The 54,745-nt window shown below is 62.6% G+C and carries 54 protein-coding genes and 1 rRNA gene; 24 read left to right on the top strand and 31 right to left on the bottom strand.

From position 1 onward, the window contains the following. The 5 genes from ACRCYW_RS00005 to pepQ form a co-directional block, all read right to left on the bottom strand. Nucleotides 1-125: ribosomal RNA gene (locus ACRCYW_RS00005) — 16S ribosomal RNA — on the bottom strand; the annotation flags it as partial. A gap of 459 nt (nt 126-584) precedes the next feature. Continuing rightward, nucleotides 585-1,109 (bottom strand): menaquinone-dependent protoporphyrinogen IX dehydrogenase, encoded by a 525-nt coding sequence (gene hemG / locus ACRCYW_RS00010; protein ID WP_438548161.1) that lies wholly within the window; start codon nt 1,107-1,109, stop codon nt 585-587. Nucleotides 1,110-1,116: 7 nt separating this feature from the next. Continuing rightward, nucleotides 1,117-2,574: a TrkH family potassium uptake protein gene (locus ACRCYW_RS00015; RefSeq protein WP_438548162.1), complete on the bottom strand. Its 1,458-nt coding sequence runs from the start codon at nt 2,572-2,574 to the stop codon at nt 1,117-1,119. A 36-nt stretch (nt 2,575-2,610) separates the two neighbouring features. Beyond that, entirely contained in the window at nt 2,611-3,228 is a 618-nt protein-coding gene (locus ACRCYW_RS00020) for a YigZ family protein (RefSeq protein WP_438548163.1), read from the bottom strand. Further along, a complete protein-coding gene (pepQ, locus tag ACRCYW_RS00025; RefSeq protein WP_438548164.1) occupies nt 3,228-4,550 on the bottom strand; it encodes a Xaa-Pro dipeptidase in 1,323 nt (440 codons plus the stop codon). Before pepQ ends, ACRCYW_RS00020 begins: the two co-directional genes overlap by 1 nt. 195 nt (nt 4,551-4,745) lie before the next feature. Between pepQ and ACRCYW_RS00030 the strand changes: the two genes are divergently transcribed. The 6 genes from ACRCYW_RS00030 to ACRCYW_RS00055 all read left to right on the top strand — a co-directional run bounded on the left by ACRCYW_RS00030 (nt 4,746) and on the right by ACRCYW_RS00055 (nt 14,149). Continuing rightward, the gene (locus ACRCYW_RS00030) at nt 4,746-6,683 is read left to right on the top strand and encodes an acetoacetate--CoA ligase (RefSeq protein WP_438548165.1); all 1,938 of its coding nucleotides are present in this window, start codon (nt 4,746-4,748) and stop codon (nt 6,681-6,683) included. 203 nt (nt 6,684-6,886) lie between these two features. Then, nucleotides 6,887-9,034, top strand: a complete 2,148-nt coding sequence (fadB, locus tag ACRCYW_RS00035; RefSeq protein WP_438548166.1) for a fatty acid oxidation complex subunit alpha FadB — start codon at nt 6,887-6,889, stop codon at nt 9,032-9,034. Nucleotides 9,035-9,055: 21 nt separating this feature from the next. After that, nucleotides 9,056-10,219, top strand: coding sequence for an acetyl-CoA C-acyltransferase FadA (fadA, locus tag ACRCYW_RS00040; protein ID WP_438548167.1), 1,164 nt, complete (start codon nt 9,056-9,058; stop codon nt 10,217-10,219). 364 nt (nt 10,220-10,583) lie between these two features. Further along, nucleotides 10,584-11,306, top strand: a complete 723-nt coding sequence (locus ACRCYW_RS00045; protein WP_438548168.1) for a response regulator — start codon at nt 10,584-10,586, stop codon at nt 11,304-11,306. 129 nt (nt 11,307-11,435) lie between these two features. Continuing rightward, complete coding sequence (locus ACRCYW_RS00050) at nt 11,436-12,881, top strand: ATP-binding protein (RefSeq protein WP_438548169.1); 1,446 nt, start codon at nt 11,436-11,438, stop codon at nt 12,879-12,881. A 5-nt stretch (nt 12,882-12,886) separates the two neighbouring features. Then, nucleotides 12,887-14,149 (top strand): ABC transporter substrate-binding protein, encoded by a 1,263-nt coding sequence (locus tag ACRCYW_RS00055; RefSeq protein WP_438548170.1) that lies wholly within the window; start codon nt 12,887-12,889, stop codon nt 14,147-14,149. Between the two features lie 45 nt (nt 14,150-14,194). On the opposite strand, the gene ACRCYW_RS00060 is transcribed toward ACRCYW_RS00055, so the two are convergent. Next, entirely contained in the window at nt 14,195-14,386 is a 192-nt protein-coding gene (locus ACRCYW_RS00060; protein WP_033132548.1) for a hypothetical protein, read from the bottom strand. A 171-nt stretch (nt 14,387-14,557) separates the two neighbouring features. On the opposite strand from ACRCYW_RS00060, the gene tusA reads away from it, so the two are divergent. Together tusA and ACRCYW_RS00070 are read left to right on the top strand one after the other, a co-directional pair. Next, nucleotides 14,558-14,803, top strand: coding sequence for a sulfurtransferase TusA (tusA, locus tag ACRCYW_RS00065; RefSeq protein ID WP_042642635.1), 246 nt, complete (start codon nt 14,558-14,560; stop codon nt 14,801-14,803). 20 nt (nt 14,804-14,823) lie between these two features. Beyond that, nucleotides 14,824-15,171 (top strand): RidA family protein, encoded by a 348-nt coding sequence (locus ACRCYW_RS00070; RefSeq protein ID WP_438548171.1) that lies wholly within the window; start codon nt 14,824-14,826, stop codon nt 15,169-15,171. 136 nt (nt 15,172-15,307) lie between these two features. Here ACRCYW_RS00070 and ACRCYW_RS00075 read toward each other — a convergent pair whose 3' ends face one another. From ACRCYW_RS00075 to ACRCYW_RS00095, 5 genes are all read right to left on the bottom strand, one after another. Next, nucleotides 15,308-15,964 (bottom strand): OmpA family lipoprotein, encoded by a 657-nt coding sequence (locus tag ACRCYW_RS00075; RefSeq protein ID WP_438548172.1) that lies wholly within the window; start codon nt 15,962-15,964, stop codon nt 15,308-15,310. Between the two features lie 151 nt (nt 15,965-16,115). Beyond that, the gene (locus ACRCYW_RS00080; protein WP_438548173.1) at nt 16,116-16,358 is read right to left on the bottom strand and encodes a hypothetical protein; all 243 of its coding nucleotides are present in this window, start codon (nt 16,356-16,358) and stop codon (nt 16,116-16,118) included. 119 nt (nt 16,359-16,477) lie between these two features. Next, nucleotides 16,478-16,732, bottom strand: coding sequence for a hypothetical protein (locus tag ACRCYW_RS00085; protein WP_438548174.1), 255 nt, complete (start codon nt 16,730-16,732; stop codon nt 16,478-16,480). 82 nt (nt 16,733-16,814) lie between these two features. Next, nucleotides 16,815-17,087 (bottom strand): hypothetical protein, encoded by a 273-nt coding sequence (locus tag ACRCYW_RS00090; protein WP_438548175.1) that lies wholly within the window; start codon nt 17,085-17,087, stop codon nt 16,815-16,817. Between the two features lie 44 nt (nt 17,088-17,131). Then, nucleotides 17,132-17,386 carry a hypothetical protein gene (locus ACRCYW_RS00095; protein WP_438548176.1) on the bottom strand — a complete coding sequence of 85 codons (255 nt, stop codon included), beginning with the start codon at nt 17,384-17,386 and terminating at the stop codon, nt 17,132-17,134. 290 nt (nt 17,387-17,676) lie between these two features. On the opposite strand from ACRCYW_RS00095, the gene ACRCYW_RS00100 reads away from it, so the two are divergent. After that, a complete protein-coding gene (locus ACRCYW_RS00100) occupies nt 17,677-18,237 on the top strand; it encodes a cysteine hydrolase family protein (protein ID WP_438548177.1) in 561 nt (186 codons plus the stop codon). Between the two features lie 59 nt (nt 18,238-18,296). Here ACRCYW_RS00100 and ACRCYW_RS00105 read toward each other — a convergent pair whose 3' ends face one another. Continuing rightward, nucleotides 18,297-18,878 carry a DNA-3-methyladenine glycosylase I gene (locus tag ACRCYW_RS00105; protein ID WP_438548178.1) on the bottom strand — a complete coding sequence of 194 codons (582 nt, stop codon included), beginning with the start codon at nt 18,876-18,878 and terminating at the stop codon, nt 18,297-18,299. Nucleotides 18,879-19,088: 210 nt separating this feature from the next. Here ACRCYW_RS00105 and glyQ point away from each other — a divergent pair, with 210 nt between their 5' ends. Both glyQ and glyS read left to right on the top strand, forming a co-directional pair. Beyond that, on the top strand, nt 19,089-20,012 hold the full coding sequence (gene glyQ, locus ACRCYW_RS00110; protein WP_100860856.1) for a glycine--tRNA ligase subunit alpha: 924 nt from the start codon (nt 19,089-19,091) through the stop codon (nt 20,010-20,012). A gap of 9 nt (nt 20,013-20,021) precedes the next feature. Next, nucleotides 20,022-22,091, top strand: a complete 2,070-nt coding sequence (gene glyS, locus ACRCYW_RS00115; RefSeq protein ID WP_438548179.1) for a glycine--tRNA ligase subunit beta — start codon at nt 20,022-20,024, stop codon at nt 22,089-22,091. Nucleotides 22,092-22,217: 126 nt separating this feature from the next. Here glyS and ACRCYW_RS00120 read toward each other — a convergent pair whose 3' ends face one another. After that, on the bottom strand, nt 22,218-22,691 hold the full coding sequence (locus ACRCYW_RS00120) for a DUF2846 domain-containing protein (protein ID WP_438548180.1): 474 nt from the start codon (nt 22,689-22,691) through the stop codon (nt 22,218-22,220). Between the two features lie 389 nt (nt 22,692-23,080). Here ACRCYW_RS00120 and ACRCYW_RS00125 point away from each other — a divergent pair, with 389 nt between their 5' ends. Further along, entirely contained in the window at nt 23,081-23,971 is an 891-nt protein-coding gene (locus ACRCYW_RS00125) for a DMT family transporter (protein ID WP_438548181.1), read from the top strand. A 91-nt stretch (nt 23,972-24,062) separates the two neighbouring features. Beyond that, nucleotides 24,063-24,545, top strand: a complete 483-nt coding sequence (locus ACRCYW_RS00130; RefSeq protein ID WP_438548182.1) for a DM13 domain-containing protein — start codon at nt 24,063-24,065, stop codon at nt 24,543-24,545. A gap of 89 nt (nt 24,546-24,634) precedes the next feature. On the opposite strand, the gene ACRCYW_RS00135 is transcribed toward ACRCYW_RS00130, so the two are convergent. From ACRCYW_RS00135 to ACRCYW_RS00155, 5 genes are all read right to left on the bottom strand, one after another. Further along, nucleotides 24,635-24,934 (bottom strand): hypothetical protein, encoded by a 300-nt coding sequence (locus ACRCYW_RS00135; RefSeq protein ID WP_438548183.1) that lies wholly within the window; start codon nt 24,932-24,934, stop codon nt 24,635-24,637. A gap of 67 nt (nt 24,935-25,001) precedes the next feature. After that, nucleotides 25,002-25,682, bottom strand: a complete 681-nt coding sequence (locus ACRCYW_RS00140) for an ArsR/SmtB family transcription factor (protein ID WP_438548184.1) — start codon at nt 25,680-25,682, stop codon at nt 25,002-25,004. Between the two features lie 28 nt (nt 25,683-25,710). After that, complete coding sequence (locus ACRCYW_RS00145) at nt 25,711-26,091, bottom strand: hypothetical protein (protein ID WP_438548185.1); 381 nt, start codon at nt 26,089-26,091, stop codon at nt 25,711-25,713. A 223-nt stretch (nt 26,092-26,314) separates the two neighbouring features. Further along, the gene (locus ACRCYW_RS00150) at nt 26,315-26,881 is read right to left on the bottom strand and encodes a hypothetical protein (RefSeq protein ID WP_438548186.1); all 567 of its coding nucleotides are present in this window, start codon (nt 26,879-26,881) and stop codon (nt 26,315-26,317) included. A 230-nt stretch (nt 26,882-27,111) separates the two neighbouring features. Next, nucleotides 27,112-28,329: an aromatic amino acid transporter gene (locus ACRCYW_RS00155; RefSeq protein WP_438548187.1), complete on the bottom strand. Its 1,218-nt coding sequence runs from the start codon at nt 28,327-28,329 to the stop codon at nt 27,112-27,114. 404 nt (nt 28,330-28,733) lie between these two features. On the opposite strand from ACRCYW_RS00155, the gene ACRCYW_RS00160 reads away from it, so the two are divergent. Next, nucleotides 28,734-29,114 (top strand): TonB-dependent receptor, encoded by a 381-nt coding sequence (locus tag ACRCYW_RS00160; protein WP_438548188.1) that lies wholly within the window; start codon nt 28,734-28,736, stop codon nt 29,112-29,114. Nucleotides 29,115-29,315: 201 nt separating this feature from the next. On the opposite strand, the gene tnaA is transcribed toward ACRCYW_RS00160, so the two are convergent. The 6 genes from tnaA to norV all read right to left on the bottom strand — a co-directional run bounded on the left by tnaA (nt 29,316) and on the right by norV (nt 35,660). Next, nucleotides 29,316-30,782, bottom strand: a complete 1,467-nt coding sequence (tnaA, locus tag ACRCYW_RS00165; RefSeq protein ID WP_438548189.1) for a tryptophanase — start codon at nt 30,780-30,782, stop codon at nt 29,316-29,318. Nucleotides 30,783-30,983: 201 nt separating this feature from the next. Further along, a complete protein-coding gene (gene tnaC, locus ACRCYW_RS00170; protein WP_100860866.1) occupies nt 30,984-31,103 on the bottom strand; it encodes a tryptophanase leader peptide in 120 nt (39 codons plus the stop codon). Nucleotides 31,104-31,250: 147 nt separating this feature from the next. Further along, complete coding sequence (locus ACRCYW_RS00175) at nt 31,251-32,468, bottom strand: 4Fe-4S binding protein (protein WP_438548190.1); 1,218 nt, start codon at nt 32,466-32,468, stop codon at nt 31,251-31,253. Between the two features lie 146 nt (nt 32,469-32,614). After that, nucleotides 32,615-32,956 (bottom strand): DUF1971 domain-containing protein, encoded by a 342-nt coding sequence (locus ACRCYW_RS00180; RefSeq protein WP_438548191.1) that lies wholly within the window; start codon nt 32,954-32,956, stop codon nt 32,615-32,617. Between the two features lie 47 nt (nt 32,957-33,003). Then, nucleotides 33,004-34,167: an NADH:flavorubredoxin reductase NorW gene (norW, locus tag ACRCYW_RS00185; protein WP_438548192.1), complete on the bottom strand. Its 1,164-nt coding sequence runs from the start codon at nt 34,165-34,167 to the stop codon at nt 33,004-33,006. Next, entirely contained in the window at nt 34,164-35,660 is a 1,497-nt protein-coding gene (norV, locus tag ACRCYW_RS00190) for an anaerobic nitric oxide reductase flavorubredoxin (RefSeq protein ID WP_438548193.1), read from the bottom strand. Before norV ends, norW begins: the two co-directional genes overlap by 4 nt. Nucleotides 35,661-35,830: 170 nt before the next feature. Between norV and norR the strand changes: the two genes are divergently transcribed. Next, the gene (norR, locus tag ACRCYW_RS00195; RefSeq protein WP_438548194.1) at nt 35,831-37,360 is read left to right on the top strand and encodes a nitric oxide reductase transcriptional regulator NorR; all 1,530 of its coding nucleotides are present in this window, start codon (nt 35,831-35,833) and stop codon (nt 37,358-37,360) included. Nucleotides 37,361-37,450: 90 nt separating this feature from the next. Here the strand turns inward: norR and ACRCYW_RS00200 are convergent, their stop codons facing one another. Further along, entirely contained in the window at nt 37,451-38,455 is a 1,005-nt protein-coding gene (locus ACRCYW_RS00200) for a substrate-binding domain-containing protein (protein WP_438548195.1), read from the bottom strand. A gap of 435 nt (nt 38,456-38,890) precedes the next feature. Here ACRCYW_RS00200 and ACRCYW_RS00205 point away from each other — a divergent pair, with 435 nt between their 5' ends. From ACRCYW_RS00205 to ACRCYW_RS00230, 6 genes are all read left to right on the top strand, one after another. Then, nucleotides 38,891-40,012, top strand: coding sequence for a branched-chain amino acid ABC transporter substrate-binding protein (locus ACRCYW_RS00205; protein ID WP_438548196.1), 1,122 nt, complete (start codon nt 38,891-38,893; stop codon nt 40,010-40,012). A gap of 66 nt (nt 40,013-40,078) precedes the next feature. Continuing rightward, a complete protein-coding gene (gene livH, locus ACRCYW_RS00210; protein WP_438548197.1) occupies nt 40,079-41,005 on the top strand; it encodes a high-affinity branched-chain amino acid ABC transporter permease LivH in 927 nt (308 codons plus the stop codon). Then, nucleotides 41,005-42,273 (top strand): high-affinity branched-chain amino acid ABC transporter permease LivM, encoded by a 1,269-nt coding sequence (locus ACRCYW_RS00215; RefSeq protein ID WP_438548225.1) that lies wholly within the window; start codon nt 41,005-41,007, stop codon nt 42,271-42,273. Before livH ends, ACRCYW_RS00215 begins: the two co-directional genes overlap by 1 nt. After that, nucleotides 42,270-43,043 carry a high-affinity branched-chain amino acid ABC transporter ATP-binding protein LivG gene (livG, locus tag ACRCYW_RS00220; protein WP_438548198.1) on the top strand — a complete coding sequence of 258 codons (774 nt, stop codon included), beginning with the start codon at nt 42,270-42,272 and terminating at the stop codon, nt 43,041-43,043. Before ACRCYW_RS00215 ends, livG begins: the two co-directional genes overlap by 4 nt. Before the next feature lie 13 nt (nt 43,044-43,056). Next, nucleotides 43,057-43,758 carry an ABC transporter ATP-binding protein gene (locus ACRCYW_RS00225; protein ID WP_438548199.1) on the top strand — a complete coding sequence of 234 codons (702 nt, stop codon included), beginning with the start codon at nt 43,057-43,059 and terminating at the stop codon, nt 43,756-43,758. Nucleotides 43,759-43,791: 33 nt separating this feature from the next. After that, nucleotides 43,792-44,643 (top strand): helix-turn-helix domain-containing protein, encoded by an 852-nt coding sequence (locus ACRCYW_RS00230; RefSeq protein ID WP_438548200.1) that lies wholly within the window; start codon nt 43,792-43,794, stop codon nt 44,641-44,643. Here the strand turns inward: ACRCYW_RS00230 and ACRCYW_RS00235 are convergent. Beyond that, nucleotides 44,609-45,205, bottom strand: coding sequence for a LysE family translocator (locus ACRCYW_RS00235; protein ID WP_438548201.1), 597 nt, complete (start codon nt 45,203-45,205; stop codon nt 44,609-44,611). The two genes, ACRCYW_RS00230 and ACRCYW_RS00235, sit on opposite strands and share 35 nt — an antisense overlap. Nucleotides 45,206-45,356: 151 nt before the next feature. Between ACRCYW_RS00235 and glpE the strand changes: the two genes are divergently transcribed. Continuing rightward, nucleotides 45,357-45,680, top strand: coding sequence for a thiosulfate sulfurtransferase GlpE (gene glpE, locus ACRCYW_RS00240; protein ID WP_005330007.1), 324 nt, complete (start codon nt 45,357-45,359; stop codon nt 45,678-45,680). A 29-nt stretch (nt 45,681-45,709) separates the two neighbouring features. Beyond that, nucleotides 45,710-46,543, top strand: coding sequence for a rhomboid family intramembrane serine protease GlpG (gene glpG, locus ACRCYW_RS00245; protein WP_438548226.1), 834 nt, complete (start codon nt 45,710-45,712; stop codon nt 46,541-46,543). Between the two features lie 85 nt (nt 46,544-46,628). Here glpG and ACRCYW_RS00250 read toward each other — a convergent pair whose 3' ends face one another. Beyond that, nucleotides 46,629-49,082, bottom strand: coding sequence for a VolA/Pla-1 family phospholipase (locus ACRCYW_RS00250; protein WP_438548202.1), 2,454 nt, complete (start codon nt 49,080-49,082; stop codon nt 46,629-46,631). A 302-nt stretch (nt 49,083-49,384) separates the two neighbouring features. Here ACRCYW_RS00250 and ubiK point away from each other — a divergent pair, with 302 nt between their 5' ends. Next, nucleotides 49,385-49,642: a ubiquinone biosynthesis accessory factor UbiK gene (gene ubiK, locus ACRCYW_RS00255; RefSeq protein WP_368198397.1), complete on the top strand. Its 258-nt coding sequence runs from the start codon at nt 49,385-49,387 to the stop codon at nt 49,640-49,642. 185 nt (nt 49,643-49,827) lie between these two features. On the opposite strand, the gene fre is transcribed toward ubiK, so the two are convergent. The 4 genes from fre to rho form a co-directional block, all read right to left on the bottom strand. Further along, nucleotides 49,828-50,526 carry an NAD(P)H-flavin reductase gene (gene fre / locus ACRCYW_RS00260; RefSeq protein WP_438548203.1) on the bottom strand — a complete coding sequence of 233 codons (699 nt, stop codon included), beginning with the start codon at nt 50,524-50,526 and terminating at the stop codon, nt 49,828-49,830. 217 nt (nt 50,527-50,743) lie between these two features. Further along, entirely contained in the window at nt 50,744-52,213 is a 1,470-nt protein-coding gene (gene ubiD, locus ACRCYW_RS00265; protein ID WP_438548204.1) for a 4-hydroxy-3-polyprenylbenzoate decarboxylase, read from the bottom strand. A gap of 30 nt (nt 52,214-52,243) precedes the next feature. After that, nucleotides 52,244-53,245 carry a hypothetical protein gene (locus ACRCYW_RS00270; protein WP_438548205.1) on the bottom strand — a complete coding sequence of 334 codons (1,002 nt, stop codon included), beginning with the start codon at nt 53,243-53,245 and terminating at the stop codon, nt 52,244-52,246. 121 nt (nt 53,246-53,366) lie between these two features. Further along, complete coding sequence (rho, locus tag ACRCYW_RS00275) at nt 53,367-54,632, bottom strand: transcription termination factor Rho (protein WP_042079206.1); 1,266 nt, start codon at nt 54,630-54,632, stop codon at nt 53,367-53,369. Between the last annotated feature and the right edge of the window lie 113 nt (nt 54,633-54,745).

Genomic DNA, 54,745 nt, shown 5'->3' on the forward strand with positions numbered 1-54,745 from the left:
GCATTACTCACCCGTCCGCCGCTCGCCGGCAAAAGTAGCAAGCTACTTTCCCGCTGCCGCTCGACTTGCATGTGTTAGGCCTGCCGCCAGCGTTCAATCTGAGCCATGATCAAACTCTTCAATTTAAGTTTGGTTGCCACTCTTTGTTACCAAGGAGTTGGCGGCTCAATGAATTGCTGAATTAACTGCTGCAACTTTCGTTGCTTTGGTCACTTCATCAGACATTGAAAATCAAAAATTGTTTTTGATGTTCGATGCTGTGAGTGCCCACACAGATTGCTTGATTCAAATTGTTAAAGAGCGTGGCGCTTATCGCGCTGAGGTGGCGTATAATACCGACCTCACTTCGAAAGTCAAGCGCTTGTTTTCGCTTTTCTTTCGGCGCTGGCTTCACAAGGAAGCGAGCTCATCAGTTTGGCGTGTTCCGCCGTGCTGGTAGGGGCGCATTATAGGGAGCGGCGCCGGGATGACAAGGGAAAATATGCAAAAATATCCATTTTTCACGTTTTAGCGGCTCGAATGCCTATTTATCCAACAAAAAGCCCCGCGACAGCGGGGCTTCGGCTAATGGAACCATGGTTTTGCTATCTTTTTGACCAGAACTCCCGCGCGAAACTGCGTACCTTGTCCCAATCGGTGAACTCGATGTCCTTGCTGGTATCTGTGCTGCCGCCGGTGATCTGCATGATCAGCTGGATGATGCGGGTCTGCCACCAGTTGTAGCGGGAGTATTGCAGCGCGCCGGCGAAGACTCCCTGAGTCTTCGGCTTCCAGGGAGAGAGGCGCAGGAACTTCTTCATATAGGCATTGGTTTGCGGCGTCTGCTTCTCGGGCTTGCGGGCCGTCAGGTTGACGCAGAAGAAGGCGGCATTGGCCACTTCCAGCTGCTCATGGTGGGCATGGATAAAGCTGAACAGGCTGGGATGGTAGTTGCCGTAACGAATGGAGGCACCGATCAGCACCTTGGCGTACTTGCTGAGGTTGCATTTGGGCAAGGTATGCAGGTCCTGCATCACCACCTCGCACCCCGGCATCTCCTCCAGCATGACATCCACGATTTTCCGCGTTTGCCCGTCCCGGGAAGAATAAAGCACCAAAATCTTGTTCATACCTACCTCAACTACGCCAGAATGCGGGGGTAAACAGTACCAGAAGCGTGAAAATTTCCAATCGCCCGAACAACATGGCCACGATCAGTATCCACTGGGCGGTAGCCGAGATCTTGCCGAAGTTGGCCGACACCTCCCCGAGACCGGGTCCCACGTTGGTGAATGCGGCCGCCACGGCGGAGAAGGCGGTCACCTCGTTCAGCCCCGTCATCAATAACAACAGCATGAAGATGAAGAAGAGGATGATATAGGTGGCGAAGTAGCCCCAGACTGCCTCAACGATCCGCTCTGGCACCGCGCGTCGGCCCAGCTTCAGGGTGTAGATGGCGCGCGGGTGCACCAGCCGCTTGAGTTCGCGCATCCCCTGCAGGAACAGGATCATGAAGCGCATCACCTTGATACCGCCGCCGGTACTGCCGGCGCAGCAACCGATGAAGGCCGAGAACATCAGCAGCATGGGCAGGAAGGAGGGCCAGTCCGCATAGCTGGTCGTGCTGTAGCCCGTGGTGGTACCGAGCGACACCGCCTGGAACAGGCCATGGTTGAGGGCCTCCTGCCAGGTGGCGTAATGACCGTGGAACAGCAGGGATATAAAGCAGATGAGGACCAAGACCCCCTGGATCCCCAGGAACACCTTGAGCTCGGAGTCGCGCAGATAGCTGCTCAGCCGCACCGGCTTGTGGGCGAACACCATGAAGTGCAGGGCGAAGTTCACGCTGGCCAGCAGCAGGAACACCACGGTGATCAGATTGATGGCCGGGCTGTTGAAGAAGCCGATGCTGGCGTCATGGGTCGAGAAGCCCCCCACCGACAGGGTGGAGAAGGAGTGGCAGATGGCGTCGAACAGGCTCATGCCCGCCATCCAGTACGCCAGGGCACAGAGCGAAGTCAGCAATAGATAGATGAACCAGAGCGCCTTGGCCGTCTCGGCGATGCGCGGGGTCACCTTGTTGTCCTTGACCGGCCCCGGGATCTCGGCGCGATAGAGCTGCATGCCCCCGATACCGAGCAGCGGCAATATGGCCACCGCCAGGACGATGATCCCCATGCCCCCCAGCCACTGCAGCAGCTGGCGATAGAACAGAAACGCCTTGGGCAGATTGTCCAGCCCGGTCAACACGGTCGCCCCCGTGGTCGTCAGGCCGGAGAACGACTCGAAGAAGGCCTCAGAGACCGTCATGCCGGGCACCTCCCCTAGCAGGAAAGGCAAGGCCCCCACGCTGCCCAGCACGACCCAGAACAGCACGACGATGAGGAAGCCTTCCTTGGATCTCAGATCTTTCTTCTGATGGCGGTTCGGGAACCAGAGCACGGCGCCGAGCAGCAGGGCGATGAAGAAGGAGTTGACGAACTCGGCACCGCCCCCATCACGATACCCAAACGCCACCATCGCAGGCAGCAGCATGGTCGAGCTGAACAGCGCGACCAAGAGGCCAACGATACGAATGATGCTCAGGATCTGCATTCGGGTTCCCTTTTCGGACTAAAAGAGCGATGGATTCTAGCCATCTAAGGGATGAAGTGATACCCGGCCATGGGTTCTGTCGGTCAATTCCTGGGCCACCTGGGTCCAGCTTTCCGCATCCCAGGCCACCTGCAGGCTGACCCGCTGACCATAGTCCGCCGTCAGCAACTGACCCTGATGGACGGCTATCAACGCCTCCACCACCCCCATGTAGCCATAGTCGCATTGGATGAGAGAAGAGCGCTGCAACCGCTTCTGCTCGGTCACCAGCACCTTGAGGGCCGCGCCGACACCGCCGCCATAGGCCTTCACCAGGCCACCGGTACCGAGCAGCACGCCGCCGTAGTAACGCACCACCACGGCCGCGATCTCGCCGATGCCGGAACCCATCAGCTGGGCCAGCATGGGTTTGCCGGCGGTACCAGAGGGTTCACCGTCATCGCTGAAGCCATAGACCTGGCTGTCTTGTGGCGCCCCGGCGACGAAGGCCCAGCAGTGATGCCGGGCCGACGGGTGTTGCCGCTTGATCTCCCCGATCCAGGCCTTGGCGGCCTCCACAGTCGGGGTATGGGCGATCAGGGTGATGAAGCGGCTCTTCTTGATCTCCTCGCAAAGCTCCAGAGGCGCCGCCGGGATGGCATAAGCTGCCGCCATCAGAGCCCTGCTTGCCGCGTCAGGTTTTCCACACCATCGCCGTGCAGCACCACGTTGTCTTCGATACGGATGCCGCCGTAGGGGCGCAGCGCCTCCACCTTGTTCCAGTTGATGCGCTTGCCCTGCTCACCCTGGCGCAGCGGCTCCAGCAGGCTGTCGATGAAGTAGAGGCCGGGTTCTATGGTGAACACCTGGCCCACCTCCATCACCCGGGTGCAGCGCAGGTAGGGGAACTGCTCGGGAGCGGCCAGGTGAGTGCCGCGCTCGTCCTGCATGAAGCCCCCCGCATCGTGCACCTGCAGGCCGAGGAAGTGGCCAAGCCCGTGCGGGAAGAAGACGTTGGTGACGCCGGTATGGATCATCTCGTCCACCGACATGTCCACCAGCTCCACCGACTGCAGCAGGCGCGCCAGTCTGTGGTGCATCTGCAGGTGCAGCTCGCCGTAGCGGCGGCCCGGCTTGATCTCCTTGATGATCTCCTGCTGCTGCACATCCAGGGCAGCGATCAGATCGGCAAACTCCCCACGACGCCAGGCCCAGGTGCGGGTGATGTCGGAGGCATAGCCCTGATAGTCCACCCCGGCATCGATCAGGAAGGAGTGGCGCTCCGCATCCGGCACCCGCTGGCTGGAGAGGTGGGTGTAGTGCAGGATGGCCGCGTTGCGGTTGATGGCCACTATGTTGCCGTAGGGCGCCTCATTGGCCCCCTGCCCGACCGCCTTCATATAGGCCAGGTTGATCTCGAACTCGCTCGCCCCCGCCATGAAGGAGTCCTTGGCAGCGATGTGGCCACGCACCCCGATGCGGTTCGCATCGCGCAGGCACTCGAGTTCATAGGCCGTCTTGTAGGCGCGGTGATAGTGCAGGTAGTTGAGCACGGCCTCCGGGTTGGGATGGCCCAGCCCCAGCAGCTCGGCGACCTCGAGGTGTCCCCCCAGATAGGCCCACTCCTGTTTGTCGGCGGGCAGGTGATCGGCGACCTGCTCAGGTTTGGTCAGGAAGCGGATGTCGAAGAAGTCGACCCAGAAGGCATTGGGCAAGTCCGCCACCTTGTGCCAGAAGTCCACCGGCCGGTAGAACAGCAGCACCGGCTTGTTCACCCCATCGACCAGCAACCAGCAATGGGGGTTGTCCAGCACGGGCAACCAGGCCTTGAACTGCGGATTGACCTTGAAGGGATAGTCCTGATCGTCGAGGAAGATGCGGTGGGTCTGGCCCGAGTGAATGGCCAGACCGCCGAGCCCCTGTTGCTGCAAGATGTCGCGGGTGCGTTGCTGCAGGGTATCGAGATGCTGGGCAAAAAGTTGGCTGTAACTGCTCATGGCGTCCTGCTCCGGGCAAATGTGGGTTCAGCATAACATCAAGCGAATCAAGGCTCGAGCCGTCAAGCTTTCCCTTCGTGAGGTAACGCATAGGTTACAGGGTTTTGTTATGAACCAAAAACCAACCATTAACAAATTGAGAACAATTCAATACACTGCCTCCAGACAGTAGAAATCAGCCGTCAGGAACGACTCATGCAAAACCTTTGTCTGTGGCAGCCGGATCAGGACAGGATGCAACACTCCAACCTTCATCAGTTCATGGCCGAAGTGAACCACTTCCACGGCCTGCAGCTGCGCAGCTACGCCGACCTCTATCAGTGGTCGGTGGAGAAGACCACCCGTTTCTGGCCCCTGGTCTGGCAGCACTGCGGCGTCAAGGGGGAACTCGGGGACATAGTGGCGGAGAATCGCCAGGAGATGCAGCGTGCCCGCTGGTTCCCGGACAGCCGTCTCAACTTCGCCGAGAACCTGTTGCGCCGCCAGGACGAGGGCATCGCCATCGTCTCCCGCATCGAGGGGAGCGCGAGCCAGGCCCTGAGCTGGGCCGAACTCGGCGATCAGGTTGCCCGCCTCGGCCAGTGGCTCCGCAGCCAGGGCATTGGCAGTGGCGATGTGGTCGCCGCCTATCTGCCTAACATTCCCGAGACCGTGGTCGCCATGCTGGCCGCCACCAGCCTGGGGGCGATCTGGACCTCCACCAGCCCGGACTTTGGCGAGGCCAGCGTGGTGGAGCGCTTCGGCCAGACCAGGCCCAGGGTGCTGTTCGCGGTGGATGGCTATCGTTACGGCGGCAAGGCCATCGACATCCAGGCCAAGGTCGCCGCCGTGGTCCGTCAGATCGACAGCATAGAGCAGACCGTGATGATCCCCCTGCTCGGCAACCCCTTGCTGCTCGGTCAGGAGTGGGGCCGGGTCCTGGCGAGCCAGACCGATGCGACCCTGCGGTTCGAGCCCATGGCTTTCAATGACCCGCTCTACATCCTCTATTCGTCCGGCACCACGGGCAAGCCCAAGTGCATAGTCCACGGCATCGGCGGCACCCTGCTGCAGCACCTGAAAGAGCATCAGCTGCACTGTGACATCAAGCCGGGGGAGCGGGTGTTCTATTTCACCACCTGCGGCTGGATGATGTGGAACTGGCTGGTGAGCGCCCTCGCCTCCGGCGCTACCCTGGTGCTCTATGACGGCTCCCCCTTCTACCCGGATGGCAACGTGCTCTGGGATCTCGCCCGCGACGAAGAGGTCTCCCTGTTCGGCACCTCCGCCAAGTATCTGGATGCCCTGCACAAGCAGGGTTATGCCCCGATCCAGACGCATGCATTACCGGAACTGCGCCTTATCTGCAGCACGGGCTCCGTGCTCTCCCCCGAGGGGTTCGACTACGTCTATCAGGGCATCAAGCAGGATGTGCAGCTCAGCTCCATCTCCGGTGGCACCGACATCTGCTCCTGCTTCGTCATCGGCAACCCCCTGAGCCCGGTCTATCGTGGCGAGAGCCAGGGGCGCGGACTCGGCCTCGCGGTACAGGTGTTCAACGAGGCGGGCCAGCCGGTGCAGGGGGAGAAGGGGGAGCTGGTCTGCACCAAACCCTTCCCGGCCCAACCCATCGGCTTCTGGGGGGACGAGAGCGGCGACAAGTATCACGCCGCCTACTTCGAACGCTTCCACAACGTCTGGTGCCACGGTGACTGGATCGAGCTGACCGACCACGACGGCATCCTGTTCTACGGCCGCTCGGACGCTACCCTCAACCCGGGTGGGGTGCGCATCGGCACCAGCGAGATCTACCGCTACGTGGAGCTGCTCGACGAGGTGGAAGAGAGCATCGTCATCGGCCAGCAATGGCAGCAGGACGAGCGGGTCGTGCTGTTCGTCAAGCTCAGGGCCGACCTCAAGCTGGACGAGCCCCTGCGCGAGCGCATCCGCCTGCAGATCCGGGAACACTGCACCGCCCGTCACGTCCCCGCCCGCATCCTGCAGGTGGATGCTATCCCCCGTACCAAGTCCGGCAAGATAGTGGAGCTGGCGGTGCGGGAAGTGGTGCACAACAGGCCGGTCAACAACACCCACGCCCTCGCCGATCCCGAGGTGCTGAGCCAGTATAGAGACAGGCCCGAGCTGGCCAGCTGATCCGTCCTGGATATATGAAAGGCGCCCAAGGGGCGCCTTTCTTCTGCCCCATCCCCGGGCGAGTGCGAACAGGCCACAAGTGTTAAACGAATGTTTTAAATAGGTGTTGAAATTGTCTTGTTTTGGATCAATATTGAGCCTCGCCCCCTGCTGGGGAGAAAGGAGCAAAGCCCCCCACCACGTGGGAACAAGGAGACACTCTCATGATCTACCAAGGCGAAACCCTGTCGGTCAGCTACCTCGAACACGGCATTGCCGAACTGAGGTTTGATGCCCCGGGTTCAGTCAACAAGCTGGATCGCGCTACCCTGCTCTCGCTGAGCGAAGCGATCGCCACATTACAACAAGAACGTGAACTAAAAGGTCTGATCCTCACCTCCGGCAAAGACGCCTTCATCGTCGGCGCCGACATCACCGAATTCCTGGAACTCTTCGATCTGCCGCAAGAAGATCTGCTCGGCTGGCTGAAAAAAGCCAACGACATCTTTAGCGCCATCGAAGATCTGCCGGTACCGACCCTGTCCGCCATCAAGGGCCACGCCCTGGGCGGCGGCTGCGAGACCATACTCTCCACCGACTTCCGTCTGGCCGACACCAGCGCCAAGATCGGCCTGCCCGAGACCAAACTCGGCATCATGCCGGGCTTTGGCGGTACCGTCCGCCTGCCGCGGGTGATCGGCGCCGACAACGCGCTGGAGTGGATCACCACGGGCAAGGATTACCGTGCCGATGACGCCCTCAAGGTGGGTGCCGTCGATGCAGTGGTCGCCCCGGAAGCGCTGCAGGCAGCGGCTCTGCAGATGCTCAAGGACGCCATCGCGGGCAAGCTGGACTGGCAGGGCCGCCGCGCCGCCAAGAAGGCCCCGCTGCGCCTGTCGAAACTCGAAGCCATGATGAGCTTCAGCACCGCCGCCGGCATGGTTGCCGCCGTGGCGGGCAAACACTACCCGGCCCCCATGACAGCGGTCAAAACCGTCGAAGCCGCCGCCGGCATGAGCCGTGACGAGGCCCTAGTGGTCGAGGCACAGGGCTTTATCAAGCTGGCCAAGACCGATGTGGCCAAGGCCCTGGTCGGCATCTTCCTGAACGATCAGCACATCAAGGCCCTGGCCAAGAAGGCCGCCAAGCAGGCGAGCAAGGCGACCGGCCATGCCGCCGTGCTGGGTGCCGGCATCATGGGGGGCGGCATCGCCTACCAGTCCGCCAGCAAGGGCATACCGGCGGTGATGAAGGACATCAACGAGAAGGCACTGGCGCTCGGCATGGGCGAAGCCACCAAGCTGCTGAACGGCCAGCTCGAGAAAGGCCGCATCGACGGCATCAAGATGGGCCAGGTGCTCTCCGCCATCACCCCCACCCTGAGCTATGACAGCGTCAAGCACGTGGACGTGGTGGTCGAGGCCGTGGTCGAGAATCCCAAGGTGAAGGCCACCGTGCTCGGCGAAGTGGAAACCATCATCGGCGACGACGCCGTGCTCGCCAGCAACACCTCCACCATCCCCATCTCCCTGCTGGCCAAGGGTCTGAAGCGCCCCGAGAACTTCTGCGGCATGCACTTCTTCAACCCGGTGCACCGCATGCCCCTGGTGGAGATCATCCGTGGCGAGAAGACGTCGGATGAAACCATCAACCGCGTGGTGGCCTACGCCGCCGCCATGGGCAAGTCCCCTGTGGTGGTCAACGACTGCCCCGGATTCTTCGTCAACCGCGTGCTGTTCCCTTACTTCTTCGGCTTCACCAAGCTGGTTGCCGATGGCGCCGACTTCGTGGCCGTCGACAAGGTGATGGAGAAGGAGTTCGGCTGGCCCATGGGCCCCGCCTACCTGCTGGACGTGGTCGGCATCGATACAGGCCACCATGCCGGTGACGTCATGGCACAGGGCTTCCCGACCCGCATGAGCAAGGACGGTCGCACCGCCATCGATGTGATGTACGAGGCGAGCCGCTTCGGTCAGAAAAACGGCAAGGGCTTCTACGCCTACGAGCAGGACAAGAAGGGCAAGCCGAAGAAGGTGGCGGACGCCGCCGCTTACGAGCTGCTGGCCCCCATCGCCAAGGCGCAACAGGCCTTCGACAAGGACGCCATCATAGCCCGCATGATGATCCCCATGATCAACGAGGTCGTGCTCTGCCTGGAAGAGGGCATAGTCGCAACCCCGGCCGAGGCGGACATCGCCCTGGTCTATGGTCTGGGCTTCCCTCCCTTCCGCGGCGGCGTGTTCCGCTATCTGGACACTATCGGTCTGGATCGTTACGTGGCCATGGCCGACCAGTATGCCGATCTGGGCCCCCTCTACCGCGTCAGCGACAAGCTGCGTGAGATGGCCGCCCAGGGCAAAACCTTCTACTGATTGCGGAAAGGAGATCCATTCATGAAAGACGTAGTCATTGTCGACTGTATCCGGACCCCCATGGGCCGGTCCAAGGGCGGCGCCTTCCGCAACGTGCGTGCAGAAGACTTGTCCGCGCACCTGATGAAATCCATCCTGCTGCGCAACCCCAACCTCGATCCGAACGAGATCGAGGACATCTACTGGGGCTGCGTGCAGCAGACCCTGGAGCAGGGCTTCAACATCGCCCGCAACGCCGCCCTGCTGGCCGGCATTCCGAAGCAGGTCGGCGCGGTCACCGTCAACCGCCTGTGCGGATCCTCCATGCAGGCACTGCACGATGCCTCCCGCGCCATCCAGGTGGGTGACGGGGACATCTTCATCATCGGCGGCGTGGAGCACATGGGTCATGTGCCCATGAGCCACGGGGTCGATTTCCACCCCGGCATGGCGAAATCCGTGGCCAAGGCCTCCGGCATGATGGGGCTGACCGCCGAGCTGCTCGGCAAGCTGCACGGCATCAGCCGCCAGCAGCAAGACGAGTTCGCCGCCCGCTCCCATCGCCGCGCCCATGCCGCCACCGTGGAAGGACGCTTCGCCAAGCAGATCGTCGGACTGGAAGGCCATGACGCCAGCGGCGCTCGCTTCTTCTACGACTACGACGAGGTGATCCGCCCGGAGACCACGGTCGAGACCCTGAGCCAGCTGCGCCCCGTGTTCGACCCGGTCAACGGCACCGTCACCGCCGGCACCTCCTCGGCCCTGTCCGACGGCGCCGCCGCCATGCTGCTGATGAGCGCGGAGAGAGCCAAGGCGCTGGGGCTGACCCCGCGCGCCAAGGTCCGCTCCATGGCCGTGGCCGGCTGCGACGCCGCCATCATGGGTTACGGCCCTGTGCCTGCCACCCAGAAGGCGCTCAAGCGCGCCGGCCTGACCGTGGCTGACATCGATCTGTTCGAGTTGAACGAGGCGTTCGCCGCCCAGTCCCTGCCCTGCGTCAAGGATCTGGGGCTGATGGACCAGGTGGACGAGAAGGTGAACCTGAACGGCGGCGCCATCGCCCTGGGTCACCCACTGGGCTGCTCGGGCGCGCGCATCTCCACCACCCTGATCAACCTGATGGAGGAGAAGGATGCCACCCTGGGTGTCGCCACCATGTGTATCGGTCTGGGCCAGGGCATCGCCACCGTCTTCGAGCGGGTATAACGAAGACCCCTGACCGGCCGCCCATCGCGGTCGGTCAGGGAATGACCCCCGCCAGAGTGCGGGCGGGGCATGCTGGACATACCGCTCCCACCCCTTGAGTGGGGCGAGCAAGAATTGTCACTTTGGGGTCGGCCTTGCCGGCCCGTTTTCGAGTCTGTGGAGCCCACCACACGGGGTGGTTCCTGTCGTCGGCATCTGCGCATGGCCGTCCCGTTTGGGTCGGCCTTTTTTCATTTTCACGCCAGATCATGCTCACTTCTGGGGCTATATTGCCCATAACCTCACATTAGAGGGGGGCCTTGCTTGCTTTTTACTCCCCCGACAGGTTCAATCTGCACAAAAAATGGGGTGGATGCACATACATATGTCAACGAGCAAACAACTGCTGATCGTCGACGACGACCAAGAGATCCGCGAGCTGCTCAACGAATACCTGACCCGGGCGGGCTTCGAGGTATTGACGGCGGCGGAAGGCAACGAGATGCGCAAGCAGCTCGCCCAGTACAGCCCGGACCTGATCATTCTGGACATCATGATGCCCGGCGACGACGGCTTTACCCTCTGCCAGCAGATCCGCCGTGACTCCCAGGTGCCCATCATCATGCTGACCGCCGCCTCCGACGAGGCGGATCGGGTGATCGGCCTCGAGCTCGGGGCGGATGACTACATCGCCAAGCCGTTCAGCCCCCGTGAACTGCAGGCCCGCATCAAGGCGCTGCTGCGCCGCGCCGAATTCCGCCAGCCGGAGAAAGAGAAGGAGCCGAGCCGCCGCTTGCGCTTCGCCGACTGGACCCTGGATACCCTGAGCCACCAGCTGACCCACGACGATGGCAGCCTGCTGGATCTCTCCGGCAGCGACGCCCTGCTGCTCGGCATGTTCCTGCAGCAACCCGGCGTGGTGCTGGACAGGGACACCATCTCGGATGCCACCCGTGGCCGCGAGAGCCTGCCCATGGAGCGCGGCATCGACGTGCAGATCAGCCGGCTGCGCCAGAAACTGGGTGACAACGGCAAGAGCCCTCGCATCATCAAGACCATTCGCGGCAGCGGCTACATGCTGATCGCCGAAGTCCACGAGATCCCCTGAGAGGCAGCCAGCATGGCTCCGCGCTAGCGGCGACATGCCGATCCACAAGAGGTCCACGAGATCCCATGACAGGCAACGAACACGACTGCGCGGTAACAACATGCTGATCCACGAGAGGCACCGGATCCCATGAGAGGGCGGCGATTCTGGCAGGCCCTGGTGCCCCGTTCCCTGCTGTCGCGGATGCTGCTGCTGTTGCTGCTCGCCATCCTGCTCTCCCAGACCATACTCACCGGCATCTGGATGCAGCAGATCCAGAAGCGGGAGCTGGAGGGCATGCTCAGCACCACCCGCAACCTGGCGCTGTCGGCGGCCTCCACCGTCAACTTCTTCAAGTCCCTGCCCCTGCAATACCGCCACATAGCGCTGGATCAGCTGCGCAACATGGGGGGCAGCCGCTTCTTCGTGTCGCTGAACGAGGAGGAGATCCACATCAGCGCCATTCCGGACAGCGAGCGCAAGACGCTCGTGCTGAAGGAAGTGCAGGACGTGCTCGGCCGCAAGCTCTCCGATGCCATGGCCATCAAGGTGGACTTCTCCCGCCCCGAGGAGCTGCACGTCTTCAACAACGACACCCTGCTGGCGGACCTGCCCTCCTCCTGGGCCCGCTACACCCTGTCTCTCGAACCCATCAACCCCCCCGTGCTGGTGACCCAGATCGAGATAGAACCGGGGGAGTGGCTCTACCTGGCGGCCTTGCTGCCCGCCCCCTACATGACCCTGGATGACACCGTCATGCCGAGCAACCAGGTGCGCTTCATCGCCCTGATGACGGTCTTCCTCTGCTTCTTCACCTTCATGCTGGTGCGCTGGCAGACCCGCCCCCTGCGCCGCCTCGCCAAGGCCGCGGTCAACCTCGGCAAGGACATCGATCAGCCCGCCCTCAAGGAGGAAGGGGCCTCGGAGATCGTCGCCGCCACCCGCGCCTTCAACATCATGCAGCAGCGCATCCGCCGCTTCATCGACGATCGGGAGCGGCTGTTCAGCTCCATCTCCCACGATCTCAAGACCCCCATAACCCGGCTGCGGCTGCGAGTCGAGCTGCTGGACGACGAGACCCAGATCGCCAAGTTCAACAAGGATCTGGACGAGCTGGAGCTGATGGTGAAGGGGGCGCTGCAGACGGTGAAGGAGACCGACATCCACGAGAACCTCGAGCAGATCGACGTCAACGCCCTGCTGGAGCAGATGGCGGAGTCCATGAACCTGCACGAGGACCTGCTCCTCATCGAGGGGCAGTGCAAGTGGCCCTATCGCGGCAAGTTGCTGGCCCTCAAGCGCTGCATCGGCAATCTGGTGGACAACGGCATCAAGTACGGCAACCGGGTGCGCATCATCATCATGGACGACGAGGAGATACTGATCCTGTTCATCATGGATGAGGGCCAGGGCCTGCCAGAGGATCAGCTCGAGCGCATCTTCGAACCCTATTACCGGCTGAGTACGGACCCCTCGGGCACCGGCCTTGGCCTCGGCATCGCCCGCAACATCGCCCACGCCCATGGCGGTGATCTGGTGCTGGAAAATCGCCCCCAGGGTGGCCTGCAGGCCACCCTCTCCCTACCAAGGCAGTAACTGTTATGAAGTGGTTCCCGTTTGCCGTTGTCACCCTGTTTGCCCTGCCCGCCGCCGCCTCCCAGGTAGAGGTGCTGCACTGGTGGACGTCGGGGGGCGAAGCCAGGGCCGTCGAGGTGCTCAAGTCGGAATGGGCCGAGCGCGGCAACCAGTGGAACGACTTCGCGGTACAGGGGGGCGGCGGCAAGAGCGCCATGACGGTGCTGAAGAGCCGGGCGCTGGCGGCCAATCCACCGGAGGCGGCGAACCTCAAGGGTTATGAGCTGGACGAGTGGGCCAGCCTCGGCTTCCTGCGCGACCTCAGCCCCATGGCCGAATATCTCGGCTGGTATCCCAAAATGCCGCCCATGGTGAGGGAGACCCTCAGCCACAGCGGCACCCTGATGGCGGTGCCGATCGGCATTCACCGCATCAATTGGCTCTGGCTCAACCGCGCCGTCTTCGAGCGGCTGGGGCTCACCCCACCCACCGACTGGGATCAGTTCGTGACGGTGGCCAAACAGCTCAAGGCCAAGGGCGTGACACCGCTCGCCATCGGCAACGAGCCCTGGCAGCTGACGGTGCTGTTCGAGACGGTGGCCTTGGGAGAAGGGGGCAAGGCGTTCTATCGCAAGGCCTTCCTGGAACAGGATGAGGCTACCCTCACCGGGCCCGAGATGGTGCGGGTCCTGACCCGCTTCCAGCAGCTGCGCGACTTCGTGCCCGAGAAATACGCCGGCCTGAAGTGGCACCAGGCCACCAACCTGCTGGAGAGCGGCGGTGCCGCCATGCAGATCATGGGGGACTGGGTGAAAGGAGAGCTGAGCGCCGGCAACTATCGCCCGGGGGAAGATATCGAATGCCTGCCAAGCCCAGGCAGCGCTGGCCTGTTCAGCTACAACCTGGACTCCATCGCCATGTTCAAGCAGCGTGATCCCGCCCAGTTGCAGGCCCAGGGGGAGCTGGCCCAGCTGCTGATGACCCCCGAGTTCCAGGCCAGGTTCAACCGGGTCAAGGGCTCCATCCCCGCCCTCAGCCAGCCGGACATGCGCCAGTTCGATCGCTGCGCCATCCGTTCTTACAAGGACTTCCAGCAGGCGGAGCAGGGCGGCAACCTGCTGCCCAGCATGTCGGACGGTATGGCGGTGCCCACCAACATGCGCCAGGCGATCATGGATGTGCTCAGCAGCTTCTTCAACGATCCCAGGGCCAACCCGGAGCAGACGGCGTTGCAACTGGAGCGGGCCATGCGCTCGACCCGCAGCGGGACCGGGACCGAGCAGAAATGACAAAGGCGGACCACGTCCGCCTTTGAGCCATCGAAGCCTGAATGTTCAGGAGCGATCGTTCTCGTCCTCATCCTCGTCGTAGTAGTCGCTGAGCTCTATCCAGAGCCCCAGCCCTATCATCACCATGGATCCGAACCAAGTGCCGGTGTTTCCGATGGGGCTGCCCAGCACTATCATGGCGAACGACAAGAACCCCATGCCTGCGTAGGCTTGCAATCTGCCGTAGGAGACCTGCATATTCACACCTCCTTGTTGAATATGGTTCAATTTTTATATTACTCATCGGACGGAGTGTGGATAGAGCCGGATCACACTTTGGTTACATATGCTGCAAAGCGACCCACCGATTTGATTATTTTTTCGCCTTGAGTATCATTGGCAGCTTAATTGGTTGAAGGTTGATTATTGATGAGTGCTTTATTCTGCGATGCGACTCATGAGTTGGACGCAATCGGGCTTCGTTGCCCCGAGCCCGTGATGATGGTTCGCAAGAAAGTGCGGCTGATGGCCGAGGGCGAGACCCTGCTGGTCAGTGCCGACGATCCCTCCACCACCCGCGATATCCCCAGTTTCTGCCGCTTCATGGATCACACCCTGATCGCCAGTGAAACCGAGCAGGCCCCCTACCGTTACCTGATCCGCAAGGGTCAGTGATCCCACAGCAGGAAGAGCCCATGACAGCCATTACCCGAGTCGGTACCACCCAACGTTGGTCAGACGTAGTCATCCACAACGGCACCCTCTATGTGGTGGAAGTCCCCGCCACGGATGAGGCCGACATTCATCAGCAGACCCGCGAGGTGCTGAGCAGCCTGCAGCGCCTGCTGGAAGCCAACGGCTCCGGGGTCGACAAGATCCTGATGGCCAACATCTACCTCAAGGACATAGGCGACATCGCGGCCTTCAACGTCCAGTGGGACGCCTGGATCCCGGCGGGCACCGCTCCCGTGCGCGCCTGCGTGCAGGCCCGCCTCGCCCACGAAGGCTACAAGGTTGAAGTGCAACTGACCGCAGCAGTCTAGGACAGAGTTCGCCCCCTCATCCCCGCCCCTTCTCCCGCAAGGGGAGAAGGGAGCAAAGAACATGAGGCCGTGGCCCCATGAAAAAAGCCCCGCCAGATGACTGGCGGGGCTTTTTTATTGCCGAGAACCGGACCGCTTAGGCGGTCGGGGTCAGGGTGATGGTCACCCGGCGGTTCTGGGCCTTGCCTTCGGCCGTGCTGTTGGTGGCGACCGGCTGATCCGGGCCCACGCCACTGGTGGAGATGCGGCTGCCGGTCACACCCTGGCCGATCAGCTGGGCGGCGACGGCGTCGGCACGCTGGGCGGAGAGCTTCATGTTCAGCTCGCGGGAGCCGGTGCTGTCGGTGTGGCCGACCACGTTCAGGCGGGTCTTGTCGAACTCGGCCACCACCATGGCGACGCCGGACAAGGTGTTGGCACCGGCCGCTTTCAGCTGGGCACTGGAGCTGTCGAAGGTGACGTTGTTCGGCATGTTGAGGATCAGCTGATCGCCGTTGCGGGTCACGCTGACACCTGTGCCCTGCAGCTTCTCGCGCAGCTTGGCTTCCTGCACATCCATGTAGTAGCCGATGCCGCCACCCAGGGCGGCGCCGGCGGCCACGCCGGTCAGGACACCCTTCTTGCGATCCCCCTTGCTGGAGGAGAGCGCCCCCACGGCGGCGCCAGCGGCGGCACCGGCCAGCGCGCCCCAGGCACCCTTGGAGGTCTGGGACTCACCGGTGTAGGGGTTGGTGGTACAGCCGGTGATGGCGATGGTCAGGGCAAGCGCGGGAACGAGTTTCTTGAAATGCATGGAATAAACCTCTGAAAAAGAACGACTCTAGCCGATGGCCGCGCATTCTACATGAGAGGGGCGCCAGAGTGTGACGCTCGGATGACAGATGCACCACAAGGGAGCCTGGGCTCCCTTGTGGTGACAAGCTTGGCGAGTGAGACCCGCCTCGTCAGTACTTGATTTCCCGGGCTTTCTCGCGCCCTTCCTGCTTGGCGTCGCGGTGCTCCTGGCGGCAATCGGCATTGCCTACCAGACCGCTGCGACACTCCTGCTTGGCATCGCGGGACTCCTGACGGGTGTCCTGGCGCACATCGCGGGCCTCGCGGCGCTGCCTGGCCTGCTCGGTGGCCTGGGCCGGCAGACCGGTCATCAGGACGGTGGCGGCAAGCAGCATGAATACGGACTTCTTCATGATGACTCCTGAACTGGATGAGACGCACCGGATCGGTGTCTCTGAATTATATATGGCGCTCTTCCGCCACGCCGGTCAGCGCGCCCAGCCAGCAGGGAGCACCCTTATCCGGGCGGCAATCAATATTTGACGTCACGCGCCTGATCGCGCCCTTCCTGCTTGGCATCCCTGTGGTCCTGGCGGCAGTCGGCATTGCCCACCAGGCCTTCACGGCACTCCTGCTTGGCGTCGCGGGACTCCTGGCGGGTGTCCTGACGGATGTCACGGGCATCCTGGCGCTGCTCGCTCTGGTTGGTGGCGTGCGCCGGGACGGCGGCAAACAGGGTGCAGGCGGTCAGCAGGACGGCGCTCAGGCGAGAGATGGAAACAGTCATAAGGACTCCAGATTAAGTTGATACGGCAGCCTGGTTCGGCTGCCGCCATGGAAGAGGGGTTCGACGAGCCCGTGCTCTCGAATCAATATTTGATATCGCGAGCTGCCTCGCGCGCTTCTTGCTTGTTGTGGCGGTGCTCCTGGCGGCAATCGGCGTTGCCCAGGAACTCCTCCTGGCGGCAATCCCGCTTCTGTTCTCGGGACTCCTGGCGGACATCCTGGCGCAGGTCCCGTGCCTGGCGGCGCTCCTGGGCCTGCTCGGTAGCCTGAGCCGGCATGGCCACCGACAGGGTACAGCCGACCAACAAGGCTGACAGCAGGGCGCTGCGAGCCGGGTGAGGAGTTGAAATGTTCATGACGAGTCTCCCTGGTTGATCGGGCTGATATCTATGGCACGGGATCAGTACTTGACGTCACGGGCCTTCTCGCGCACGTCCTGCTTCACTTCACGCTTGTCCTGACGGCACTCGTAGTTGTCTTTCTGGTCGTTCTCACGGCAATCCTGCTTGGCGTCGCGGATCTCGGGACGCACCTCCTGACGCACGTCACGGGAGTCCTGGCGATCGGTCGCCTGGGCGGGCAGGGTCAACAGCAGGGTGCAACCGGTCAGGATCAGGCTGCCGAGGGAGAGGGTGCGAAATGCGGTCAGTGACATGGGGTATCCTCACAATGGTTACCCCGATTTTGAGCAGGTTTGACTGTATGCCGGCTGTACCGGACGGTGGAAAACGACTCCTACCCCTGCTGGCAAGATGCGTGGCAGGGGCAGGTCACCACATGATCGTTCACCATGCCCAGGACCTGCATGACAGATAGTGCTGTGACGGCCCATCGCCACGACAGACGTTGCAATGCCGGGCAGCGCTTGCAATCCCCCAGATGCGGGCTTGCCGCTCAACGGCCGGTGACGCCAGAGTGGAGGACATTCCTCACGGAGCCATCTCCATGCCATCTCTGCCTCACGCTGCCCTGCTCGTCATCGACATCCAGACCGGCCTCCTTCACGGCCCCGAGGCACCCCATGCGGGGACCGAGACGCTGATCAACATCAATCGCCTGAGCCAGGCGGCCCGTACCGCCGGTGTCCCCGTGCTGGCGGTGCGCCACACGGGCCCGGCCGGTAGCCCCATCGCCGCCGGCAGTCCGCTCTGGCAACTGGCGCCGGAACTGGTTGTCGACGACACCGATCGGGTGTTCGACAAGCAAAGGTCCAATGCGTTTCATGGCACCGGCCTCGATGGCTGGCTGAAAGAGGACAAGGTGCAGACCCTGATCGTCACCGGCATGAAGACCCAGTACTGCATAGATACCACCTGCCGGGCGGCGGCAGATCTCGGCTATTCCGTGGTGCTGGTGAGCGATGCTCATACCTGCATGGATACCCCACAACTTGCCGCAACGCAGATCATCGCCCACCACAACGCCACCCTGGCTGGCCCTTTCGTGCGGCTGATGAGCAGTGATGAGGTGTGTGACGCGCTGACCCACACCCTTCAGCCCAGTTGATCCCGGACCCCAAACGAAGAAGGGAGGCTCAGGCCTCCCTTCTTCGTCTGCCCTCCGCGTTACCCCAGTGTCCCTGACTGCTGGCATTCCACGTGGCAGGGACAGGTCACCACATGATCGTTCACCATGCCCACCGCCTGCATAAAGGCGTAGCAGATGGTGCTGCCGACGAAGGTGAAGCCCTGCTTCTTGAGGGCCTTGGCCATGGCGTCCGATTCGGGTGAGGTGGCGGGAATGTCGCCGTTGCCCTGGCGCTGGTTGACCATGGGAGCGCCGCCGACGAAGCCCCACAGATAGTCCGCGAAGTCGATGCCCTGGGCCTCCAGCGCCAGATAGGCGCGGGCATTTTTGATGACCGACTGCACCTTGAGGCGATTGCGGATGATGCCCTTGTCCTGCATCAACCGCTCCACATCCTGGTCGTCGAAGCGGACGATGAGCTCGGGATCGAAGCCGGCATAGGCACGGTAATAGCTGTCGGTACGCTTGAGAATGGTGATCCAGGAGAGACCCGCCTGCTGGCCGTCGAGGCAGAGTTTGGCAAACAGCTCGCGCGGATCGCGCACCGGCCGCCCCCACTGTTTGTCATGGTATTCAATGTATTCCGGGTCCTTGGTCACCCAGGCGCAGCGCAGTTCCATTCTTTGTCTCCTGTGATTGAGTCGTCGTCCATCGGCGGGATTTCGGCGATGAGATCATGCCGCCATCACCCCGGGCCAACCAGGCCCGGCGCAGCATTCCCCCACTAATCCCCTGTAATTTCGCCTATTATCCGACCATGCCAGACGGTATACTCCTTCGGTTCACATTCAGCAAATCTTGCTCTGATTTCACTTCGCGCGAAAAACACTATGCAAAAATTCGATGTCAAAACCTTTCAGGGCCTGATCCTGCAGCTGCAGGACTATTGGTCCCGCCAGGGCTGTACCATTATTCAGCCGCTGGATATGGAAGTGGGTGCCGGTACCTCCCACCCCATGACCTGCCTGCGCGCCTTGGGCCCGGAGCCCATCGCCTGCGCCTACGTGCAACCGTCCCGCCGCCCCACCGACGGCCGCTACGGTGAGAACCCGAACCGCCTGCAGCACTATTACCAGTTCCAGGTGATCATCAAGCCGTCCCCCGACAACATCCAGGAACTCTACCTCGGCTCCCTGAAAGAGCTGGGCATGGATCCCGAGATCCACGACATCCGCTTCGTGGAAGACAACTGGGAAAACCCGACCCTGGGTGCCTGGGGTCTGGGCTGGGAAGTGTGGCTCAACGGCATGGAAGTGACTCAGTTCACCTACTTCCAGCAGGTTGGCGGCCTCGAATGCAAGCCGGTCACCGGCGAGATCACCTATGGTCTCGAGCGCCTGGCCATGTACATCCAGGGCGTGGACAGCGTCTATGACCTGGTGTGGTCCGACGGCCCCCTGGGCAAGACCACCTACGGCGACGTCTTCCACCAGAACGAGGTGGAGCAGTCCACCTACAACTTCGAGCACGCCGACGTGGACTTCCTGTTCCACTGCTTCGAGCAGTACGAGAAGGAAGCCCAGCACCTGCTCGGCCTGGAAAAACCGCTGCCGCTGCCCGCCTACGAGCGCATCCTCAAGGCCGCGCACTCCTTCAACCTGCTGGATGCCCGCAAGGCCATCTCGGTCACCGAGCGTCAGCGCTACATCCTGCGCATTCGCACCCTGACCAAGGCCGTGGCCGAGGCCTACTACGCCTCCCGCGAGGCGCTGGGCTTCCCCATGTGTCAGCGCACTGAGAACAAGCAAGGTTAAGGAACAGACATGGCACAACATACATTTCTGGTAGAGATCGGCACCGCCGAGCTGCCCCCCAAGGCCCTGCGCTCCCTGGCCGAAGCCTTTGCCGACAACTTCAAGGCCGAGCTGACCAAGGCCGATCTGGCCTTCGGCGACGTCGAGTGGTTCGCCTCACCGCGCCGTCTGGCGCTGAAGGTGAGTGAGCTGGCCAGCGATCAGCCGAGCAAGAGCGTCGAGAAGCGCGGCCCGGCCGTGTCCCAGGCGTTCGATGCCGACGGCAAGCCGACCAAGGCTGCCGAAGGCTGGGCTCGTGGCAACGGCATCACGGTTGAACAGGCCGAACGCCTGGTCACCGATAAGGGCGAGTGGCTGGTCCACAACGCCAAGGTCGAAGGCCGCCCGGCCAAAGAGCTGCTGGGTGAACTAGTCGCTGCCGCATTAGCCAAGCTGCCCATCCCCAAGATGATGCGCTGGGGCGACAAGACCATACAGTTCGTGCGTCCGGTGTTCACCGTGACCCTGCTGCTGGATGGCGAGCTGGTGCCCGCCACCATCCTGGGGATCGACTCCGCCCGCACCATCCGCGGTCACCGCTTTATGGGCGAGAGCGAGTTCCAAATCGACAACGCCAGCCAGTACCCGCATATCCTGCTGGAGCGCGGCATGGTGATGGCCGACTTTATGGCCCGCAAGGCCAGGATCAAGGCTGACGTCGAAGCGGCCGCCGCCGCCTTCGGTGGGGTCGCCGATCTGGACGACGCCCTGCTGGAAGAAGTCACCGCCCTGGTCGAATGGCCCGTGGTGTTGACCGCCAACTTCGAAGAGAAGTTCCTGGCCGTCCCCGCCGAGGCGCTGGTGCACACCATGAAGGGTGACCAGAAGTACTTCCCGGTCTACGACAAGAGCGGCAAGCTGCTGCCGAAGTTCATCTTCGTCACCAACATCGAGTCCAAGGACCCGAGCCAGATCATCAGCGGCAACGAGAAGGTGGTTCGCCCCCGTCTGTCCGACGCCGAGTTCTTCTTCAAGACCGACCTGAAGCAGAGCCTGGCCTCCCGCCTGCCGCGCCTCGAGACCGTGCTGTTCCAGCAGCAGCTCGGTACCGTCAAGGCCAAGGTCGAGCGCATCGAGACCGTCGCCGGCTTCATCGCCGAGCGCATCGGTGCCAACGTGGCTCAGGCCAAGCGCGCCGGCCTGCTCTCCAAGTGCGATCTCATGACCAACATGGTCGGCGAGTTCGCCAGCACCCAGGGTGTCATGGGGATGCACTACGCCCGTCATGACGGCGAGGACGAAGTGGTGGCCGTGGCCCTGAACGAGCAGTACATGCCGCGCTTCGCCGGTGATGCCCTGCCGTCCGCTCTGGAAGCCTGCGCCGTGGCGCTGGCGGACAAGCTCGACACCCTGGCCGGCATCTTCGGCATCGGCATGCTGCCCAAAGGTGATAAAGACCCCTTCGCCCTGCGCCGCGCCGCCATCGGTGCCCTGCGCATTATGACCGAGAAGCAGCTGGACCTGGATCTGGTCGAACTGGTGGAAGAAGCGGTACGCGTCTACGGCGACAAGCTGACCAACAAAACCGTCGTCACCGACGTGGTCGACTTCATGCTGGGTCGCTTCCGCGCCGCCTATCAGGACGAAGGCATTGGTGCCGATGTTGTGCTGGCCGTGCTGGCCCGCCGCCCGACCCGTCCGCTCGACTTCGATCGCCGGGTCAAGGCCGTCAGCCACTTCCGCAGCCTGGATGCCGCCCTGGCCCTGGCCGCCGCCAACAAGCGCGTGAGCAACATCCTGGCCAAGGTGGAAGGCGAGCTGCCGACTGCCGTCAAGCCGGAGCTGTTACAGGACGCCGCCGAGCAGGCGCTGGCCACTCAGGTTGCAGCACTGCAATCCGAGTTGGCCCCGCTGTTCGCCGCCGGTGACTACCAGGCCGCCCTCACCCGTCTGGCCGCCCTGCGCGAGCCGGTCGATACCTTCTTCAACGAGGTAATGGTGATGGCCGACGACGAGGCCCTCAAGGCCAACCGTCTGGCGCTGCTGAACAACCTGCGCAACCTGTTCCTGCAAGTCGCGGATATCTCCCTGCTGCAGTGATTTGGTTGGGTTGATTGAAGCAAAAACGGCGCCTAGAGGCGCCGTTTTTATTAAGGAAGAAGTGAGGCTTAACGCCTCACAAAAATGCCAATAGATTCGTTTAATTGAATGCTTTTCTTAGCAGAATTAATTGCTGCAGACACCGGACTTGGCAAGCTGCACGTTTCCTTTTGAGACCACCCGCTTGCCTTCGGTATCGGAAACCGGCTCAAGCTTGGCGCCACCAACAAAGACACCCATCTTTATAATCTGGCGGAAGAAGTAATTCTTACCTGGCTCGGTAAAAACAGAAATCTTGTTATCGGAGAATTCAGATTCAGTAGAGAGTTCGTGAGTTTTACCGCCCGCTACCTGCTTATAGAAGAAAGTCTGGTTGGCAGACTCACCAAGGCATTCAGAATCAACATAAACGTCTTTTTTCTGGGCCTTTCCCATGTAGCTGTCTCGGTAGACGTAAAGACCTGCCATATTACCTTCCGGTGCAGGGAAGGCTTTCAGTCTGGCACTTTCCTGAGCACTTTCCATTGGAACACTGGCACAGCCTGCCAGCAACAAGGTGCCCAATACGGTTGACGCCAGCGCCAGTTTTTTAAACATCATGGGGAATTCTCCGTGCAATATTTAGCCTGAAATTTATATTTTAATAAATAATGAGTTATCTCTGACAACGGCGAATTTGACCATATGAATCCAACTACCACCAGCAAACTTTATATTTCCGACTCAAGAAATAAATATGATGTGACACATATCAAACTTGAATATGGAGAGTCATCTTCTTCTTATGATAATCGGCTATCCATGGTGTAAATAAAGCATCGACGGCTCTCCAGAAGCTATGGTTCTATAACTGTTCCTTATTGACTGTTCGAATTATTATCCGATATTCGCAGAAACGAACGTACCTAACCTCTCCAGCACAACGGCTATCGCCGTTTCCGTGTACAATCCCTCACTCGTTCCAGCCTCTGTGACCCGACGGCGACCCCATGAACCGCACGCCCCTGTTGTTGATGATCTGCACCACCTTGTTGGCGGCCGCCGGCTGGTTCTTCTCCAAGGAGGCGATCCGCGAGCTGCCCCCCGCCGCCTTTATCGGTAGCCGCTTCCTGCTGGCGGCCCTGATCCTGCTGCCCCTCGCCATCTTGTACGAACCCAGGCCTAGCCGTGCCCAGCTGCTGCGCGCCCTCGGCTGCGGCTCCCTGCTCGGCCTCAACCTGCTGCTCTGGGTGACCGCCATCAGCCAGAGCGATGCCCTTGGCAGCGGCGCCTTTATCATGAGCGTCGCCACCCTGATGGCGCCGCTGGCCGCCTGGGTCGGTTTCAAAACCCGACCGGGGCGCCACTACTGGACCACCCTTCCCCTGGCGGTAGCGGGCCTGCTGCTGCTCTCGAGCGGCACCGACTGGGGTGTCTCCCGCTCCCTGCTCTGGTTTTTGGCCGCCGCCATGGCCCTCGGCACCCAGCTCGCGGTCCATCGCCACTTCGCCCAGTCGATCCCGGCGCGCTGGCTCACCTGCATCCAGCTCGCCATGACAGGCCTGATGGGCACCACTCTCTCCCTGCTGACCGAGAGCTGGCCGCCTTTCGTCAGCACCCCCACCTGGGGCTGGTTCGCCGCCAGCGTGCTGCTCGCCACCACCCTGCGCTACCTGCTGCTGACCCTGGCCCTGAGCAAGATGACAACCACCCACGCGGCCCTGCTGATGCTGCTAGAACCCGTCTGGACCCTGATGCTCAGCACCCTCTGCTATGGGGAGACCCTCGGCGGGGCCAAGCTGGCCGGCGCCGGGCTGGTACTCGGGGCCCTGATACTCTATCAGCTGCCCCTGCTGCGCAGCGGCGCACGACTGGCGGCGAAGGAACCCAGCGCCGACTAGCGCGGGTAGCAAGCGGCCCCGCCTCGGGGATGGGCATCCTTCGCCGTCGCTGCTAGGGTAGTGGCATTGATTCATCGACGACCGAGGCACTATGCAACGCAAGACAATCGCCCTGCTGCTGGCCACCCATCTGCTGGTGGGAGGTGCGGGCTTTGCCGCTGGCATCTATCTGCTGCCGATCCTGATAGCGCCGCCCGCCCCGAGCGGCGAACAGGTCGCGGCCAGCCAGGCGCAGGCGACCTATCAGGGCACCTTCAAGCGGGACCTGAAAGACAGCGATCGGCTGCACTGGGGGGAAGGCAAGGTAAGCATAGGGCCGAGCGCCATCAGCCTGATGGGCAAGTTGGCACCCGGGCCCGATTATCAGCTCTACCTGTCGCCGGAATTTGTAGAGACGGAGGCAGACTTCGCCCGCCTGAAGCCGCAGATGGTACATATCGGGCCGGTGAAAACCTTCGACAACTTTATCGTCCCCCTGCCGAGCGATGTAAACCCGGCGGACTACAACAGCGTCATCGTCTGGTGCGAGACGTTTGGACAATTCATTACCGCTGCCCAGTATCAGAACCCCTGATCACGGCGACGACCTGCGTGGTCGGGGCAGCAAAAAACAGCAAAGAAAAATGGCGCCTATTGGCGCCATTTCTATGACAAGCCTGCCCCTCAACTCGGCGGGAAGTGGCCACCTATGCTGATCACATTGACCTGTTGCAGGGTCCCGTTGATGGTGAAGGCCACCCTGTGCTCCTGGCTGAGGCGGATGGTGTAGATCCCCTTGTTCACTCCGCCGAGCTGCTCGTAATGCATGTCCCCCACCTCGTCGGCAGCGTTCTTGGGGTGAGTGCCGAGCTCGATTTTTCGCCGCCACTCGTGGTACTTGCTCATGCCCGCCGGGGGTACGGCCACGTGCTTGCCCTTGTCGTAGAGGATGCGTTGCTGAGAGTCATCGATAGTCCATGCCATGGTTGGCTCCTTCTGTAGGCTCAAAAGAGAACCAAAGCATAGACCAGGCACGAGCATTGAGGATCGATCAGAGCCCAAGTCCGAACTGTCGTTGCAGCAGGCGCTGGCCACCTGCCGTCAGGGTCAGCTCGCGGCCGTCGAATGCGTGCACCAGAACTCCCTTGTCCAGCAGATGGGTAAGTAGGCGGGCGCCCAGCTGGCCCCCCAGGTGCATGCGCCGCTCGCTCCAATCCAGACAGGGACAGGCGAAGTGGCGCCTGCCCCTCGGCACACAATCGATACCGAGATGGCTGAAGTGCTGCTCCCCCTCAGGAGTCAGGCCATGGCTGCCGGCGTCCAGCCAGCCCCGGGCCAGCAAACCGTCATGCAGCCGTACCCCCAGCTCCCCCGCCAGATGGTCATAACAGGTGCGGGCGAAGCGCAGCCGCGCCGGGGTCTTGCTCTGCAAGGGGCCAGGGCCCTGCGCCGCCAGCCCCATCAGCTGCTCCACGACCAAAGCCACCTCCGGGCTCGCGATGCGGTAGTAGCGATGCTTGCCCTGCTGGACACAGGCCGTCAACCCCTGTTGCTGCAGCCTGGCGAGGTGACTGCTGGCGGTGGAGGCGGCGACTTCCGCCACAGTGCTCAGCTCGGTCGCGGTCCAGGCCCGCCCATCCATCAGGGCGGACAGCATGCGGGCACGGCTGCCATCGGCGATGGCGGCGGCCACCTGTGCCAGGCCCAGCTCCAGACTCTCTTGCGGGTTCATCTCGCCACTTCCCATCCTGTTGCCCCTCTTATTGCCAGTCGGCGGTGACCGCCCTGGCCTTGTCCATGTCGTCCGTCACCAAGATCAGCTGATTGGCATGATCGCTGTACAGGGTGATGATGTTGACCGAGGCATCCCCCAGCGCGGTGCAGATGGCCCCCAGCTGGCCGGGCACCTCCTGCTTCAAACGGCGCACCAGTACCTCTCGCACCGCGACCACCTCCAGCCCGGCCTCTCTGGCGGCCTGGGCGGCGCGCTCCCCATCCTCCACCAGGAAGTGGGCATGGCCGTCACCCCCGGCGAGGAACATGCCACCCCCTTCCAGGCTGACGCCCGCTCGGCCCATCAAGACACCGAACTGTCCAAGCGCACCCGGGGTGTCCGGCAATATCAGATGAATATCGTACATCCCTGTCTCTCCTTTGCGATAACAGCCTGCAGCATAGGGGAAGGCAGGAAGGGACGCTTCGATGGCGAGCGAAGCGTCTTAGTCTATGCCTCCTGCCCGCGGCGAGCGTCGCCGGCAGCAAGCTCGGCCTCAGACGAGGGAACCGCCAACACAAAAGGCGCCGACGGGCGCCTTTTGATGATCGGCAGCGGCGAGCCGCACCGACCTTATCGCACAAAACCCCCTACTCCACCGGCGCCATCAGGTGCTGATAGGGGGTTCCCGGCCACATGATATAGGGAACCGAGGTGTCCGGATCCGCACTCTTTGGATACATGTCGTAGAACGCATCATCCGCCCCGACGATCATCACGTGGGGCCCGGTCTGCAACCACTGATTGCCGGTGGCGGGCTGAGTGGCATAGGGGTCGGTGTTGTTGGCGTCGGTGCCGCCCTTGAGCATGTATATGAAGCCGATCTTGCCCTTGGGCGGGGTCTGATGGCCGATCCAGGCGTGCGCCCAGACCATCGCCGCCGCATCCATGCACATGGGATCCGGCCCCGGCGTGGCCGGGTTGTCGGGCATGCAGGTAAAGCCGTTCTTGCCTTCCCGCAGGGTTCGCATCTTGCCATCGGCGCTCATGGCGACGATGGTGGCACCGGCACCGACCCTGGCGGGGGCCGCCGCCATGGCGCTGGTGATCATCGCCTCGTCCGTCATCGCCGGTGCCTTGGCCATCTCTTCGGCCTGCACCAGAGCGGCCAGGCTGATGGCCGCAAATGCGCCAAGGGTGGACATGTGCTTGCACATAACGTCTGTCTCCCGGTTGGTTGGATCACGCACGGCCTGACTACCATGGCGGCCGTGCTGCCGGGCAGCAGCTGTCTGGTGGGGGACGGGTGATCGGAAGGTGGCGCCAGGGGTCGCAGTCCTGAGGCATGCGGTGGGCCGCAGGCGTCATCTGTCTGACTATAGCCCCTCCGGAACGGCTCAAAAAACAAGGCGCCACTCGGGCGCCTTGTCGATAGCAGGTAGGAAGACTAGCCCAGATAGGCCGGCAGCAGACCCGCCATGTTGAGCAGGTGGAAGGCGGCGGTCAGCACCCCGAACAGGATCACCAGGGCGATCATCAGCACCCCGCCTGGAGCGTGGAAGCCCTCACCCTTGCCACCCTTGGCGGCGCGCACCTTCCAGGCCAGCAGAGGCGGAATGATACAGGTCCAGAGGGTGGCCACGGCGCCGGCGTAGCCGATGGCGGCCAGGAAACCGAACGGGAACAACAACGAGAGCAGCAGGGGCGGCAGGAAGGTTACGGCCCAGGACTTGCTGCGGCCGCGATGGCTGTTATCGAACTTGAACAGGTCCGCCAGGTAGTCGAATACCCCGAGCCCGACCCCGATGAAAGAGGAGAGGATGGCCGCCATGGAGAAGGCGTTGAGGGCACTCGCCACCGCCTTGGATTCGATGACCGATCCCAGCGCCGTGAGCAGGGCATCCACATTGCCGTCTTGCGCGATCACGGGGCCAAACGCGCTGCGCGGCAGGTTGCCGAACACGCTGACCAGCCAGATGAGGTAGAAGGTGAGCGCGATGACGGTGCCGCCCAGGATGGCGCGGCTGGCGCGGCGCTCCTCGCCGTAATAGGCACGCATGGACGACACTGAGTGGTGATAGCCAAACGAGGTGAGCGCCACCGGCAGCATCACCAGGGCATAGGGGGCGTAGCTGTGCTCGCTGCCGACCTTGTCGAGCAGCAGATCCAGGCGGATGTTCATGGACATACCGGAGATGCCGAAGGCGAAGCTCAGCCCCATCAGGATCACCAGCAGCACGGAGATGCGGTCCACCGCCCGGGTGGAGTGCCACACCAGGCCGGAGAAGGCCAGGGTAAACAGCACGGATCCCCAGTGGCTGCCGAGCCCCGTCATGCCCTCTATGATGAGGCCGGCCGAGGTGATGTAGGCATAGAGCAATATGCCGCCGACGAAGTAGACGCTTAAATTGTTGATGGCGTTGACCTTTTCCCCCAGTAGATCCCGGGTCACGGTATCGAAGGAGACGCGCAGGGGATAGCCCTTGTAGGACTCCAGCAGCATCCAGCCGGAGACTGTCATCACCACCATGGTCAGCGCCACCGCGAGCATGGACCAGAGCGTCCAGGCGCCCGCGCCCGCACTGGGCAGCCCCAGCATACCGGCTCCTACACAGACGCCGGCAATGATGCATGCCCCGCCCACCAAAGATGGTTTATGTTCCATTTACTTCCCCAAAGACGATTGTTGATCTGGTCGCGACCGCGGACCGTTGCATCTGCTACGCCGGTTGTCATCGTAAGATCGCGCTCATCTGTACTATCGGTGCCCAGCCGCTTGATGCTGCGTCAGCGAGGCAAGACGTGGCTGAGGCTAGCTACCGATCCCAAAATGGCAGCCAGGCCGCCATTTTGGGGGTGTGACTTTACCCTGCATGCCCTCGGGTATCAAATCCGCAGGCTCAATGGGGGGATCCAGGGCCGGTTTTGGCGACATCTGGTTACTTTCTGACGATCCGGTTGCTGCTGAAATCTGTCTGACGGCGCCTCAGTGGATGGCGAGCTCATGGCGAGGGGCTGCCCGTCCGGCGCACTATACTCAAGCCGGTTTTCACGGCAAGGAGCCATCCCATGGACAGGAAGTTCGTCATCAGCGCCCTCTGCTATGCCCTGCTTGGCATGGTGCTCGGCATCTATATGGCCGCCTCCAAGGATCACGGCCAGTTTGTGACTCACGCCCACATCATGCTGGTGGGGTTCGTGGTGTCGTTCAGCTATGCCCTCTGCCACCGGCTGTGGCTCGGCAGCCCGAGCGGGCGACTGGCGCAGATCCAGTTCTACCTGCATCAGCTGGGGGCGGCGGTGATGACGGCCGGGCTCTATCTGCTCTACGGCCAGCTGCTGCCCCCGGAGCGGGTCGATCCCTTCCTCGCCGCCTCCTCCCTGGCGGTGCTGGCTGCCATGGGGATCATGCTGGCCCAATTTGTGCGCCGCCCATCCGTGCAGCCATAAAAAACGGCGCCCGAGGACGCCGTTTTTCACCATGACATCCGATAGGTCTTCGACCCTCTATTCAGGGCCGGTATTGGGCAGCATAAGCAGTGGCCTTGTTTACGTTTTACGAAATAAATCGCTGCCTTAATGCCAAATATCTTGCTCCAGCATCTGCAAAATGGAGGGAGGCAGCATGGTCCTCCCCGCCACTCGCCTTTGTCATGCCTCTATCAGCTTGCCTTTCTGCTTGCTGACGGTCGGCGCCCCGGGCTCCACCTCTTTCAATCGGGCGGTGAAGTGGCGCAGCACAGCCGGCTCATAGATGAAATCGAGCCCCTTCACGTTTTTCGCGTTCTTCTTCACCTCGCCGAACGCCTCTATGACGAAGTCCATATGGGTTTGGGTGTAGGTGGCGCGGGGTATGGTGAGGCGCAGCAACTCGGCCGGGCAGGGATGCTGCTTGCCGGTGGCAGGATCGCGCCCCAGCAGCAGGGAGCCTATCTCCACCGCACGGATGCCGGCCACCTTGTAGAGCTCGCACGCCAGGGCATGGGCCGGGAACTGATCCGCCGGGATGTGGGGCAGCAACTTGCCCGCATCCACGAAGGCGGCGTGGCCGCCGGCCTGCTGGCACACCACGCCGATGGCCTCGAGGCCATCCACCAGGTACTGCACCTGACCGATGCGATAGGCCAGCCAGTCCTGACGCATGCCGTCGCGCAGGCCGACCGCGAGCCGCTCCATGGCGCCCCCCTCCAGACCGCCGTAAGTCGGGAAGCCCTCCTGCACCACGCACAGGGTGCGGCACTCTGTGTAGACGTCCAGCATGCTGTCGTCCTTGAAGCAGAGCAGGCCGCCCATCTGCACCATGGCGTCCTTCTTGGCTGACATGGCGAGGCCGTCCGCGTACTTGTAAGACTCCATGGTGATCGCCTCTATGGACCAGCTCGCGTAGCCGGGCTCGCGCTGCTGGATGAAGTAGGCGTTCTCGGCGAAGCGGGCCGAGTCCATGATGACGGGGATGTCGTATTTCTGGGCAATCTCATACACCGCCTTCAGGTTGGCGATGGAGACCGGCTGGCCACCGGCGGAGTTGCAGGTGATGGTGCTGACGATGTAGGGCACGTTGGCCGGACCCGCCTCCAGGATCGCCTCCTCCAGTTTCAGCAGATCGAAGTTGCCCTTGAAGTCGGCGGTGACCGAGGTATCGAACGCCTCCTTGGTGTAGACGTTCTTCGCCACGCAGCAGTTGATCTGGGTGTGACCCTGGGTGGTGTCGAAGAAGTAGTTGGAGAGGGCCACCATCTTGTTGCGATCCAGCCCCTTCTCCTGCTCCCGCTTCTTGATGAGCACGGGAATGTAGATCTGCTCGGCGCCGCGCCCCTGGTGGGTGGGGATGGTGAGCGCATAGCCGAAGATCTCCTGCACCGCCTGCTGCAATGCGTAGTAGCTGCGGCTGCCGCTGTAGGCCTCGTCGCCGCGCAGCATGGCGGCCTGCATGTTCTGGGTGATGGCGCCGGTGCCGCTGTCGGTCAGCAGATCGATAAACACATCCTCGCTGTCCAGCAGGAAGGGGTTCATGCCCGCCCGCACGATGGCCTCCTCCCGGTAGGCGCGGGTGGTGCGCTTGACCGGCTCGATGACACGAATACGGAACGGCTCGGGGAGATGCTTGAAGTTTTCCATGGTATGGATATCCAACTTTAAATATTCAGGATGAGTCTCAGCCTCCGCCTAAATTAATGGTGAGCGGCAATAACGGCATGAGATCGGGTGCACGCCAGCGCCTCGCCAATTAATAAGGCGAGCAGGGGTGCAGATTATTTCGATTGAGGGTTCGGGCAGGCCGGATTTATTGTCAGCAATAAACCCACCGCCGCAGAGGCATTACAGCGGGAAGAAGAAGGCGATCTTGTGATCCAGGGTAAACCACTTGGGGGAAGCGATCAGGGTAGCCATGTTATTGCTCATCTGGTGATTGAATAACGCCGAATTAACAGGAGTCATTATGGGTGGCCTTTATTCATTCGCAATTGCCAGATGAGCAAATTGGGATGGCGCTAACAGTTTTATCGGGGATAACGATATATCACCCATCTCGCCGTTAACGCCATTTAGCCCATAAAGACTCAATATTTCCCGGCAAATAAGCTCTCAATGGTTTAGCCAGGGCAGGCGCTGCAGCAGCCAGTGGCGATCGGCCAGGGGCGTCTGGCTGACCCAGATATCCAGCAGGCCATAGGAGAGCAGCGGCAGCACCAGCAACAACAGGCAGAGCAGGGCCAGCAGCCAAGGAGCGCCGAGCCGATGACGACGACTGCCGAGGTGCAGCGCATCGGCACGCTTGGGGCAGGCGGCGACGCAACTCAGGCAGCTGGTGCACTCGAGGCTGCGTACCGAAATCAGCTGATGCACCCGGATGCGGGACGGGCAGGCCCGGCTACACTTGTCGCAGTCGTGGCCGGCGCTTCGCAGGCAACGCTCCGGATCGCGCCGAATGCGCAAGGGGGTGAACAGGCCGAGCAGGGCCAGCCAGGCGCCATAGGGGCAGAGATAGCGGCAGAAGCCCTGCCGGAAGGCGACGGTGAGCAGCAGCACCCAGCCCAGACACAGGCCGGAGATCAGGGTCAGGTTGAAGAAGAAGGCCCCCATCTTCATGTCCGCCGCCTGATGGTAGGGGCTGGCGAAGTAGCCGGGCAGGGCGGCGCTCGGCACCGCGATCAGCACGATAAACAGCAAAAAGCCGAGCACCAGAAACTTCTGGCCACGCAGGACGAGATCCAGCCAGCGCGGCGGCGTCCACTCCCCCGGCAGCAGGCGTGCGCGTAGGCCGTGCAGCCACTCCCCCATCAGCCCGAGGGGGCAGAACCAGGCACAGAAGGCCCGCCCCAGCAGCAGGGCCGACAGGCAGAGCACCAGTACAGTGATGGTCGCCGCCGGATGGTGCTGATCCACCAGCCCCTGCCCGAGCCAGGCCCGCAGCCCGAGCCCGCCGGCGATGGGCAGGAAGCCGTCCACCACGTCAGGACGCATCAGCCAGGGGGTCTCCCCCTGCCACAGCTGCCAGATATGGACTCCGTACTGCACCGTCACCAGCCCCCAGCAGAGCAGCAACAGCTGCCTGGTGACCGTTCTGAGGCGCTGACTGCCTATGCGGGCCAGTACGGGCAGGGGGCGATAGCGCTGCCACAGCGCGAGCGTCGTGGCCACCAGCCCCAGCGCGAGCCAGAGCACCGAATCCGCCACCAGCAGCCAGAGCGCGGCGGCCAACACCAGAGAGAGAGTCCAGCCCCAACCGTGGCGACCCTGCCACAACAACAGGACCAGATAGACCAGACCCGAGGTCATGGTCAGGGCTTCCAACAGGCTCATGCTTCCCTCACAGCGCTCATCCGAATCGAGGGGGTAGGATAACCAACATCTGAGTTGATGATTTTGATCTGCATGGGCAGAGGGAGCATTTGCCCGCTCCCCCCTCAGCCCTTCTGTTGGCCCCTGTTATTTGCGGCTGTTGAACCCTATGCTTTTCGGCTATTGAACAGCGGCTGGTCCGACTCGGTATGCTCGGCCCAGAAGTGGATGTTGAAGCGGGCATCCTCCGACAGTTCGACCCTGTGCCAGTACTGGGGCGGGCTGGTGGCAAACTCCCCGGCCCGGATCACCAGGCTTATCTCCGGCTGCTCGGCCTGCTCGTCGGCGAAGCCGTGATAGGTGACGGTTCCCTCCATCACGCAGAGCTGACCGAACACCCCGGCCGCCGTGTTGTGGTGGCTCAAAAGGGCCGCTGGCACATTGTCACGGGTGAAGAAAGGGGTAGAGCGACGCACCACCCAGTGAGACGGAATAAGTTTCATGGACATAAGTTTTCTCCTCAGAGGACCGGGTCAGCCCGGCCTCAATCAATAAATCAACGGGGCAACTGGCGCAGCAGGGGGAAGGCGGCGCTCATCTGATCTCCCCCTACCACGAAGCCGCACAGCTCGCCATCGGCGCCGCGGGCCTCGGCCACCATGCCGGCGCGGTTCCAGCGGCACTGCCAGGCTAGATCCTCCCCCCGGGTGCGGCCCGCCAGTTGCAACGGGTAGCGCGGCGTCTTCACCTTCACCAGCATGGGGGGCAGGGTCAACGCGGTCGGCGTGCCGAGCAGAGTCCTGGCCAAGGCGTTGGCCCCCAGCACTATGGGTTGCAGGAAGGGGAGCAGTTGCCCCCGCCACTCGATGCCATCCCCCAGGGCGAAGATATGGGGATCGCTGGTTCGCAGGCAGTCATCGACCCGGATGCCGCGGCCCACCTCGAGCCCGGCGCTCTGGGCCAGGGTCAGATTGGGCCTGAGACCAACGGCGGCGATCACCAGATCCTGCGCACTGACTAGGCCATCGCTTAGGGTGACCCGCAAGCCATCGTTTGGGCGATCCGGATCCTGCGGGGCTATGCCGGCCACGCCCTGCCCCAGTCGCAAGTTCACCCCCTGCTCGCGCAGGGCCTGCTGCAGCGGCTGACTCAGGGCCGTCGGCAGCAGTGTGCTGAGCGGGCTGTGAGCCAGATCCACCAGCGTCACCTCTTTCCCGGCGCTCGCCATGTCCATCGCCAGCTCGCAGCCGATAAGGCCCGCTCCCAGCACCAGGATACGGCTGGCGGTGCGGATCCTGGCCTCGGCGGCGGCGTACTCCTGCTGGCTGTTGAGGGTCACCAGATGCTCGCTTCCCGGTATCTCTGGGCGCACTGCGCTGGCCCCGGTCGCCAGCACCAGCTGGCCGTAGGGAAAGGTTCCCTGTGCGGTCAGCAGGGTGCGGCGCACGGGATCGATAGCCAGCACCGGGCAGTGGGGCAGCAGAGCGATCCGCTGCTGCTCGGCAAACGCGCTGCCGCTAAGACGGGTCATGGCGGCGGCGCTGCAATCCCGGCTCACCACATGGCTCAAGTCCGGCTTGTTGTACTCATCACCGCCGTCGGCGGTGATGAGACGGATGGGCCGCGCGCCATCCAGCTTGCGCAGGCTCTTGACCAGCTGCTGGGCGGCGAAACCGCTGCCGATCACCACTATCTCGTCGCTCATGGGGATGGCGCTCATACACAGGCCTCCACGGCGCAGGGTTCGAACACCTCCTTGCCGATGCCGCAGCCGGGGCAGAGGAAGCTGTCCGGCACCTGGGCCCAGGGGGTGCCCGGCGCCACCCGCTGATCCGGTTCCCCCAGCACCGGGTCATAGACCCACTGGCAGACGGTGCAGAGCATGCTCTGGTCATCGTCCAGCGCGCTGGCGGCAGGGGCGGCTTGCGGCGCCTGAACTGCCACAGGAGCAGATGCCACGGGAGCAGGCATCACGGTCGCCTGCGTTGTGGTGATCGGACGGGGTGCCTCCAGCGGGTGCAGCGCCCACTGGCGGGCGAGCCGGCGGCCATGCTCGCGGCATTCCGCCAGGGCCGAGCCATCCGGGCGCCACTTGGCCTTGAGGGAGATGCTGATATCGAAGCCCGCGTCCATCAGCCGGGTCTGGATGCGGTCCACGGCGCCGCCGGTCCAGCCGTAGCTGCCGAAGGCCGAGGCGCGTTTGTTCCTGAAGCGCAGGCCGGTGATCTCTTCCAGCATGCCCGCCACCTTGGGCATCATGACGTTGTTCATGGTGGAGGAGCCCACCAGAATCCCCTTGGAGCGAAACACCTGGGTCAGGATCTCGTTCTTGTCGTGGCGGGCCACGTTGTAGATCTTCACCGCCACCCCAGGATCCACCTCGTGGATGCCCTGGGCGATGGCGTCCGCCATCATGCGGGTGTTGTTGGACATGGAGTCGTAGAACAATGTGATGCGATCCTCCTGATACTGATCCGCCCACTCCAGGTACTTAAGGATGATCTGGGTGGGATCCTCGCGCCAGACGATGCCGTGGGAGGTGGCCACCATGCTCACCGGCAGGTTGAAGCCCAGCACCTCCTTGATCTTGGCGGTCACCAGCGGGCTGAAGGGGGTGAGGATGTTGGCGTAGTAACGCTGGCACTGCTCCATCAGCTCGGTCTGATCCACCTCGTCGTTGAACAGGTGCTCGTCGCAGTAGTGCTGACCGAAGGCGTCGTTGGAGAACAGCACCGCATCCTCGGTCATGTAGGTCATCATGCTGTCGGGCCAGTGCAGCATGGGGGTCTCGATGAATACCAGCTGCTTGCCGTTGCCGATGTCCAGGCTGTCACCTGTCTTGACCGGGTGGAAGTTCCACTCCGGGTGATGATGATGGCCGGTGATGGAGTCGATGGCGTTGTGGGTGCAGTAGATGGGGGTGCCTGGGATGCGGGCCATCAGCTCGGTCAGGGCGCCGGCGTGATCCTCCTCGGCGTGGTTGATCACCACATAGTCGATGGAAGCGAGATCGATCTCCGCCGCCAGGTTCTGCACGAACTCGCGACTGAACTTGTGATCCACGGTATCGATCAGCACGTTCTTCCCTTCGCGGATAAGGTAGCTGTTGTAGCTGGTGCCCTTGTGGGTCTTGTACTCGGTGCCATGAAAGTCGCGCACCTCCCAGTCCCGTTGGCCGACCCAGTGAATGTTGTTTTTGACGTGAATGCTCATCCGGCAGTTCCTCAGCTGAAATAGTGTATGTTCGACTGAACCAGCTATTGCAGCGGACGTGCCAACTTATAACTTATTGTTTTTACTGGATACTTATATCAGTCATTGTCATTAAGACAGCCCATCTTTATAGTCAAAATCACAAACACACTGTCATTTGGACAATCTCTGTGATCTCCACCAACCGCCTGGCGCGCATCGCCCTCGACCTGCAACTCGGCATCTCCCACCAGGACAGATTCCATCGCCTGATCCAGAGCGTGCGCAGCCTGCTGCACTCGGATGCCTCGGCCCTGCTGCGCTACGAGCGGGGCCAGTTCATCCCGCTGGCCATCGACGGCCTGATGCAGGACGTGCTGGGGCGCCGCTTCGCGCTCAAGGATCACCCGCGCATGGAGGCCATCGCCCGTGCCGGCGACGTGGTGCGCTTCCCCGCCGACAGCCTGTTGCCCGATCCCTATGACGGCCTGATCCCGGATCACGACGACTTCAAGGTACATGCCTGCGTCGGCCTGCCGCTGTTCGCGGATCAGGCGCTCATCGGCGCCCTGACCATAGATGGCATGAACCCGGCCCAGTTCGACGACATCAGCGACGAGGAGTTGCGACTGGTGGGAGCCCTGGCCGCCGCCGCCCTCAGCAATGCTCTCTTGCTGGAACGGCTCGCCCGCCAGAGCAGCGAGCCTCTGGCTCCCGGCGCCCAGGCAGGTGCAGGCCAGCCGGAGATGATAGGCAACTCCCCTGCCATGGCCCGGCTGCGCCACGAGATAGCCGTGGTGGCGAGCTCGGAGCTGAACGTGCTGATCCTGGGGGAAACCGGTGTCGGCAAGGAGCTGATCGCCAAGGCGGTACATAGCGGCTCGCCGCGCGCCGGCGCGCCTTTGGTCTACCTCAACTGCGCCGCCCTGCCGGAGTCGGTGGCGGAGAGCGAGCTGTTCGGCCACGTGAAGGGGGCTTTCACCGGCGCCATCCACAACAGAGCCGGCAAGTTCGAGCTGGCGGACAAGGGCACCTTGTTTCTGGATGAGATAGGCGAGCTCTCCCTGCCCCTGCAGGCCAAGCTGCTGCGGGTGCTGCAATACGGCGACCTGCAGCGCATCGGTGACGACACCCCCCTCAAGGTGAACGTGCGCATCCTGGCCGCCACCAACCGAGATCTGAAGCAGGCTGTGGTGGATGGCGCCTTCCGGGCCGATCTCTACCACAGGCTGAGCGTCTTCCCGATCCAGGCCCCGGCCCTGCGCGAACGCACCGACGACATCCCATTGCTGGCCGGTTATTTTTGCGAGCGCTGCCGGGTCAGCCTGGGGCTGGAGCGGCTGCGCATCCAGCCCCAGGCGTTGCAACTGTTAGGCCGCCATGACTGGCCGGGCAATGTGCGGGAGCTGGAGCACGCCATCCACCGCGCCGCCGTGCTGGCCCGGGCCGAACAGGGCAGCCAGAGCCCCAGCCTCGCTAGCCACCACTTCAATCTGGGCACTGGCGCCCTGCCCATGTCCACCAGCCCAGGCGTGGCGCTTGCCGAGCCCCCCTTGCCCGCCGGCCTGGGGCTGAGGGCCGCCACCGACGCCTTCCAGCTCGCCCTGATCGAGCGCACCCTGGCGACTCATGATGGCAACTGGGCCGCCACCGCCCGCGCCCTGGATCTCGACAGCGGCAACCTGCACCGGCTCGCCCGCCGGCTCGGACTCAAGGCCTGACGGCTCCCCAGATACGAGCGGCCCAAAAACAAAGACCCCCTCACATCGGAGGGGGTCTTTCGTTGGACTTTCGCTTGCGAAACTCTGAGGTCAGCGCAGGGATTTGACCGAGCGGCGCACGATCAGCTCGGGCTGGACCGTCATGGATTCCACCTCCAGCTCCTTGTTGCGGATCCGGCTCACCAGCTGCTGCACCGCCAGCAGGCCGAGCTCGGCCTTGGGGTGGCGTATGGTGGTCAGCGGCGGGCTGGAGAAGCGCGCCATCTCGATGTCGTCGTAGCCGATCAGGGAGATATCGTCCGGCACCTTGACCCCGGCCTCCCAAGCTGCGCAGATGGCACCTATGGCCATGGGATCGTCGAAGGCAAAGACGGCGGTGGGGCGCGGCTTGAGGGCCAGGATGCGCTGCATGGCATCGTAGCCGCTCTGGCTCTCGTAATCCCCCTCGAAGACCTGCTCGTCCTTCAGGGTCAGCCCCTGCTCGGCCAGGGCGTCACGCACCCCGTCCAGCCGCTGTTGGGTGGTGGGCTTGGCGAGATGGCCGGTGATGCAGACGATCTCCTTGTGACCCAACTCCAACAGGTGGTTCATCGCCAGACGCGCGCCTATGCGGGCGTTGTCGTTGATCACGTTGGCGAAGTCGCACTCGTTGCCCCAATCCAGTACCACCTGCGGCACCTTCTTGTGGATGCGCAGCATGTCCCTGAACTGGGTGTCGATGTCGGTCCCCAGCACCAGCAGGCCATCCACCCGCTTCTCCATCAGCATGCGCAGATAGTGCTGCTGACGGGGAGGCTGGTTCTCTGTGTTGCACAGGATCAGGCTGTAACCCTGCTCGAAGCAGTAGGCTTCCACCCCCTGTACCACTTCCGCGAAGAAGGGGTTGGCACTGGTGGTCACCAGCATGCCTATGGTCTTGGTCGAATTGATCTTGAGACTGCGCGCCACCGAGTTGGGCGCGTAGTTCAGCTCTGCCACCGCCTCAAGCACTTTCTGGGTCGCATCTTCGCTGACCCGACGGGTGTGATTGAGTACATGTGAGACGGTGGAGATGGATACGCCTGCGCGCGAGGCGACATCCTTGATAGTTGCCATCTCTGTCTCCTGAATAACAAAGGCGGAACAGTAGCAGATTTCCCGAATAAAGGCTTGGTTTTAACGGGCACTGCCAGCGAATTGTCAATGTTGGCTAATCTAGGCGGTCGTTTCTATTTGCGCAAACGAATTTTGGTCAAAATGAGAGCAGACGCAGAACGAAATATCGTCAGTTTTTTACTCTGAAAATTGTCACCATGACAATTTGTTATCTGTATGTTACGCCGCCATGGCAATATTAAACTCCAAAAATAGATAACCAACTGCGTATTTGTTTCACAAAACCCCTCTTCCGCCTGCTCCGGTTAGTATCTTTAACATCTTGTTATTGCCTGGCGAGGAATGATAGAACCTTATCTATTACCGGGCCGGCGGGATACAGGCTCGGGATGATGCCCATAAAACGAAACAATTCACTGATTAAGGGACGAATCAATGCATAACTTCAGCAAAATGGCAGTCAGAGCAGCGGTTTCTTTGGCTCTGTTTGGATCGGTTTCCATGGCCAACGCCGCCGATACCATCAAGATCGGTATCGCCGGCCCCCTGACCGGCCCGGTCGCCCAGTACGGTGACATGCAGTTCACCGGCGGCAAGATGGCGGTCGAGCAGATCAACAAGGCAGGCGGTATCAAGGGCAAGCAGATCGAAGCCGTCATCTATGACGACGCCTGCGATCCCAAGCAGGCCGTGGCCATCGCCAACAAGGTGATCAACGACGGCGTCAAGTTCGTGGTCGGCCACCTCTGCTCCGACAACACCCTGCCCGCCTCCGACATCTATGAAGATGAAGGCGTGCTGATGATCACCCCGGCCTCCACCAACCCCAAGATCACCGAGCGCGGCTACCAGCTGACCATGCGTACCATAGGTCTGGACAGCGACCAGGGCCCGACCGCCGCCAAGTACATCATCGAGCAGGTCAAACCCCAGCGCGTGGCCGTCATCCACGACAAGAAGCAGTACGGTGAAGGCATCGCCTCCAGCGTGAAGGCCGCTCTGGACAAGGCCGGCGTCAAGGTCGTTGCCTATGAGGGCATCACAGCGGGTGACAAGGACTTCTCCGCCCTGATCGCCAAGCTGCAGAAAGAGAACGTGGACTTCGTCTACTACGGCGGCTACCACCCGGAGCTGGGTCTGATCCTGCGCCAGGCTGGCGAGAAGGGTCTGAAGGCCAAGTTCATGGGTCCGGAAGGCGTGGGTAACAAGGACATCTCCGCCATCGGCGGCCCGGCTTCCGAAGGCCTGCTGGTGACCCTGCCGAACAAGTACGACCTGGTGCCTGCCAACGCCCCCGTCGTTGAAGCGTTCAAGGCCAAGGGTCAGGACTCTTCCGGCCCGTTCGTCTGGACCACCTATGCCGCGGTGCAGACCCTGGCTGCCGGTATCGCCAAGGCGGGTGAAGACGACCCCGCTGCCGTGGCTGCCGCCATCAAGGCCGCACCGATCGACACCGTCATGGGCCCCCTGAGCTGGGCACCGAACGGTGATCTGAAAGGCTTCGAGTTCGGCGTCTTCCAGTGGCACGCCGACGGCACCTCCACCCAACTCAAATAATCTGCCGGTCGGGGGTGACAAGCGTCACCCCCTCCTTTCTTTGCGGGCAAGTACAGGGAACGCAGTATGTCCGAACACCTTCTTTATCTGGTTCAGCAGTTGCTGAACGGATTGACCATAGGCAGCACCTATGCGTTGATCGCCATCGGCTACACCATGGTCTATGGCATCATCGGCATGATCAACTTCGCCCACGGCGAGGTCTACATGATCGGCTCCTATGTCGCCTTCATGGTGATGGCCGGGCTCATGATGATGGGCATCGACAGCACCTTTTTGCTGCTGGGAGGCGCCTTCCTGGTCAGTATCATCATCACCGGCAGCTATGGCTGGACCATAGAGCGGGTCGCCTATCGCCCGTTGCGGGGCGGCAACCGCCTCATCCCCCTCATCTCCGCCATCGGCATGTCGATATTCCTGCAGAACATGATGCGGATGGCCCAGGGCTCGCGTGACATCGCCATGCCCAACCTGATCTCCGGGGGCTGGTCCCTCGGCGCCGAGGATGGCTTCCAGGCCAGCCTCTCCTACATGCAGCTCATCATCTTCGTGGTGACCTTCGTCACCATGCTGGCGCTGACCCAGTTCATCAGCCGCTCCCGCATGGGCCGCGCCTGCCGCGCCTGCTCGGAAGACATCAAGATGGCCAACCTGCTGGGGATAGACACCCACGTGGTCATCTCCATCACCTTCGTGCTGGGGGCCACCCTGGCCGCCGTGGCCGGGGTGCTGCTCGGGATGTATTACGGCGTGATCAACCCCTACCTCGGCTTTATGGCCGGGCTGAAGGCCTTCACCGCGGCCGTGCTTGGCGGCATCGGCAGCATCCCGGGCGCCGTCATCGGCGGCCTGCTGCTCGGGGTGGTAGAAGCGCTCACCGCCGGCTACCTCAGCACCGAATACAAGGATGTGATGGCCTTCGCCCTGCTCATCTTCGTGCTGCTCTTCCTGCCGACAGGCATCCTGGGTCGCCCGGAAGTGGAGAAGGTATGATGAAACGCCAATTTATCCACGCCTGTATCGCCAGCCTGATGCTGCTGGTGCTCTCCTTCTGGCTGCTCGGTTTCAAGCTCGAGAGCGATGGCTCCCGCCTGCTGGTGGTGAGCCGCCTCGATGTCTCCCTGGCCTGGTTGCTGGGGGGCGCCACCATCGTCTTCTGGTTCCAGATGCTGCGCGGCCAGATATCCAGGCTGTTCCAGGCCTCCATCAGCGGCTTCTCCGTCGGCTTCACCAAGCTGGTGCTGCCGAGCCCCGAAGAGGCACCCAAGCTCTATAACCTCACCGCCGTGCTGGTGCTGCTGTTCGCGGTGAGCTGGCCCTTCATGGCCTCCCGCGGTGCCATCGATCTGGCCACCCTGGCGCTGATCTACATCATGCTGGGCCTCGGCCTGAACGTGGTGGTGGGCCTCGCCGGCCTGCTGGACCTCGGCTACGTCGGTTTCTACGCGGTCGGTGCCTACAGCTATGCCCTGCTCAACACCTACTTCGGCCTCAGCTTCTGGGAGTGTCTGCCCATCGCCGGCCTGATGGCGGCCACCTTCGGCTTCCTGTTGGGCTTCCCGGTACTCAGGCTGCGAGGGGATTATCTCGCCATCGTCACCTTGGGTTTTGGGGAGATCATCCGCATCCTGCTCAACAACATGACCAGTCTGACCGGCGGCCCGAACGGCATCTCCGGCATTCCCAAGCCGACGCTCGGTGGTCTTGAATTCAACCGCACCGTCAAGGACGGGGGCTTCGAGACCTTCCACGAGTTCTTCGGCATCGCCTACAACGCCAACCACAAGGTGATCTTCCTCTACCTGATGGCGCTGGTGCTGGTGATCGCCACCCTGTTCGTCATCAACCGCCTGCTGCGCATGCCGCTCGGCCGCGCCTGGGAGGCGCTGCGGGAAGACGAGATCGCCTGCAAGTCCCTGGGCCTCAACCCCACCATCATCAAGCTGACCGCCTTCACCATAGGCGCCTGCTTCGCGGGGTTCGCCGGCAGCTTCTTCGCCTCGCGCCAGGGCTTCATCAGCCCGGAGTCCTTCGTCTTCATCGAGTCCGCCATCGTGCTTGCGATCGTGGTGCTCGGCGGCATGGGCTCCCAGATCGGCGTGGTGCTGGCCGCCATCGTCATGACGGTGCTGCCGGAGCTGGCCCGTGAATTCAACGAGTACCGCATGCTGATGTTCGGCCTGCTGATGGTATTCATGATGATCTGGCGACCCCAGGGTCTGCTGCCCATGAGCCGCCCCCATCTGGAGATCCGCAAATGAACGATCATCAGAAGTTGTTGGAAGTCTCTGATCTCTCCATGCGTTTCGGTGGCCTGCTGGCGGTCAACGGCGTCAAGCTGGACGTGGACAAGGGGGAGGTGATCTCCATCATAGGTCCCAACGGCGCGGGCAAGACCACCATCTTCAACTGCCTGACCGGTTTCTATCGGCCGAGCGGCGGCATCATCCGCTACCGGGGTGAGGAGATCCAGGGCCTGCCCGGTCACCTCATCGCCCGCAAGGGCATAGTGCGCACCTTCCAGCACGTTCGCCTCTTCAAGGAGATGACGGCGGTGGAGAACCTGCTGGTTGCCCAGCATCGCCATCTCAATACCAGCTTCATCGCCGGTCTGTTCAAGACCCCCTCCTTCCGCCGCGCCGAGAAAGAGGGGCTGGAGCAGTCCGCCTTCTGGCTGGAGAAGGTGGGTCTCAAGGAGCTCGCGAACCGCTCCGCCGGCAACCTGGCCTATGGTCAGCAGCGTCGCCTCGAGATCGCCCGCTGCATGGCCACCCGGCCCGAGCTGCTGATGCTGGACGAACCGGCCGCCGGCCTCAACCCCAAGGAGACCGACGAGCTCAACGAGCTCATCTCCAACCTGCGGGATGAATTCGGGGTATCTGTACTGCTCATCGAGCACGATATGAAGCTGGTGATGGAGATCTCCAACCGCATCTTCGTGGTCAACCAGGGTACGCCCCTGGCCCATGGCAAACCGGACGAGATCCGCAGCAACCCGGACGTGATCAAGGCCTATCTGGGCGAATCCTAGGACAGGAGTCAGGATGTTAGAACTTCGCAACGTATCGACCCATTACGGCAAGATCCAGGCGCTGCACGACGTCAGCGTCGAAGTCAAAGAGGGCGAGATAGTCACCCTGATCGGCGCCAACGGTGCCGGCAAGACTACCCTGTTGATGACACTCTGTGGCGAACCCAAGCCCAGCAGTGGCAGCATCTGGTTCGAGGGGGAGCAGATAGACTCCCTCAGCACCGCCAGCATCATGCGCAAGGATATCGCCGTGGTGCCGGAGGGGCGCCGCATCTTCGCCCGCCTGACGGTGGAGGAGAACCTGCTGATGGGGGCCTTCTTCGTCGATAAGCAGGAACAGAATGGGCTGCTGGATCAGGTCTTTACCATGTTTCCGCGGCTGCATGAGCGACTGGAACAGCGGGCCGGCACCATGTCGGGGGGCGAGCAGCAGATGCTGGCCATCGGCCGCGCCCTGATGAGCAAGCCGCGTCTGCTGCTGCTGGACGAGCCCTCCCTGGGGCTGGCCCCCATCATCATCCAGCAGATCTTCGACATCATTCTGAAGCTGCGGGATCAGGGGATGACCATCTTCCTGGTGGAACAGAATGCGAACCAGGCCCTGCGGCTCGCCGATCGCGGTTATGTGCTGGAGAACGGCCGCGTGGTGTTGCAAGACACGGGGGCCGCCCTCCTGGCGAACCCGGCCGTGCGTCAGGCCTACCTCGGTGGCTGACAACCCACGGCGGCTCAGGGTCGCCGACCCCGGATGAGCCGCGCCCCTTCAGGGCCGGATCGCCACCACTTCTGGTGCGATCCGGCCCTGCCATTCATCGAGACCCGGGCGGTGCAGGATGGCCGTCAGGTCTGCTACGACAAGCACAGCCACCCCCACTTCTCCATCGGCGCCATCACCGGCGGCCACAGCCACTACCTCAACCAGCGCAGCAGGCAGGAAGTCGGCAGCGGCCACCTGGTGCTGATGAATCCGGAGGAGGTGCATGCCTGCAACCCCATCGCGGATGAGCCCTGGTCCTATCTGATGTTCTATCTCGACACCCGCTGGCTGCACGGCCTGCAACAGGAGGCCGGGTTGGGAGCAGAGTTTCGCCCATTCGACATGACCGCCAGCCGGGATCCCCTGCTGTATTTGGGGTTGCGGCAGCTGCATCACCACCTGGTGGAGGGATTGGACCCGCTGGCCAAGGAGGTGGCCTGCCAGATGTTTGGCCACCGGCTGCTGGCCAGGCTGACTCCGGCCCGCTGGGATGACAGACCGCCGCTGCACCTGCAACGGGCCGCCGAGCTGATGCAGGACGAGAGCACCAGCCCCCTCAGCCTGCAGCAGCTGAGCGCGGTCGCCGGCCTCAGCCCCTCCCACTTCGTGCGCGCCTTCAACCACCACTACGGCATGACGCCCCACGCCTACCTGCTGGACAGGCGCGTGCGCCACGCCCGCCTCCTGCTCAGGCAGGGACAACCCCTGGCCGAGGTGGCGCTGGCGAGCGGCTTCGCCGATCAGGCCCACTTCCAGCGCCAGTTCAAACGGCGGGTCGCCGCCACCCCGGGTCAATACAGGTTGCAGTTCAACCATCCGCCGACAGCAGATAGCCGGCACTGAGCAGCAGCAACAGGGCCATGATGCGGTTGAACCAACGCAGCCGACTGGGTCTCAGCAACGCCTGCTGCAGGCAGCTGCCCGCATAGGCCCAGCAGGCGATGGAGCCCAGGCAGATCAACAGATACAGCGCCGTGAACACCATCACCTGACCCACTCCCCCCGCACTGCCATAGGCCCCCATCCCCATGCTGGCCGCCAGCCAGGCCTTGGGGTTGAGCCACTGCATCAGGGCGCCGCACCAGAAGGCCGGCCGCTTGCCCGGCTCGCCTGCCAGCTCTCCCTCGTCCCTCAGCAGCTGCCAGGCCATGTGCCCCAGGAAGAGGATGCCGCCCCAGCGCAGGACTCCGGCCATCATGGGCCACTGGGACAAGAGGGCGCCAAGCCCCAGCCCCATCAATAGCAGCAGCAGGATGAAACCCAGGGTGGCCCCCACCACGTGGCGCAGGCTGGCACGAAAGCCATGCCGGGCACCGGCGCCGAGGGCGATCAGATTGACCGGACCGGGGGAGATGGACATGGCCAGGGCAAAGCCACACATCGACAGTAACAGACTCGTTTCCATGGATATCACTCATACAAGGGATGGAGTCCCAGCCTAACCACCCGCAGTAGTGCGATATTGAAGGAAATTGCGATCCCCGTGGGGAGAGGCTTAGCGCCGGCCACGGCTTGGGGTAAACTGACCCTCAATCATCTATTTGCAGGACATCTCAATGGACCAGTTTGCCCATATCAGCGCCCAGGATGCCCACCAGAAGCTGGAGGCCGGTGAGGCCCGTCTCGTGGACATTCGCGATCCCCAGTCATTCGAGACGGCCCATGCGGTCGGCGCCTTCCACCTCACCAATGGCACCCTGGTCCGCTTCATGAATGAGGTGGACTTCGATACTCCGGTGATCGTGATGTGCTATCACGGCAACAGCAGCCAGGGGGCGGCCCAGTATCTGTTGCAACAGGGCTATGATGCCGTCTACAGCCTGGATGGCGGCTTCGAGGCCTGGCGCAGGGAGTTCCCGATCCAGGCGGGTGACGCATGACGGAAGCCGGCAACTCCTCCCCGGCCGGCATGATCCAGCTGCTGGTGTTGGACAACGCCCGCATGGCTCAGGCGCTGGTGGACTATCTGGCCACCCTCGGCATCTCGTGCGAGCTGACCCAGTCCGAGCTCGGCGTCTCGGTCTGGCTGGCGGACGAGCAGCGCTTCGCCCAGGCCCAGCTGGAGGTGAAGCGCTTCCTGAGCGAACCGAACCACCCCCGCTACATGGAGGCCTCCTGGCAGTCCGGCCGGGCCGATGCCCGCATCGACTACAGCAAGGGGATGACGGATCCGGTCACCGATTTCCTGCATCAGGCTGGGCCCCTGACCCTGGTGGTCATCATCGCCTGCCTGGCCGTCTATGCCCTCAACGCCATCGGCCTGCCCATCTTCGATGAGCTGGCGTTCCACCCTACCCTGGCCCAGTTCACTGACTGGCAGGCCTGGCGCTACGTCACCCCGGCCTTCATCCATTTCTCTGTGCTGCACCTGGTGTTCAACCTGCTGTGGTGGTGGTATCTGGGGGGACAGATCGAGCAGCGGCTCGGCAGCGGCAAGCTGTTCATCCTGCTGATCGTCGGGGCCGCATTGCCCAACGTGGCGGAGTTCTTCGCGAGCGGCCCGCTGTTTGGCGGCCTCTCCGGGGTCGTCTATGCCCTGCTCGGCTACTGCTGGCTGCGTGCCAAGCTGCAACCCGGCTGCGGCCTCAGCCTGCCACCGGCACTGATGGGCTTCATGTTGTTCTGGATGGCGCTCGGCTTCTTCGACCTGCTCGGTACCCCCACCGCCAACATGGCCCACCTCACCGGCCTGCTGGTGGGCCTGTTGCAGGGCTGGCTGGACAGGCACCACAGGCCTGCCTGACGCTCTGACATCACGCTGCGCCAGGGTAAAAAAAGCCCCAAATAAAAACGCCGCCCCCGAGGGCGGCGTTTTTTGATGGCATCACTTACTGCTTGAGCAGGGTCCCGTCTGTCACCACGACAGCCGCACCGCCGCTCGCGAAGAAGCTGCCGAACTGGGTCTGCATCTCGGTGGTCACATCGCCGGCCGGGTCGAAGTTCTCATCCGGTGCCAGCAGCGAGCTGTGACCACCGGCCACGAAGCGGGCCGCATTGTGGTTGGCCGCCCCGGTGGCGGTCAGGGGCTGCAGCCCCATCACTCTGAACAGCGGCTCGGTGCCCGCCAGCGGCGCGGACGGGACGCTGTTCGGGATCACCTGATCCGGCAGGCTCAGGGCACCATCCCCCACGATCTCGGTGGCAAACAGCGGGAAGTCCGCCTTGATGCCACGAGCCAGGTTGATCGGATCAGCCGCATCCAGCACCGACTGGGCCGCGAACACATAGCTCTGCAGGGTGCTGGCGGTGCTCGCCTGGGTGGCGCTATCCAGGCTGGGCAGGAACTCGTTGACGAAGCAGTTTGCCACCGCCGTCTTGCAGTTCGGCGCATAGGCGGTGAAGGCCGCCTTCAGCTCGGCACTGCCACCGGTCAGCACGCCCATCTTGATGGTCGGGCCGAAGGTGGGCGAGTTCAGCAACAGAGGCGCTATGCCGCCACCCGGCATGGCCAGGCCGCCGGAGGTGAACTGGAACAAGGGATCAATAGCAGGATTCAAAGGCTGGTTTGCTACCGCCAGCAGGTTGGCACCGGAGATGGCCCCCAGGGAGTGGCCCAGGAAGTGCACCTTGAGACCGGCACCACCCAAACGGGTAGCCTGACCATTGGCCACGAACCCCTTGGCATTGGCCACCCCCACCGCCAGACGCAGGCCCAGCAGATCCGCCACGCTCTGTCTCAGGTTGTCCCGCGCCACCGTCAGGTAGCTCAGGTTCAGGTAGGGGGTCGGATTCTCTGAGGTGGTCACAGTCGCCATGCTGCCGCTCAGGGCGAAGCCACGCTCCCCGTGCAGCGGGTGATCGATCACCACCACGGCGACGTTCTTGCCTGCCTTGGCACCGGCACCGATCTGGCCCAGGGCCAGGGCGTAGGCGTTCTCCTTCACCGAGGTGACGCCGTGCTGATAGATGATCACATCGGTGATGGCGGTCAGCGGGGCCATGGCGAAGATCCGCATCGGCACGGACTGCACCTCTTCCAGAGCCGGCAGCGGGTTGAAGCGGCCGATGTTCATCTCGGGATCCAGCGCCTTGCCGCCGGAGGTGAGGGTCACCCCGATCAGCTTGCTCGCCTCCGCCAGCAGCTCGGCCTGACGAGTCGGGTCGGCGATCAGGGCCCCCAGCAGGACCGGATCCACCCCAGCCCCCACCAGGCCGCCGATCACCTCGGCATCAGACGCCTTCAGGGCGTTGGCGATGGCGTACAGGCTGGGGATGGCACCGTGCCAGGATTGGGTCTTGGCCTGGTCCCAGGTACCGGCCCTGGCACCGACAGTCGCCGGCGAGGAGAGGAAGTAGGGCAGCTTGACCGCACCGGTATAGACAGTCGTGCCCAAGGCCAGATTATGGAGAGGCGTGCCTGTGCCAAAGGCGATGGAAATCGCATCTTTCTGCTCCTGGGGCAGGAATTTTTCGCTGGCCAGCTTGGTCAGGAAGGGGGTGCCGCCATCCAGACTGGCGATGGTATAGGTACCCGGCAGGCTGGTATGGCCGAGGGCATCCTGTTTCCACAGGACGGCGGCGTCCAGAGTCGGGCTGTTCTTCAACACTGAGGCGGCAGCCCCTTTCACCGCCACTAGCACATCGGCGCCGGACTGGGTGCCGAACCAGTCGGAGAAGATGACGTGGTCGCTGGTGATGCCGGTCGCGGCCTTGAACAAGCCTTCCTGCAGGGTGATCAGGCCGTTGATGGTCTGCTCCTGGGCATTGCTGCCCGGGTTGCTCCTGTAGTTGCTGTAATCGGTACCGACCCGGACGGCATTGCCGTTGCTGTCCTTGAGGGAATCGGTCGCCACTATCATGTAGTAGGAAGAGGGATTGAGCGGCTTGAGGGGCACCAGGTTCAGCTTGCCGGTCGACTCGGCTACCACGAAGTCCACCCCGTAGGTCAGCTGCTTCTTCACGCCGCTCGGGCGCAGGGTCGTGCTGTCAAATTCCAGCTCCAGCAGATAGAGCGGAGCCACGGAGGCCGCGAACTCGGCCGCCGTCGGTGCCTTGACTGTGATGCCCGAGGCGGTGACCGGCACTATCTGGATGGCCTGGGTCGTGGACCAGCCATCCAGGGTGGAGAGGGCGGAGACAGGGTTGGAGAGATCCGCCGTCTCGGTGGAGAACTTCAGGGTGCCGTCGGAGGCACGGGCGGCCAGGGCACTGGGGCGGACTGCATTGGAGCCACTCAGCAGGTAGTCAAGATAGCTGGAGGTATCGCCTTTGTTATCGTCACTGCCACCACAACCGCTCAGCAGCGCACTGAGGACAGCTGCGTAAATTAGCTTTTTCTTCATATCCTTATCTCTTTTTATGTTGTTATCCATGATGAGCCTGACGGGGTAGGGTTCAAACCCGACCGAACCATATTAACAGCATGGCAACAATTGATAAGCCTCTGGTCGGTCATCTGATCTGATTTTTTTGTGTACAACATCAAGGAATTGGAATTGTCACCCCGGTGACGGAGGGTAACAGCATCCGGCTCGACACCAGACCCGACCAGAGCCATGTTTGCCCGGAGGTGCAAAAAGCCGCCCCGATCTCGGCAAAGGGGGGGATTTGTCGGTAGAATGGCCCATCGCTTAAGGAGAACCCCATGATCGACCCGAAGAAACTGGAAGAGATCGCCAAACAGGTACACAACGCCCTGCCCCCCGGCATTCGCAGCATGGGTGAAGAGGTGGAGAAGAAGACTCGTCAGGTGCTGCAGGCCCAGCTGAACAAGCTGGATCTGGTGAGCCGCGAGGAGTTCGACGTGCAGACCAAGGTGCTGCTGCGCACCCGGGAGAAGCTGACCGCTCTCGAGGCCAAGCTGGCCCAGCTGGAGCAGCAGCTCGCCGCCAAGGGCGAGTAACCGGTCAGGGCAGCCTGCCCACCGGCGGATAAAACAAACCCCAGCCAGGCTGGGGTTTGTTGTTTCTGATGCCCGGCAAGGGGTGGGCCGATACGAGCAGGCGAACCAGGTTCACCCCCTCATCCCCAACCCTTCTCCCGCCAGGGGAGAAGGGAGCAGAGCGGCGTTCCCCGGGTAGACGGTGATCAGATAAATTCGTAGGCGTCGCCGAAGATGCGCTCGGGCTCGGCACCCAGCACCTTGAACTCCTCCCGGGCGGCGCCCGCCATCTCGAAGCGACCCGCCACATAGATGTCGTAGTCGTGCAGGCTGACGAAGTCGTCCATGATGGCCTTGTGCACCAGCCCGGTCCGGCCGGTCCAGTCCGCCTCGGGCTCCTGCACCACGGGCACGAAGGTGAGCGGGGCATAGTCCAGCGCCCACTGCTGCATCTGCGCCTGCTCGTACAGCCAGTGGGCCTGGCGCACGCCCCAGTAGAGGAAGACCGGACGCTTGCTGTCGGTCGCCATCAGATACTCCAGGATGGAGCGGGCATAGGAGAAGCCGGTACCGCCTGCCATCAGGATCAGGGGGCGCGGGGATTCGTCCCGCAGGAAGGCCTTGCCCGCCGCCAGTTCGATCTCGATTTCCCCCTGCTCACGCATGCGGGCCAGCACCTGACCGGCGTAGGCGTTTTCAGGGGTGGCACCGATCTGCAGCTCCAGCACGCCGGATCGGGTCGGCGAGTTGGCGATGGAGAAGGGGCGCTTGTCCGAATCGCTCATCACCACCAGCAGATACTGGCCGGGCTTGAAGCTGATGGCCTGCTGCGGCGCCAGGGCCACATGCCAGATGGTGTCGACATATTCGCGCAGTTCCTCTACGCGGCACTTGATACGTTGCATTCTTGTCCTTTTGACGGGCCAGCCCGGCCCGTTTCACTCATTGATTCACTGTGTTCTGGCGACCAGCGGGTGGTCAGGTCAGTCGAGCATACCCAATTCGGGCCGGCAATACCGCTCTTTGTGCACCGACTGGCCGGAAACTGGCCCCATTCCATCATTCGGCCCGACCCCAAGTCGCGCTTTATGCATCGAACGGTCGCGCCGTCTGGCTCAACGGCTAGCCCAGGATCTTCAGCTCATCCCAGATGGCGTCGATCTTCTGCTTCACCGCCTCGTCCTGGACTATGGGTTGGCCCCACTCCCGGTTCGTCTCCCCCGGCCACTTGTTGGTGGCATCCAGCCCCATCTTGGAGCCGAGCCCGGAGACCGGCGAGGCGAAGTCCAGGTAGTCGATCGGCGTGTGCTCGATCAGGGTGGTGTCCCGCGCCGGATCCATCCGGGTTGTGATGGCCCAGATCACATCCTTCCAGTCCCGGGCGTCGATGTCGTCGTCGCAGACGATCACGAACTTGGTGTACATGAACTGGCGCAGGAAGGACCAGACCCCCAGCATCACCCGCTTGGCGTGGCCGGGGTAGCGCTTCTTGATGGTCACCACCGCCATCCGGTAGGAGCAGCCCTCCGGCGGCAGGTAGAAGTCCACGATCTCGGGGAACTGCTTCTGCAGCAGGGGCACGAACACCTCGTTCAGCGCCACCCCGAGCACCGCCGGTTCATCGGGCGGACGGCCGGTATAGGTGCTGTGGTAGATGGCATCGCGGCGCATGGTCATGTGGGTGATGGTGATCACCGGGAACTCGTCCACCTCGTTGTAGTAACCGGTGTGATCCCCATAGGGGCCTTCCGGCGCCATCTCGCCGGGTTCCAGATAGCCTTCCAGCACGATCTCGGCGCTGGCGGGCACCTCCAGTTCACAGCTCAGGGCCTTCACCACCTCGGTGCGGCTGCCCCGCAACAGGCCGGCGAAGGCATACTCGGAGAGGCTGTCCGGCACCGGCGTCACGGCGCCGAGTATGGTCGCAGGATCGGCGCCGAGCGCCACCACCACCGGGAAGCGCTCACCGGGGTGCGCCTCCTGCCATTCGCGAAAGTCGATGGCACCGCCACGGTGATCCAGCCAGCGCATGATCAGCTTGTTCTTGCCGATCTTCTGCTGACGGTAGATGCCGAGGTTCTGGCGCTTCTTGTAGGGGCCGCGGGTGATGGTCAGGCCCCAGGTCACCAGGGGCGCCACATCGCCAGGCCAGCAATGCTGGATCGGGATCTGGTCGAGATCCACCGCATCCCCCTCCAGCACCACCTGCTGACAGGGGGCGGAGGAGAGGCGCTTGGTGGGCATGTTGAGCACCTGCTTGAAGATGGGCAGCTTCTCCATCAGCTCCTTGAGACCGCGGGGGGGCTCGGGCTCCTTCAGGTAGGAGAGCCAGGTGCCCACCTGGCGCAGGGCGCCGACATTGGGCTGCCCCATGCCCATGGCGACGCGATCCGGGGTGCCGAACAGGTTGGTCAGCACCGGCATACCGTAGCCCTTGGGATTTTCGAACAGCAGGGCCGGGCCACCGGCACGCAGGGTGCGGTCGCTGATCTCGGTCATCTCCAGATAGGGGTCTATCTCGCGACTGATGCGCTTGAGCTGTCCGTTCTGTTCCAGCTGCGCGATAAAATCACGCAAGTCCTTGTATTTCATGCGGGTACCCATGATGCAGGTGAGGGGGCATTATAACCCCGGCCGGGCATCCGGTGCACCCGTATCGGGTCGCAGGACGGACGTGGTGTGACGCCGCTCCTGGTGGGTGAGCCGGTCCGCCAGCTGGGCCAGCAGCCTGGGTTCGTCCAGTTGCAGCAGCAGGCCGGCCACCAGCCCGCTGTATTGCTGCTTGCCGAGCTCCGCCAGCAGATATTGGCGGGCCTCGTCCGGCAGGGGGGAGAGCCGGCTGAGCTGATGCAGGGCGGGGATCATCAGCCGCTGGTTGCGGCTGGCGGCGATCAGCATATTGCTCGCCTCCTGGCCACGATAGAAACGGGGGATGCTGTGCAGGGCCGCCAGGCTGTCGTGATCCACTGGCTGACGCCACAGTTTCTGGTACAGATCCGGGTTGCCGGTGTGTTCGATGAGATGCAGCAACAGCTGGTTGTCCGGCAGGAAGAGGGTCAGGGCGGCCAGCCTCCTGGCCTCCCGCCGCTGGACGACGGCAGGCTGGTTGTCGAGCACCGTCAGCAGCGCCTGTTGCTGCTGGGCCAGCTCGGGGTTGCGGCTGTAGTAGAGCTGTTTGAAGTCGAAGCTGTCCTGCGCCAGCAGCTGGCGGTAGTTGTCCTGCCAGGCGAGCTGCTGCCAGCGGCTCAGCACCAGCCGGGCCTCGGCCGGGAAGTCATAGGCCGGCACCTGCACCAGGAAGCCGTCCACCTCCCCTTCAACCAGCCATTGGGGCGCCTTGGCGGCCTGCTCCCGCACCCAGGCATGCAGTGCCGGGCTCGGCGCGACCTGCCGTTTGAGGCCGCTCAGCAGTTGAAATTGCAGGTATTCACGCTGACCCACCGCCAGGGTCTCCAGCAGGGTGTCGATGGCGGCAAACTGCCCCAGCGCCAGCCGACCGTTCAGATAGTCGAGGTGCCCCTGCAGCCCCTCGTCCGCCACCAGGGGTGCCTGCCGCGGCGGCACGTCGGCCTGCACGGGAGCGACCATCAGCCACCCAATCCATAGCAAGAAAATCAGCTTCATGACGTCTCTATCCTTGTGACATCCGGCCCTGTGGCATCCAGGCCCCATAGTACTAAGGGCCCCGGCAAATAGATAAACAAAAACCGCGACCTGGGCCGCGGTTTTGTCATTCTTCGACGGATTACTTCTGCTGACGCTTCATGGAGTCGAAGAACTCGTCGTTGGTCTTGGTGGCAGACAACTTGTCGATGAGGAACTCGATGCTGTCGATCTCACCCATGGGGTGGATGATCTTGCGCAGGATCCACATCTTCTGCAGCTCGTCCGGCGCGGTCAGCAGCTCTTCCTTGCGGGTGCCGGAACGGGTGATGTCGATGGCCGGGTAGGTGCGCTTCTCGGCGATCTTGCGGGAGAGGTGCAGCTCCATGTTGCCGGTACCCTTGAACTCTTCGTAGATGACTTCATCCATCTTGGAGCCGGTGTCGATCAGCGCGGTGGCGATGATGGTCAGGCTGCCGCCTTCCTCGACGTTACGGGCCGCGCCGAAGAAGCGCTTGGGTCTGTGCAGGGCGTTCGCATCCACACCACCGGTCAGTACCTTGCCGGATGAGGGGATGACGGTGTTGTAGGCGCGGGCCAGACGGGTGATGGAATCCAGCAGGATGACCACATCCTTCTTGTGCTCGACCAGGCGCTTGGCCTTCTCGATCACCATCTCGGCGACCTGGACGTGACGGGAGGCCGGTTCGTCGAAGGTGGAGGCGATGACTTCACCCTTGACCATCCGCTGCATCTCGGTCACTTCTTCCGGACGCTCGTCGATCAGCAGCACGATCAGCTCACAATCCGGGTGGTTGTAGGCGATGCTCTGGGCGATGTTCTGCAGCAGCATAGTCTTACCGGCCTTGGGAGGTGCGACGATGAGGCCGCGCTGGCCCTTGCCGATGGGGGATGCGAGATCCAGCACGCGGGCGGTGATGTCTTCGGTGGAACCGTTGCCCCGCTCCATGCGCAGGCGCTCGTTGGCGTGCAGCGGAGTCAGGTTTTCAAACAGGATCTTGTTGCGGGAGTTTTCCGGACGATCGTAGTTGACGTCGTTGACCTTGAGCAGGGCGAAGTAGCGTTCGCCCTCTTTCGGCGGCCGGATCTTGCCGGAGATGGTGTCACCGGTGCGCAGGTTGAAGCGGCGGATCTGGCTCGGGGAGACGTAGATATCGTCCGGGCCGGCCAGGTAGGAGCCGTCTGCGCTACGCAGGAAGCCGAAGCCATCGGTCAGGATTTCCAGCACACCGTCGCCGAAGATGTCCTCACCGCCCTTGGCGTGCGCCTTGAGGATGGCAAAGATGATGTCTTTCTTGTGCGCCCGAGCCAGATTTTCCAACCCCATGGATTCGCCAAGCTGTACCAGCTCGGACACAGGAGTGTTCTTAAGTTCAGTCAGATTCATAGTGGTGAAAGTCTGTAAGCAAGGATTGAAATGAGGAGACAGTCTGCTGGATTGATGCTGATCGGATTTGACTTGCCAGGCTTGTGAAGCAAAGAGTCAGGCAAAAAGGTTAG

Origin of the sequence: Aeromonas sp. (assembly GCF_051657805.1) — a bacterium.
In the GTDB taxonomy this organism is placed as follows: Bacteria; Pseudomonadota; Gammaproteobacteria; order Enterobacterales; family Aeromonadaceae; genus Aeromonas.

What these genes read in the sequence shown, in the direction of transcription:
- hemG (WP_438548161.1), bottom strand. Translation starts at nt 1,109, where the DNA reads ATGAACAAGATTTTGGTGCTTTATTCTTCCCGGGACGGGCAAACGCGG.
- ACRCYW_RS00015 (WP_438548162.1), bottom strand. Translation starts at nt 2,574, where the DNA reads ATGCAGATCCTGAGCATCATTCGTATCGTTGGCCTCTTGGTCGCGCTG.
- ACRCYW_RS00020 (WP_438548163.1), bottom strand. Translation starts at nt 3,228, where the DNA reads ATGGCGGCAGCTTATGCCATCCCGGCGGCGCCTCTGGAGCTTTGCGAG.
- pepQ (WP_438548164.1), bottom strand. Translation starts at nt 4,550, where the DNA reads ATGAGCAGTTACAGCCAACTTTTTGCCCAGCATCTCGATACCCTGCAG.
- ACRCYW_RS00030 (WP_438548165.1), top strand. Translation starts at nt 4,746, where the DNA reads ATGCAAAACCTTTGTCTGTGGCAGCCGGATCAGGACAGGATGCAACAC.
- fadB (WP_438548166.1), top strand. Translation starts at nt 6,887, where the DNA reads ATGATCTACCAAGGCGAAACCCTGTCGGTCAGCTACCTCGAACACGGC.
- fadA (WP_438548167.1), top strand. Translation starts at nt 9,056, where the DNA reads ATGAAAGACGTAGTCATTGTCGACTGTATCCGGACCCCCATGGGCCGG.
- ACRCYW_RS00045 (WP_438548168.1), top strand. Translation starts at nt 10,584, where the DNA reads ATGTCAACGAGCAAACAACTGCTGATCGTCGACGACGACCAAGAGATC.
- ACRCYW_RS00050 (WP_438548169.1), top strand. Translation starts at nt 11,436, where the DNA reads ATGAGAGGGCGGCGATTCTGGCAGGCCCTGGTGCCCCGTTCCCTGCTG.
- ACRCYW_RS00055 (WP_438548170.1), top strand. Translation starts at nt 12,887, where the DNA reads ATGAAGTGGTTCCCGTTTGCCGTTGTCACCCTGTTTGCCCTGCCCGCC.
- ACRCYW_RS00060 (WP_033132548.1), bottom strand. Translation starts at nt 14,386, where the DNA reads ATGCAGGTCTCCTACGGCAGATTGCAAGCCTACGCAGGCATGGGGTTC.
- tusA (WP_042642635.1), top strand. Translation starts at nt 14,558, where the DNA reads ATGAGTGCTTTATTCTGCGATGCGACTCATGAGTTGGACGCAATCGGG.
- ACRCYW_RS00070 (WP_438548171.1), top strand. Translation starts at nt 14,824, where the DNA reads ATGACAGCCATTACCCGAGTCGGTACCACCCAACGTTGGTCAGACGTA.
- ACRCYW_RS00075 (WP_438548172.1), bottom strand. Translation starts at nt 15,964, where the DNA reads ATGCATTTCAAGAAACTCGTTCCCGCGCTTGCCCTGACCATCGCCATC.
- ACRCYW_RS00080 (WP_438548173.1), bottom strand. Translation starts at nt 16,358, where the DNA reads ATGAAGAAGTCCGTATTCATGCTGCTTGCCGCCACCGTCCTGATGACC.
- ACRCYW_RS00085 (WP_438548174.1), bottom strand. Translation starts at nt 16,732, where the DNA reads ATGACTGTTTCCATCTCTCGCCTGAGCGCCGTCCTGCTGACCGCCTGC.
- ACRCYW_RS00090 (WP_438548175.1), bottom strand. Translation starts at nt 17,087, where the DNA reads ATGAACATTTCAACTCCTCACCCGGCTCGCAGCGCCCTGCTGTCAGCC.
- ACRCYW_RS00095 (WP_438548176.1), bottom strand. Translation starts at nt 17,386, where the DNA reads ATGTCACTGACCGCATTTCGCACCCTCTCCCTCGGCAGCCTGATCCTG.
- ACRCYW_RS00100 (WP_438548177.1), top strand. Translation starts at nt 17,677, where the DNA reads ATGCCATCTCTGCCTCACGCTGCCCTGCTCGTCATCGACATCCAGACC.
- ACRCYW_RS00105 (WP_438548178.1), bottom strand. Translation starts at nt 18,878, where the DNA reads ATGGAACTGCGCTGCGCCTGGGTGACCAAGGACCCGGAATACATTGAA.
- glyQ (WP_100860856.1), top strand. Translation starts at nt 19,089, where the DNA reads ATGCAAAAATTCGATGTCAAAACCTTTCAGGGCCTGATCCTGCAGCTG.
- glyS (WP_438548179.1), top strand. Translation starts at nt 20,022, where the DNA reads ATGGCACAACATACATTTCTGGTAGAGATCGGCACCGCCGAGCTGCCC.
- ACRCYW_RS00120 (WP_438548180.1), bottom strand. Translation starts at nt 22,691, where the DNA reads ATGATGTTTAAAAAACTGGCGCTGGCGTCAACCGTATTGGGCACCTTG.
- ACRCYW_RS00125 (WP_438548181.1), top strand. Translation starts at nt 23,081, where the DNA reads ATGAACCGCACGCCCCTGTTGTTGATGATCTGCACCACCTTGTTGGCG.
- ACRCYW_RS00130 (WP_438548182.1), top strand. Translation starts at nt 24,063, where the DNA reads ATGCAACGCAAGACAATCGCCCTGCTGCTGGCCACCCATCTGCTGGTG.
- ACRCYW_RS00135 (WP_438548183.1), bottom strand. Translation starts at nt 24,934, where the DNA reads ATGGCATGGACTATCGATGACTCTCAGCAACGCATCCTCTACGACAAG.
- ACRCYW_RS00140 (WP_438548184.1), bottom strand. Translation starts at nt 25,682, where the DNA reads ATGAACCCGCAAGAGAGTCTGGAGCTGGGCCTGGCACAGGTGGCCGCC.
- ACRCYW_RS00145 (WP_438548185.1), bottom strand. Translation starts at nt 26,091, where the DNA reads ATGTACGATATTCATCTGATATTGCCGGACACCCCGGGTGCGCTTGGA.
- ACRCYW_RS00150 (WP_438548186.1), bottom strand. Translation starts at nt 26,881, where the DNA reads ATGTGCAAGCACATGTCCACCCTTGGCGCATTTGCGGCCATCAGCCTG.
- ACRCYW_RS00155 (WP_438548187.1), bottom strand. Translation starts at nt 28,329, where the DNA reads ATGGAACATAAACCATCTTTGGTGGGCGGGGCATGCATCATTGCCGGC.
- ACRCYW_RS00160 (WP_438548188.1), top strand. Translation starts at nt 28,734, where the DNA reads ATGGACAGGAAGTTCGTCATCAGCGCCCTCTGCTATGCCCTGCTTGGC.
- tnaA (WP_438548189.1), bottom strand. Translation starts at nt 30,782, where the DNA reads ATGGAAAACTTCAAGCATCTCCCCGAGCCGTTCCGTATTCGTGTCATC.
- tnaC (WP_100860866.1), bottom strand. Translation starts at nt 31,103, where the DNA reads ATGACTCCTGTTAATTCGGCGTTATTCAATCACCAGATGAGCAATAAC.
- ACRCYW_RS00175 (WP_438548190.1), bottom strand. Translation starts at nt 32,468, where the DNA reads ATGAGCCTGTTGGAAGCCCTGACCATGACCTCGGGTCTGGTCTATCTG.
- ACRCYW_RS00180 (WP_438548191.1), bottom strand. Translation starts at nt 32,956, where the DNA reads ATGTCCATGAAACTTATTCCGTCTCACTGGGTGGTGCGTCGCTCTACC.
- norW (WP_438548192.1), bottom strand. Translation starts at nt 34,167, where the DNA reads ATGAGCGCCATCCCCATGAGCGACGAGATAGTGGTGATCGGCAGCGGT.
- norV (WP_438548193.1), bottom strand. Translation starts at nt 35,660, where the DNA reads ATGAGCATTCACGTCAAAAACAACATTCACTGGGTCGGCCAACGGGAC.
- ACRCYW_RS00200 (WP_438548195.1), bottom strand. Translation starts at nt 38,455, where the DNA reads ATGGCAACTATCAAGGATGTCGCCTCGCGCGCAGGCGTATCCATCTCC.
- ACRCYW_RS00205 (WP_438548196.1), top strand. Translation starts at nt 38,891, where the DNA reads ATGCATAACTTCAGCAAAATGGCAGTCAGAGCAGCGGTTTCTTTGGCT.
- livH (WP_438548197.1), top strand. Translation starts at nt 40,079, where the DNA reads ATGTCCGAACACCTTCTTTATCTGGTTCAGCAGTTGCTGAACGGATTG.
- ACRCYW_RS00215 (WP_438548225.1), top strand. Translation starts at nt 41,005, where the DNA reads ATGAAACGCCAATTTATCCACGCCTGTATCGCCAGCCTGATGCTGCTG.
- livG (WP_438548198.1), top strand. Translation starts at nt 42,270, where the DNA reads ATGAACGATCATCAGAAGTTGTTGGAAGTCTCTGATCTCTCCATGCGT.
- ACRCYW_RS00225 (WP_438548199.1), top strand. Translation starts at nt 43,057, where the DNA reads ATGTTAGAACTTCGCAACGTATCGACCCATTACGGCAAGATCCAGGCG.
- ACRCYW_RS00230 (WP_438548200.1), top strand. Translation starts at nt 43,792, where the DNA reads ATGAGCCGCGCCCCTTCAGGGCCGGATCGCCACCACTTCTGGTGCGAT.
- ACRCYW_RS00235 (WP_438548201.1), bottom strand. Translation starts at nt 45,205, where the DNA reads ATGGAAACGAGTCTGTTACTGTCGATGTGTGGCTTTGCCCTGGCCATG.
- glpE (WP_005330007.1), top strand. Translation starts at nt 45,357, where the DNA reads ATGGACCAGTTTGCCCATATCAGCGCCCAGGATGCCCACCAGAAGCTG.
- glpG (WP_438548226.1), top strand. Translation starts at nt 45,710, where the DNA reads ATGATCCAGCTGCTGGTGTTGGACAACGCCCGCATGGCTCAGGCGCTG.
- ACRCYW_RS00250 (WP_438548202.1), bottom strand. Translation starts at nt 49,082, where the DNA reads ATGAAGAAAAAGCTAATTTACGCAGCTGTCCTCAGTGCGCTGCTGAGC.
- ubiK (WP_368198397.1), top strand. Translation starts at nt 49,385, where the DNA reads ATGATCGACCCGAAGAAACTGGAAGAGATCGCCAAACAGGTACACAAC.
- fre (WP_438548203.1), bottom strand. Translation starts at nt 50,526, where the DNA reads ATGCAACGTATCAAGTGCCGCGTAGAGGAACTGCGCGAATATGTCGAC.
- ubiD (WP_438548204.1), bottom strand. Translation starts at nt 52,213, where the DNA reads ATGAAATACAAGGACTTGCGTGATTTTATCGCGCAGCTGGAACAGAAC.
- ACRCYW_RS00270 (WP_438548205.1), bottom strand. Translation starts at nt 53,245, where the DNA reads ATGAAGCTGATTTTCTTGCTATGGATTGGGTGGCTGATGGTCGCTCCC.
- rho (WP_042079206.1), bottom strand. Translation starts at nt 54,632, where the DNA reads ATGAATCTGACTGAACTTAAGAACACTCCTGTGTCCGAGCTGGTACAG.